General features: G+C 71.8%; 52 protein-coding genes, 1 tRNA gene and 1 riboswitch. Of the genes, 36 read left to right on the top strand and 17 right to left on the bottom strand.

What is annotated here, in order from left to right; genetic code table 11:
- Nucleotides 1-254 precede the first annotated feature (254 nt).
- The gene (locus ACYVOO_RS06650; protein WP_461014691.1) at nt 255-845 is read right to left on the bottom strand and encodes an isochorismatase family protein; all 591 of its coding nucleotides are present in this window, start codon (nt 843-845) and stop codon (nt 255-257) included.
- Nucleotides 846-1003: 158 nt separating this feature from the next.
- Nucleotides 1004-2332 carry a nicotinate phosphoribosyltransferase gene (locus ACYVOO_RS06645; protein WP_461014690.1) on the bottom strand — a complete coding sequence of 443 codons (1329 nt, stop codon included), beginning with the start codon at nt 2330-2332 and terminating at the stop codon, nt 1004-1006.
- A gap of 132 nt (nt 2333-2464) precedes the next feature.
- Between ACYVOO_RS06645 and clpS the strand changes: the two genes are divergently transcribed.
- From clpS to ACYVOO_RS06610, 7 genes are all read left to right on the top strand, one after another.
- Complete coding sequence (gene clpS, locus ACYVOO_RS06640; RefSeq protein ID WP_453348829.1) at nt 2465-2776, top strand: ATP-dependent Clp protease adapter ClpS; 312 nt, start codon at nt 2465-2467, stop codon at nt 2774-2776.
- Nucleotides 2776-3387 carry a DUF2017 domain-containing protein gene (locus tag ACYVOO_RS06635; protein ID WP_461014689.1) on the top strand — a complete coding sequence of 204 codons (612 nt, stop codon included), beginning with the start codon at nt 2776-2778 and terminating at the stop codon, nt 3385-3387. Before clpS ends, ACYVOO_RS06635 begins: the two co-directional genes overlap by 1 nt.
- A gap of 285 nt (nt 3388-3672) precedes the next feature.
- Nucleotides 3673-5178, top strand: coding sequence for an amino acid permease (locus ACYVOO_RS06630; protein WP_461014688.1), 1506 nt, complete (start codon nt 3673-3675; stop codon nt 5176-5178).
- Nucleotides 5179-5335: 157 nt separating this feature from the next.
- Nucleotides 5336-5761 (top strand): M67 family metallopeptidase, encoded by a 426-nt coding sequence (locus ACYVOO_RS06625; protein WP_461014687.1) that lies wholly within the window; start codon nt 5336-5338, stop codon nt 5759-5761.
- An 88-nt stretch (nt 5762-5849) separates the two neighbouring features.
- On the top strand, nt 5850-5975 hold the full coding sequence (locus tag ACYVOO_RS06620) for a putative leader peptide (RefSeq protein ID WP_453348825.1): 126 nt from the start codon (nt 5850-5852) through the stop codon (nt 5973-5975).
- A gap of 134 nt (nt 5976-6109) precedes the next feature.
- Nucleotides 6110-6388 (top strand): MoaD/ThiS family protein, encoded by a 279-nt coding sequence (locus ACYVOO_RS06615; protein WP_461014686.1) that lies wholly within the window; start codon nt 6110-6112, stop codon nt 6386-6388.
- The gene (locus ACYVOO_RS06610) at nt 6388-7338 is read left to right on the top strand and encodes a PLP-dependent cysteine synthase family protein (RefSeq protein WP_461014685.1); all 951 of its coding nucleotides are present in this window, start codon (nt 6388-6390) and stop codon (nt 7336-7338) included. Before ACYVOO_RS06615 ends, ACYVOO_RS06610 begins: the two co-directional genes overlap by 1 nt.
- 156 nt (nt 7339-7494) lie before the next feature.
- On the opposite strand, the gene ACYVOO_RS06605 is transcribed toward ACYVOO_RS06610, so the two are convergent.
- Nucleotides 7495-7983: a type II toxin-antitoxin system PemK/MazF family toxin gene (locus ACYVOO_RS06605; protein ID WP_461014684.1), complete on the bottom strand. Its 489-nt coding sequence runs from the start codon at nt 7981-7983 to the stop codon at nt 7495-7497.
- 260 nt (nt 7984-8243) lie between these two features.
- On the opposite strand from ACYVOO_RS06605, the gene ACYVOO_RS06600 reads away from it, so the two are divergent.
- Nucleotides 8244-9005 carry an MBL fold metallo-hydrolase gene (locus ACYVOO_RS06600; protein ID WP_461014683.1) on the top strand — a complete coding sequence of 254 codons (762 nt, stop codon included), beginning with the start codon at nt 8244-8246 and terminating at the stop codon, nt 9003-9005.
- A gap of 120 nt (nt 9006-9125) precedes the next feature.
- Here ACYVOO_RS06600 and ACYVOO_RS06595 read toward each other — a convergent pair whose 3' ends face one another.
- Nucleotides 9126-10385: a PTS transporter subunit EIIC gene (locus ACYVOO_RS06595; RefSeq protein ID WP_461014682.1), complete on the bottom strand. Its 1260-nt coding sequence runs from the start codon at nt 10383-10385 to the stop codon at nt 9126-9128.
- A gap of 436 nt (nt 10386-10821) precedes the next feature.
- Between ACYVOO_RS06595 and ACYVOO_RS06590 the strand changes: the two genes are divergently transcribed.
- The 4 genes from ACYVOO_RS06590 (at nt 10822) to rdgB (ending at nt 13183) form a co-directional block, all read left to right on the top strand.
- Nucleotides 10822-11055 carry a glucose PTS transporter subunit EIIB gene (locus ACYVOO_RS06590; RefSeq protein WP_461014681.1) on the top strand — a complete coding sequence of 78 codons (234 nt, stop codon included), beginning with the start codon at nt 10822-10824 and terminating at the stop codon, nt 11053-11055.
- Nucleotides 11056-11154: 99 nt separating this feature from the next.
- Entirely contained in the window at nt 11155-11880 is a 726-nt protein-coding gene (gene rph, locus ACYVOO_RS06585) for a ribonuclease PH (RefSeq protein ID WP_461014680.1), read from the top strand.
- Between the two features lie 173 nt (nt 11881-12053).
- Nucleotides 12054-12383, top strand: a complete 330-nt coding sequence (locus ACYVOO_RS06580; protein WP_453348869.1) for a hypothetical protein — start codon at nt 12054-12056, stop codon at nt 12381-12383.
- A gap of 161 nt (nt 12384-12544) precedes the next feature.
- A complete protein-coding gene (gene rdgB, locus ACYVOO_RS06575) occupies nt 12545-13183 on the top strand; it encodes an RdgB/HAM1 family non-canonical purine NTP pyrophosphatase (protein WP_461014679.1) in 639 nt (212 codons plus the stop codon).
- A 49-nt stretch (nt 13184-13232) separates the two neighbouring features.
- On the opposite strand, the gene ACYVOO_RS06570 is transcribed toward rdgB, so the two are convergent.
- The 5 genes from ACYVOO_RS06570 to bcp form a co-directional block, all read right to left on the bottom strand.
- Nucleotides 13233-13307 (bottom strand) — tRNA-Leu (locus ACYVOO_RS06570).
- A gap of 12 nt (nt 13308-13319) precedes the next feature.
- Nucleotides 13320-13979, bottom strand: a complete 660-nt coding sequence (locus ACYVOO_RS06565) for an HNH endonuclease signature motif containing protein (protein ID WP_461014678.1) — start codon at nt 13977-13979, stop codon at nt 13320-13322.
- Nucleotides 13976-14671: an HNH endonuclease signature motif containing protein gene (locus ACYVOO_RS06560; protein WP_461014677.1), complete on the bottom strand. Its 696-nt coding sequence runs from the start codon at nt 14669-14671 to the stop codon at nt 13976-13978. The genes ACYVOO_RS06565 and ACYVOO_RS06560 overlap by 4 nt, the downstream gene beginning before the upstream one ends.
- A gap of 148 nt (nt 14672-14819) precedes the next feature.
- On the bottom strand, nt 14820-16328 hold the full coding sequence (locus ACYVOO_RS06555) for an MFS transporter (RefSeq protein ID WP_461014676.1): 1509 nt from the start codon (nt 16326-16328) through the stop codon (nt 14820-14822).
- Between the two features lie 87 nt (nt 16329-16415).
- Entirely contained in the window at nt 16416-16889 is a 474-nt protein-coding gene (bcp, locus tag ACYVOO_RS06550) for a thioredoxin-dependent thiol peroxidase (RefSeq protein WP_453348813.1), read from the bottom strand.
- A gap of 150 nt (nt 16890-17039) precedes the next feature.
- Between bcp and ACYVOO_RS06545 the strand changes: the two genes are divergently transcribed.
- On the top strand, nt 17040-17363 hold the full coding sequence (locus ACYVOO_RS06545) for a DUF3618 domain-containing protein (RefSeq protein WP_453348868.1): 324 nt from the start codon (nt 17040-17042) through the stop codon (nt 17361-17363).
- Nucleotides 17364-17470: 107 nt separating this feature from the next.
- Nucleotides 17471-17773 (top strand): GroES family chaperonin, encoded by a 303-nt coding sequence (locus ACYVOO_RS06540; RefSeq protein WP_453348867.1) that lies wholly within the window; start codon nt 17471-17473, stop codon nt 17771-17773.
- Between the two features lie 167 nt (nt 17774-17940).
- Here ACYVOO_RS06540 and ACYVOO_RS06535 read toward each other — a convergent pair whose 3' ends face one another.
- A complete protein-coding gene (locus tag ACYVOO_RS06535) occupies nt 17941-20262 on the bottom strand; it encodes a transglycosylase domain-containing protein (protein WP_461014675.1) in 2322 nt (773 codons plus the stop codon).
- Nucleotides 20263-20513: 251 nt separating this feature from the next.
- Between ACYVOO_RS06535 and ACYVOO_RS06530 the strand changes: the two genes are divergently transcribed.
- From ACYVOO_RS06530 to ACYVOO_RS06520, 3 genes are all read left to right on the top strand, one after another.
- Nucleotides 20514-21323 (top strand): ABC transporter permease, encoded by an 810-nt coding sequence (locus tag ACYVOO_RS06530; RefSeq protein WP_461014674.1) that lies wholly within the window; start codon nt 20514-20516, stop codon nt 21321-21323.
- Nucleotides 21324-21342: 19 nt separating this feature from the next.
- Nucleotides 21343-22176 carry an ABC transporter permease gene (locus tag ACYVOO_RS06525; protein ID WP_461014769.1) on the top strand — a complete coding sequence of 278 codons (834 nt, stop codon included), beginning with the start codon at nt 21343-21345 and terminating at the stop codon, nt 22174-22176.
- 76 nt (nt 22177-22252) lie between these two features.
- Nucleotides 22253-23218 (top strand): ABC transporter ATP-binding protein, encoded by a 966-nt coding sequence (locus ACYVOO_RS06520; protein WP_461014673.1) that lies wholly within the window; start codon nt 22253-22255, stop codon nt 23216-23218.
- A 93-nt stretch (nt 23219-23311) separates the two neighbouring features.
- On the opposite strand, the gene ACYVOO_RS06515 is transcribed toward ACYVOO_RS06520, so the two are convergent.
- On the bottom strand, nt 23312-24622 hold the full coding sequence (locus ACYVOO_RS06515; protein WP_461014672.1) for an SGNH/GDSL hydrolase family protein: 1311 nt from the start codon (nt 24620-24622) through the stop codon (nt 23312-23314).
- A 220-nt stretch (nt 24623-24842) separates the two neighbouring features.
- On the opposite strand from ACYVOO_RS06515, the gene ACYVOO_RS06510 reads away from it, so the two are divergent.
- The 5 genes from ACYVOO_RS06510 (at nt 24843) to ACYVOO_RS06490 (ending at nt 29723) form a co-directional block, all read left to right on the top strand.
- The gene (locus tag ACYVOO_RS06510; protein WP_461014671.1) at nt 24843-26456 is read left to right on the top strand and encodes a DUF445 domain-containing protein; all 1614 of its coding nucleotides are present in this window, start codon (nt 24843-24845) and stop codon (nt 26454-26456) included.
- 75 nt (nt 26457-26531) lie between these two features.
- Nucleotides 26532-27344, top strand: coding sequence for a class E sortase (locus ACYVOO_RS06505; protein WP_461014670.1), 813 nt, complete (start codon nt 26532-26534; stop codon nt 27342-27344).
- Nucleotides 27345-27426: 82 nt separating this feature from the next.
- Nucleotides 27427-27738 (top strand): DUF6412 domain-containing protein, encoded by a 312-nt coding sequence (locus ACYVOO_RS06500; RefSeq protein ID WP_453348864.1) that lies wholly within the window; start codon nt 27427-27429, stop codon nt 27736-27738.
- Nucleotides 27739-27939: 201 nt separating this feature from the next.
- On the top strand, nt 27940-28770 hold the full coding sequence (locus ACYVOO_RS06495; protein ID WP_461014669.1) for a YidC/Oxa1 family membrane protein insertase: 831 nt from the start codon (nt 27940-27942) through the stop codon (nt 28768-28770).
- Between the two features lie 95 nt (nt 28771-28865).
- On the top strand, nt 28866-29723 hold the full coding sequence (locus tag ACYVOO_RS06490; RefSeq protein WP_461014768.1) for a fumarylacetoacetate hydrolase family protein: 858 nt from the start codon (nt 28866-28868) through the stop codon (nt 29721-29723).
- An 87-nt stretch (nt 29724-29810) separates the two neighbouring features.
- Here the strand turns inward: ACYVOO_RS06490 and ACYVOO_RS06485 are convergent, their stop codons facing one another.
- Nucleotides 29811-30884, bottom strand: coding sequence for a Gfo/Idh/MocA family oxidoreductase (locus ACYVOO_RS06485; RefSeq protein WP_461014668.1), 1074 nt, complete (start codon nt 30882-30884; stop codon nt 29811-29813).
- 237 nt (nt 30885-31121) lie between these two features.
- On the opposite strand from ACYVOO_RS06485, the gene ACYVOO_RS06480 reads away from it, so the two are divergent.
- Complete coding sequence (locus ACYVOO_RS06480) at nt 31122-32162, top strand: hypothetical protein (RefSeq protein ID WP_461014667.1); 1041 nt, start codon at nt 31122-31124, stop codon at nt 32160-32162.
- Between the two features lie 173 nt (nt 32163-32335).
- Here the strand turns inward: ACYVOO_RS06480 and ACYVOO_RS06475 are convergent, their stop codons facing one another.
- Nucleotides 32336-33028 (bottom strand): SDR family oxidoreductase, encoded by a 693-nt coding sequence (locus tag ACYVOO_RS06475; protein ID WP_461014666.1) that lies wholly within the window; start codon nt 33026-33028, stop codon nt 32336-32338.
- A gap of 200 nt (nt 33029-33228) precedes the next feature.
- On the opposite strand from ACYVOO_RS06475, the gene ACYVOO_RS06470 reads away from it, so the two are divergent.
- The 12 genes from ACYVOO_RS06470 (at nt 33229) to ACYVOO_RS06415 (ending at nt 44985) form a co-directional block, all read left to right on the top strand.
- Nucleotides 33229-34164, top strand: coding sequence for a helix-turn-helix transcriptional regulator (locus tag ACYVOO_RS06470; RefSeq protein ID WP_461014665.1), 936 nt, complete (start codon nt 33229-33231; stop codon nt 34162-34164).
- A gap of 70 nt (nt 34165-34234) precedes the next feature.
- Nucleotides 34235-34993: a GntR family transcriptional regulator gene (locus tag ACYVOO_RS06465; RefSeq protein WP_461014664.1), complete on the top strand. Its 759-nt coding sequence runs from the start codon at nt 34235-34237 to the stop codon at nt 34991-34993.
- A 190-nt stretch (nt 34994-35183) separates the two neighbouring features.
- The gene (locus tag ACYVOO_RS06460) at nt 35184-36320 is read left to right on the top strand and encodes a TIGR03364 family FAD-dependent oxidoreductase (protein WP_461014663.1); all 1137 of its coding nucleotides are present in this window, start codon (nt 35184-35186) and stop codon (nt 36318-36320) included.
- 71 nt (nt 36321-36391) lie between these two features.
- Nucleotides 36392-37060: a phosphonatase-like hydrolase gene (locus ACYVOO_RS06455; protein ID WP_461014767.1), complete on the top strand. Its 669-nt coding sequence runs from the start codon at nt 36392-36394 to the stop codon at nt 37058-37060.
- On the top strand, nt 37060-38394 hold the full coding sequence (locus tag ACYVOO_RS06450) for an ABC transporter ATP-binding protein (protein WP_461014662.1): 1335 nt from the start codon (nt 37060-37062) through the stop codon (nt 38392-38394). Before ACYVOO_RS06455 ends, ACYVOO_RS06450 begins: the two co-directional genes overlap by 1 nt.
- A complete protein-coding gene (locus tag ACYVOO_RS06445) occupies nt 38387-39415 on the top strand; it encodes a 2-aminoethylphosphonate ABC transporter permease subunit (RefSeq protein WP_461014661.1) in 1029 nt (342 codons plus the stop codon). The genes ACYVOO_RS06450 and ACYVOO_RS06445 overlap by 8 nt, the downstream gene beginning before the upstream one ends.
- Entirely contained in the window at nt 39396-40193 is a 798-nt protein-coding gene (locus ACYVOO_RS06440; protein WP_461014660.1) for an ABC transporter permease, read from the top strand. The genes ACYVOO_RS06445 and ACYVOO_RS06440 overlap by 20 nt, the downstream gene beginning before the upstream one ends.
- Before the next feature lie 60 nt (nt 40194-40253).
- Nucleotides 40254-41348 carry a 2-aminoethylphosphonate ABC transporter substrate-binding protein gene (locus ACYVOO_RS06435; RefSeq protein ID WP_461014659.1) on the top strand — a complete coding sequence of 365 codons (1095 nt, stop codon included), beginning with the start codon at nt 40254-40256 and terminating at the stop codon, nt 41346-41348.
- Between the two features lie 118 nt (nt 41349-41466).
- Nucleotides 41467-42246, top strand: coding sequence for an HAD-IIA family hydrolase (locus ACYVOO_RS06430; protein WP_453348798.1), 780 nt, complete (start codon nt 41467-41469; stop codon nt 42244-42246).
- A gap of 153 nt (nt 42247-42399) precedes the next feature.
- On the top strand, nt 42400-43176 hold the full coding sequence (locus ACYVOO_RS06425; protein WP_461014658.1) for a hypothetical protein: 777 nt from the start codon (nt 42400-42402) through the stop codon (nt 43174-43176).
- A complete protein-coding gene (locus ACYVOO_RS06420; protein ID WP_461014657.1) occupies nt 43173-43889 on the top strand; it encodes a class F sortase in 717 nt (238 codons plus the stop codon). The genes ACYVOO_RS06425 and ACYVOO_RS06420 overlap by 4 nt, the downstream gene beginning before the upstream one ends.
- Before the next feature lie 94 nt (nt 43890-43983).
- Nucleotides 43984-44985, top strand: coding sequence for an NAD-dependent epimerase/dehydratase family protein (locus ACYVOO_RS06415; RefSeq protein WP_461014656.1), 1002 nt, complete (start codon nt 43984-43986; stop codon nt 44983-44985).
- A gap of 107 nt (nt 44986-45092) precedes the next feature.
- On the opposite strand, the gene ACYVOO_RS06410 is transcribed toward ACYVOO_RS06415, so the two are convergent.
- Together ACYVOO_RS06410 and ACYVOO_RS06405 are read right to left on the bottom strand one after the other, a co-directional pair.
- Complete coding sequence (locus ACYVOO_RS06410) at nt 45093-46004, bottom strand: CbtA family protein (RefSeq protein ID WP_461014655.1); 912 nt, start codon at nt 46002-46004, stop codon at nt 45093-45095.
- 16 nt (nt 46005-46020) lie between these two features.
- The gene (locus ACYVOO_RS06405; protein ID WP_453345659.1) at nt 46021-46248 is read right to left on the bottom strand and encodes a CbtB domain-containing protein; all 228 of its coding nucleotides are present in this window, start codon (nt 46246-46248) and stop codon (nt 46021-46023) included.
- Between the two features lie 32 nt (nt 46249-46280).
- Nucleotides 46281-46421: riboswitch (cobalamin riboswitch) on the bottom strand.
- Nucleotides 46422-46850: 429 nt separating this feature from the next.
- Between ACYVOO_RS06405 and ACYVOO_RS06400 the strand changes: the two genes are divergently transcribed.
- The gene (locus ACYVOO_RS06400; protein WP_461014654.1) at nt 46851-47951 is read left to right on the top strand and encodes a glycoside hydrolase family 6 protein; all 1101 of its coding nucleotides are present in this window, start codon (nt 46851-46853) and stop codon (nt 47949-47951) included.
- A 355-nt stretch (nt 47952-48306) separates the two neighbouring features.
- Here ACYVOO_RS06400 and ACYVOO_RS06395 read toward each other — a convergent pair whose 3' ends face one another.
- Nucleotides 48307-48834 carry a flavoprotein gene (locus tag ACYVOO_RS06395; RefSeq protein WP_461014653.1) on the bottom strand — a complete coding sequence of 176 codons (528 nt, stop codon included), beginning with the start codon at nt 48832-48834 and terminating at the stop codon, nt 48307-48309.
- Nucleotides 48831-50045: a helix-turn-helix domain-containing protein gene (locus ACYVOO_RS06390; RefSeq protein ID WP_461014652.1), complete on the bottom strand. Its 1215-nt coding sequence runs from the start codon at nt 50043-50045 to the stop codon at nt 48831-48833. The genes ACYVOO_RS06395 and ACYVOO_RS06390 overlap by 4 nt, the downstream gene beginning before the upstream one ends.
- Nucleotides 50046-50333: the final 288 nt, after the last annotated feature.

Below are 50333 nucleotides of genomic sequence, written 5' to 3'. Positions count from 1 at the left end.
CCCACCGCGGCACCGACCCCCACCACACACCAACCCCACACGACCACCGGCACAAGCCAAGAACCACGCGGCGCCAGCCGCACCGCACCGCAACCACACGCCGCGCCGTAGCCACCCAGCCGCGCCCGGAAACGGCGCCCCGCCACCCCCCTGCGTGCAGCGGCACAAAAATCAGCGCGGGACCCTACAGTGCGCACCACACCGGCCAACCGTCCCGCGCAACACCCCCGTGAAGCGGCAACCCCGCGTTTCCTTCAAGCTACGCGCACCGGCTTGCCGGTGAGTTCCACGCCCGCCGTGCGGAGCTGGTCCAGCGCCTGCTGGGTGGTGGCTTCGGCGACGCCCGCCGTGAGGTCGAGCAGGACCTGGGTGCGGAACCCCTCCCGCACCGCGTCCAGCGCCGTGGCCCGCACGCAGTGGTCCGTGGCGATCCCGACCACGTCCACCTCCCGCACCTCGCGCGCCCGCAGCCAGTCGGCCAGCGACGTACCGTTCTCGTCCGCGCCCTCGAACCCGCTGTACGCGGCCGAGTAGGCGCCCTTGTCGAACACGGCGTCGATGGCCCCTGCCGCGACGACGGGGGCGAAGTTCGGGTGGAAGCCGATCCCCTCCGTGCCCGCCACGCAGTGCGGCGGCCACGAATGGGCGTAGTCCGGCTGGTCCGAGAAGTGGTCACCCGGCGAGATGTGGTGGTCACGGGTGGCCACCACGTGCCGGTAGCCCGCCGTGGCGGCGCCCACCAGCTCGGTGATGGCAGCGGCGACGTCGGCGCCTCCCGCGACCGCGAGGCTGCCGCCCTCGCAGAAGTCGTTCTGCACGTCGACGACGATCAGTGCCCGGTGCATGGAGCACACCTTTCGGCCGGGTTGCCGGCGGTTACGGGGCGGTCGGTCCTTGAAACCGAGACTAGAGACTCAACCGGGTTAAGGGGAGTGGGCACTTCGCGCTCGCTCCCCCCGGCCGCGCCTCCACGACCCCCGCGCAGCCCTCACCCGCGCAGCCCTCACACATGCTCCGTCGGCAGCACCGGCTCGCCCCGCGAGAGCTGGCGCGCCGACATGGGCAGCCGGGACAGCGCGGCGCGGTGCCGGTCGCGTGCCGCGTCCAGGGGCTCGCGGGCCACGACCTCCCCGCCCCGCACCAGCTCCGTCTGCAACAGCCGCCCGGACAGTCCGCCGGGCACGGGCCCGGTGCCCACGACCTCCGCCTCGGCCACACCGTCCGCGTCGACGGGCCGCGCGGCCCACTTCGCGCCGCCCACCGTGGACTTGCCGCCCATGGACTTCTTGGCGACGGGGTGCAGCGGCGCGCCGGGCTCGTCGGATCCGGCGCGCGCGACGAGCTTGTAGACCATCGAACAGGTGGGGTGGCCGCTGCCGGTGACGAGCTGGGTGCCCACCCCGTACGCGTCGACGGGCGCGGCGGCGAGGGAGGCGATGGCGTACTCGTCGAGGTCGCTGGTGACCACGATCTTCGTCTGCTTCGCGCCGAGTTCGTCGAGCTGCTGCCGCACCCGGTGGGCGATCAGCAGCAGGTCGCCCGAGTCGATGCGCACGGCACCCAGCTCCGTGCCCGCGACCTCGACGGCGCTGCGGACGGCCTCGGTCACGTCGTAGGTGTCCACGAGCAGTGTGGTGCCGCTGCCCAGCGAGTCGACCTGTGCGACGAACGCGTCGCGCTCGTGGTCGTGCAGCAGGGTGAAGGCGTGGGCGCTGGTGCCGACGGTCGGGATGCCGTAGCGGAAGCCCGCCGCCAGGTCGGAGGTGGTGGAGAAGCCGCCGACGTACGCGGCGCGCGAGGCGGCCACGGCGGCCAGTTCGTGGGTGCGCCGGGCGCCCATCTCCATCAGCGGCCGGTCCCCTGCGGCGACGGCCATGCGCGAGGCCGCGGCGGCGACGGCCGAGTCGTGGTTGAGGATCGAGAGGATCACCGTCTCCAGCAGCACGCACTCGGCGAAGCTGCCCTCGACGCGCATCACGGGGGAGCCGGGGAAGTAGACCTCGCCCTCGGGGTAGCCGCGGATGTCGCCACGGAAGCGGTAGTCGGCGAGCCATTCCAGGGTCGGCCCGTCGACGATGCTCCGCTCGCGCAGGAAGTCCAACTCCCGTTCCTCGAAGCGGAAGTTCTCGACCGCGTCCAGTACGCGTCCGGTGCCGCCGACCACGCCGTAGCGGCGGCCCTCGGGGAGTCTGCGGGTGAAGACCTCGAAGACCGAACGCCGCTCGGCGGTCCCCGACCGCAGCGCCGCCTGGAGCATCGTGAGCTCGTACTGGTCGGTGAAGAGCGCCGTCGAGGGCACGGTCACCGGCAGTCCGCTGTCCGCTGTGTTCATACGTGCGAGGGTACCCCGAATCTCGTCAACTTGACGATATGCGCCGCGCGGCGGCCCGCGCGCCCGGTGCCGTGCGCCGCGTACGCCCCTGTCCAGGAGCCGTTTGGGCCAATGGGCCCCGCGAGTGGCAGCATGGGACCTGTGAGTGTCGCCCCCACGGAGATCGAACGCCCCGAATCGGCCGAGGCCCCTCTGGAGGTCCCCGAGCCGGACGTCCCCTGGGCGACGGTCGTGCACAACGACCCGGTCAACCTCATGAGCTATGTGGCCTATGTGTTCCAGAGCTACTTCGGCTATCCCAAGGAGAAGGCCAAGAAGCTGATGATGGACGTCCACCACAAGGGCCGCGCGGTCGTCTCCACCGGCAGCCGCGAGGAGATGGAACGCGACGTGCAGGCGATGCACGGCTACGGCCTGTGGGCCACCCTCCAGCAGGACCGCTGATGGCGGGCACCTTCGAGCCGACCGGGGACGGCGGCGCCGCCATCGCACTGGACGAGGTCGAGATCTCGATCCTGCGCAGCCTCGTCGTCCAGCTCATGGAGCTGATCGGCCCCGGCGAGGGCCCCGCCGACGGCGGCGCCGAGGAGGACCCGCTCGCGGCCCTCTTCGTCGACGGCCCCTCCGAGCCGCCCTCGGACCCGGCGCTGGCCCGGCTCTTCCCCGACGCCTACGGCGCGGGCCCGGACGCCAAGCCCGACGAGGACGACGAGGAGGCCCGCAGTGCCTCGGCCGAGTTCCGGCGCTTCACGGAGAACGATCTGCGGGCCCGCAAGCGCGAGGACGGCCTCGCGGTCGTGCGCGCGCTGGACGCGGTCATGCCCGTGGGGGACGAGGGCGCCGTGCTGCGCCTCTCCGCCGCCGACTCGCGGCAGTGGCTCGGCGCCCTCAACGATCTGCGGCTGGCCATCGGCACGCGCCTGGAGGTCACCGACGAGGACGACGGGAGCGCGCTCTACACGCTGCCGGACTCGGACCCCCGCAAGCCGATGGTCATGGCGTATCTGTGGCTCGGCGGGCTTCAGGAGACACTTGTGGGGACGCTCCTGTCGTGACCGCACCGTCCGTTAAACGGATGGTAAAGCCCGACTAACGAACGCATCACGGGCCTTCGCGATACGCAGGGGATATCCTCCCGTGTCCCTTTTGCCTGTGATCCCGGCCACCTTCCCGCGTCTCACCTCGTGGTACACCTGCACGATCTGCCGCGTTCGACGCCACCCCTGTCGTGCGCGTCAGCGCTGTTCCGGCCGACCGTCGGCAAGCACGTACTCCATCCGGGGGGATCGGGACCCGATCCGGACGTTCCGGGTCGGTATGGAGAAAGGCGCAGGACAACAATGACCTCTGAGCGGGTCGCGGACAGCACGGGCGAAGCCGGCTCCGCAGCAGGCGGCGGGAGCGGCGGGGTCGCCGCGCCTTCCGATGAGGGCTACCAGCGAGGGCTGGGCAGCCGTCAGGTTCAGATGATCGCGATCGGCGGTGCGATCGGCGTCGGCCTCTTCATGGGCGCCGGAGCGAACATCGCCAAGGCCGGTCCCAGCATCATCCTGATGTACGCGCTCGCGGGCGTCGTCATCTTCTTCATCATGCGGGCTCTCGGCGAGCTTCTGATGTACCGGCCGGTCTCCGGCAGTTTCGCCGAGTACGCGCGCGAGTTCCTCGGGCCGTTCTTCGGCTTCGTGACGGGCTGGACGTACTGGCTCCTGTGGGTCGTGACCGGCATGGCCGAGCTGACAGCGGCGGCCATCTACATCCACTTCTGGTTCCCCGACATCCCCCAGTGGGTCAGCGCGCTGGTCTTCCTGGTGCTCCTCTTCGGGGTCAACCTGATCTCGGTGAAGGTGTTCGGCGAGGTCGAGTTCTGGTTCTCGATGATCAAGGTCACCGCGATCATCGGCATGATCGTCATCGGTCTCGGCGTGCTCACCCTCGGCTTCTCGCAGGCCGGTGACACCGCGGCCGTCAGCAACCTCTGGGCGCACGAGGGCTTCTTCCCGACCGGCATCGGCTCCAGCCTCATGACGCTCCAGGGCGTCATGTTCGCCTACATCGCCGTCGAGCTGGTCGGCATCACCGCGGGCGAGAGCGAGGACCCCGAGAAGACGCTGCCCAAGGCGATCAACACCCTGCCCTGGCGCATCATCATCTTCTACGTGGGCTCGCTGATCGTCATCCTGTCCGTGGTCAAGTGGACCGAGTTCTCCGACGGCGTCAGCCCCTTCGTGGCCGCCTTCGCCAAGATCGGCATCCCGCTCGGCGCGGGCATCGTCAACTTCGTCGTGCTCACCGCCGCGCTCTCGTCGTGCAACTCCGGCATGTACTCCACCGGGCGCATGCTGCGCGACCTCGCCGAGAACGCCGAGGCGCCGAAGGTCTTCTCCAAGCTGAACGTCCGCCAGAGCCCCGCCATGGGCATCACCGTCTCGGTGATCCTGATGGGCATCGGCGTGGTGCTCAACTACCTCGTCCCGGAGAAGGCGTTCGCCTACGTCACCTCCGTCGCCACCGCCTGCGGCATCTGGACCTGGATGATGATCCTCATCAGCCACCTCCGCTACCGCAGCGCCGTCGTCAAGGGCCGGCTGCCCAGCTCGTCCTTCCCGGCGCCCGGCGGCAGCGTCTTCAGCTGGGTCGCGCTGCTCTTCCTCACGATGGTCCTCGTGATCGTCGCGCTCGACCCGACCGCGCGGATCTCGCTGTACGTGGGCGCGGGCTGGGCCGTCGTGCTCGGCGCGGGCTGGTTCTTCTACGCCCGGCACACCGCCGCCGCGTACCGCGCCGCGAACGGCCACAAGGCGGAGGCGCCCAAGCGGCTCACGCCCGAGACGGCGAACGAGGGCTGACCGCCCTGCCGCCCGCCCGTCCGACCGCCTGAGAGCGGGAGGCCGACGGCCCCGACCGGGCCGCTCGGCCGCCGCGCCGCCAGGACCGTGAGGGCCGGACCGTACCGCTCGGGGGTACGGTCCGGCCCTCACGCACGTCACGCATATCCTGGCGACCATGCTGACCATCACCCAGGAGCTCCAGGACAAGATCGTCGCCCACGCCCGCGCCGACCACCCGGACGAGGCGTGCGGGGTCATCGCCGGGCCCGTCGGGGAGGGACGCGCCGAGCGCTTCATCCCGATGCTCAACGCGGCACGCTCGCCCACGTTCTACGAGTTCGACTCGGGCGACCTCCTCAAGCTCTACCGCGAGATGGACGACCGCGACGAGGAACCCGTCGTCATCTACCACTCGCACACCGCGACCGAGGCGTACCCCTCGCGCACGGACATCACCTACGCGAACGAGCCCGGCGCCCACTACGTCCTCGTCTCCACCGCCGAGTGCGGCAACGACGAGGGCCCCTTCTCCTTCCGCTCCTTCCGCATCGTGGACGGCGAGGTCACGGAGGAGGACGTCGAGGTCGTCGAGGCGTACTGAACCCGGTAAAGAGCCGATCTGAGACGGATCGGTCCGCATCATGAAACACACATCCGATTCCGGCTCCGGGAATCGTTACGATGAGCCCATGGTTGTCCACGACGTGAACGCTTCTCTCAAGACCCCGGGCATGCTGCTCGTGGGGCGTTTGCACGTCGATCTCTGCCGCCTCGCGAGCGCCATCTGTCGGCGCGCCGCCGCCGCGCCCCGCTGACCGCCGGGCCCCGCCCCGTCGGGCTCCCACCCGCCGGGCGCCGCCGTACGTACGCGCGCACCTGGGTACACGGGCCGTGCGCACGCAGGTAAGCAGGAACCACGCACCACTCCCACTCCCACAGGAGCACACCCATGGCCATCGAGGTCCGCATCCCGACCATCCTCCGCACCTACACCGACGGCGAGAAGACCGTCACCGGTGAGGGCACCACCATCGGTGAGCTGTTCCAGGACCTTGAGAGCCGGCACGCGGGCATCCAGGACCGCCTCGTCGACGGCGGCGAGCTGCGCCGCTTCGTGAACGTCTACCTCAACGACGAGGACGTCCGCTTCCTGGAGGGCATCTCCACCAAGCTCGGCGACGGCGACAGCGTCACCATCCTCCCGGCCGTCGCGGGCGGCGCGCGCTGATGCGCTACGACTCACCGCTGGCCGCCGTCGGCAACACCCCCCTGGTCAGGCTCCCCCGCCTGTCCCCCTCCGAGGACGTCCGCATCTGGGCGAAGCTGGAGGACCGCAACCCGACGGGCTCGGTCAAGGACCGCCCGGCCCTGCACATGATCGAGCAGGCCGAGAAGGACGGACGGCTCACCCCGGGCTGCACCATCCTGGAGCCCACCTCGGGGAACACCGGCATCTCGCTCGCCATGGCGGCCAAGCTCAAGGGCTACCGCATCGTGTGCGTCATGCCGGAGAACACCAGCGAGGAGCGGCGCCAGCTCCTCGCCATGTGGGGCGCCGAGATCATCTCCTCCCCGGCGGCGGGCGGCTCCAACACGGCCGTGCGCGTCGCCAAGGAGAAGGCGGCCGAGCACCCCGACTGGGTGATGCTCTACCAGTACGGCAACCCCGACAACGCCGGCGCCCACTACGCCACCACAGGCCCCGAGATCCTCGCGGACCTCCCCTCCGTCACCCACTTCGTGGCGGGCCTCGGCACCACGGGCACCCTCATGGGCGCGGGCCGCTATCTGCGCGAGCAGCGCCCCGGCATCCAGATCGTCGCCGCCGAACCGCGCTACGACGACCTCGTCTACGGGCTGCGCAACCTCGACGAGGGCTTCATCCCCGAGCTGTACGACGAGTCGGTGCTGACGACCCGCTTCTCGGTCGGCTCCGCCGACGCCGTCACCCGTACCCGCGAACTCCTCGCCCAGGAGGGCATCTTCGCCGGGGTCTCCACGGGCGCCGCGCTGCACGCGGCCATCGGCGTGGGGCGCAAGGCGCGGAAGGCGGGGGAGAGCGCGGACATCGTTTTCATCGTCGCGGACGGCGGCTGGAAGTACCTCTCGACGGGCATCTACACCGCCGAGTCCACCGAGGCAGCGGTCGAGGCGCTCCAGGGCCAGCTCTGGGCCTGAGCGGCTCCGAGGGGGCCTGAGCGCTCCCGAGGGGGCTGGGCCGGACGGGTGACGGGCCACGGGGTCACGGGTGAAGCAGCGCCCTGCCACGGGGTCCCGGGCGCGGGGCCGTGAGGTGACGCGGCCGGTCACCCTGGGCACTCCGGGCCACCCCGGTCACTCCGCGAGGTGCCGCACCCGGTCCCACAGCAGCGGATCCACCTCGCCCACCCGGCGCTGGAAGGCGCGCAGCGGAACCTCGCGCAGCGCGTCGGTGCGCAGATAGCTGGGCCTGCCCCGCGCGTCGCCCACGGAACCCGGCGGCAGGGGCAGCGCCCCCGGCAGGTCACCGTAGCGGCGGCGCGTCGTGATCCGCGCCACGCGGGCGCCCTCCGTCCGCACCGTCAGCACCAGGCACGGCCGGTCGCTCCCAGGGCCTTCGCCCCACGGCACCCGGGCCCGCCAGATCTCACCCGGACGCGGACCCTCGTCGGGCGCGAGCGGGCGCGGGCCCGCGCGGGAAGCGGGCGCCGCGCCGGGCCCCTCGCCACGAACGGCCGAACGCCGCGAACGCCGCGGGCCGAGCCTGCCCCGGCCGTCGACGAAGGCCGCTACCAGGGCGAGCGCCACCACGGCCCCCAGGGCGAGCCACCACGCGGTGTGCATGCCGTGCCTCCCTCGTCCCGCCGGACCGTACGTCCGCACGGCGTCGTACAGCCGTACGCGGCGGTCCCGTACGCCCGTTCGGCCCGGGCGCCGCGGCCAAGATCTACGGAGTGACGACGGTACCCCGCCCTGGTGATTCCGCCCACACCACAGCCCTCCGGAGGAGTCAGCGGCAGCCGAGCGGCTTACGCTCGGAAATCCCCCTCCCCTCGCCCTCGGCATGGGGACCCCCACCGGCCGCCAACGGAGGTTCCCGCTCCATGAAGCTCACCGTCGTCGGCTGCTCCGGGTCGTTCCCGTCCGCGGACTCGGCCTGTTCGAGCTACCTCGTCGAGGCCGACGGCTACCGGTTGCTGCTCGACATGGGCAACGGCGCCCTGGGCGAGCTGCAACGTCACTGCGGTCTCTACGACCTCGACGCCATCGCGCTCAGCCATCTCCACTCGGACCACTGCATCGACATGTGCGCGTACTTCGTCGCGCGCTACTACCGCCACGAGGGCGGCCGGTGCCCCGCGATACCGGTCTACGGCCCGAAGGGCACCGAGGAGCGGCTGACGACGGCCTACGGGGACACCCCCTCCGAGACGGCGATGAGCGAGGTCTTCGACTTCCGCACCCTGGGCTCCGGCATGAGCTTCGAACTCGGCCCCTTCTCGGTCCGCACGGAGAAGGTCGCCCACCCCGTGGAGGCGTACGCGTTCCGTCTCGAGCACAGGGAGAGCGGCAGAACGCTCGTCTACTCGGGCGACACGGGGCCGTGCGGGGTGCTGGGCGAAGTGGCGCGCGGCGCCGACCTGTTCCTGTGCGAGGCGTCCTTCACACAGGGCAAGGAGGACATCCCGGAGCTGCACCTCAACGGCTGGGAGGCGGGCGAGTGCGCGAAGGGCGCGGGCGCGGGCCGGCTGGTGCTCACCCACGTGCCGCCGTGGACGGACGCGCAGCTCAACCTGCGGGACGCGAAGGCGTCCTTCGACGGGCCCGTGGAGCTGGCGCGGCCCGGCGCGGTCTACACGGTGTAGCCGCCGCCGCGCTGGCCGCCTTCGGCCCTCCCCGTAGACGATGGAGCGCCCCGGACACCAGGTGTCCGGGGCGCTCCGTCATGCACAGGGGTCGGGGCACGCGCCCCGCCCTCCCAGGGGTCAGGACTTGAACTGCTCCTTCTCCTGGGTCTCGGCCTCCTCCTCGGACTCTCGGCCCGGGGTGGGGATGTTGAACTTGGTGATCGCGAAGCGGAAGACGAAGTAGTAGACCACCGCGAAGCACAGGCCCACCAGCACCAGCAGCCACGGCTTCGTCGCGATGCCCAGGTTCAGCACGAAGTCGATCGCGCCCGCCGAGAAGCCGAAGCCGTCCTTCATCCCCAGCGCCCAGGTCAGGGCCATGGAGACACCCGTCAGCACGGCGTGCACCGCGTACAGCGCCGGGGCCAGGAACATGAAGGTGAACTCGATCGGCTCGGTCACACCGGTGACGAACGCGGTGAGCGCGAGGGAGAGCATCATGCCGCCGACGACCTTGCGGCGCTCGGGGCGCGCGCAGTGGTAGATCGCGAGGCACGCGGCGGGCAGGGCGAACATCATGATCGGGAAGAAGCCCGTCATGAACTGGCCCGCCGTCGGGTCCCCGGCCAGGAAGCGCGCGATGTCGCCGTGCTTGCCGTCGTAGGAGCCCGCCTGGAACCAGGGGAAGGAGTTCAGCAGGTGGTGCATGCCGACGGGGATGAGCGCGCGGTTGGCGACACCGTAGATACCGGCCCCGACCGAACCGGAACCGACCAGCCACTCACCGAAGTTGTGCAGACCCGTGCCCAGGACGGGCCAGATGTAGCCGAAGACGACACCGATGATCAGGCCGGCGAAGGCGGAGAGGATCGGGACGAGACGGCGCCCGCCGAAGAAGCCGAGCCAGTCGGGCAGCTTCTTGCGGTGGTAGCGCTGGTAGAGCAGGGCCACCACGATGCCGATGACCACGCCGCCGAGTACGCCCGCGTCGACCGGGGGAGCGACCTGGACGATCTTCCCGTCCTGGACCTCCTCGATCTTGGGCATGCTGCCGTCGGTGAAGACCTCCAGCACGTTCTTGAAGACCAGGTAGCCGACGACGGCCGCCAGACCCGTCGAACCGTCCGACTTCTTCGCGAAGCCGACGGCGATACCGACGGCGAACAGCAGCGGCATGTTGTCGAGCAGCGCGCTGCCGCCCGCGGCCAGGAACTCGGCGATCCGGTTCAGGAACGCCGGGAAGTTCTCGCGGCCGAGCATGTCGTCCTGACCGAGCCGCACCATCAGCGCGGCGGCGGGCAGGGTGGCGATCGGGAGCATGAGGCTGCGGCCGATGCGCTGTGCGGTGGCCATCGCACCGGCGCCCCGGCGCTTCTCAGGCGCTGTAGCCGTGGACATCTACTTCCTCCATGGGGGGCGAGCACTCGCCGAAGACAGGGATCGCACGGTGCGCGCGGGTAACAACGGCAACGTCCCCGAATGGCCCGCGGGCCACGACACCGGTTCCCAGTGGTTTAGACCATTCTTAGCATGAGGTCGGGCCCTGAAGGAATCTTCTGTTCCACAAACCTCTCGCGTTCCTCACACGTTCTCCCGCGCCACGCCCGGCGAGGCGCGGAAAGCCCGCGCCCAGGGACCCCGAGTAGCCTGTCATACTGGTGTAGACCTCTAATTCCGCAGTTCGCACCAACGCAACACCGCCGACAGGCGGACGCCAGGCGGACCGCACCATGGTGCCGGTCGATGATCCGGCGCGTGACCACGAGTCGAACGGCCGACGCGCCGAGAGCGCCGGTCCACAGGTTCGACGTGGCCGAGACATCAGGAGAGAGACATGGCCAGCAAGGCTGAGAAGATCGTCGCCGGACTCGGCGGACTCGACAACATCGTGGAGATCGAGGGCTGCATCACCCGCCTGCGCACCGAGGTCGAGGACTCCGCCCTCGTCGACGAGGCGGCCCTCAAGGCCGCGGGCGCGCACGGCGTCGTCAAGATGGGCACCGCCATCCAGGTCGTCATCGGCACCGACGCCGACCCGATCGCGGGCGAGATCGAAGACATGCTGTGAGCACGTGAGGGCCGCGCCCTCACCCGGCGGCCGGGCCCACCCGGCGAAGGCCCGTTCCCCGGAACGGGCCTTACCGCTCTACGGGCTAGGCTCGCCCCCATGTCACGTATCGACGGCCGCACGGCCGACCAGTTGCGCCCCATCACCATCGAACGCGGCTGGAGCAAGCACGCCGAGGGCTCCGTCCTCGTCTCCTTCGGCGACACCCGGGTCCTGTGCAACGCCAGCGTCACCGAGGGCGTCCCGCGCTGGCGCAAGGGCACCGGCGAGGGCTGGGTCACCGGCGAGTACGCGATGCTGCCCCGCGCCACCAACACCCGAGGCGACCGCGAATCCGTCCGCGGCAAGATCGGCGGACGCACCCACGAGATCTCCCGCCTCATCGGCCGCTCCCTCCGCGCCGTCATCGACTTCAAGGCCCTCGGCGAGAACACCGTCGTCCTCGACTGCGACGTCCTCCAGGCCGACGGCGGCACCCGCACCGCCGCCATCACCGGCGCCTACGTCGCCCTCGCCGACGCCGTCTCCTGGGCCCAGGAGAAGAAGCTCATCAAGGCCAAGGCCCAGCCGCTGACCGGCACCGTCTCCGCCGTCAGCGTCGGCATCGTCGGCGGCGAACCGCTCCTCGACCTCTGCTACGAGGAGGACGTCCGCGCCGAGACCGACATGAACGTCGTCTGCACCGGTGACGGCCGCTTCGTCGAGGTCCAGGGCACCGCCGAGGGCCAGCCCTTCGACCGCGCCGAACTCGACGGCCTCCTCGACCTCGCGGTCAAGGGCTGCGCCCAGCTCGACGGCGCCCAGCGGCAGTCCCTCGCGAGCTGACCCGGAAGAAAGAGCCCGCGCCGGGAAACTTTGCCCGTGCTTTACGCGTCTCTACGGGTACGGGCCGTACGGGTCATGCCGTACGGTCCGTCCAACCACAGGGGAGAGGACCCGTAGTGCGCCGTCACCTCGCGCTCACCGCCACCGCCGTCAGCACCGCCGCCCTCGCCACCATGGCGCTGACGGGATGCGGGGCCGTGGAGAAGGCCCTGGACTGCGCCCAGACGGCCGCCACCGTCGCCGAGGCGGCCAACGACCTCCAGCAGGCCGTCTCGGACGCGGGAGAGAACCCGGAGCAGGCCCAGGAGTCCCTGGACCGCATAGACAAGAACCTCGACAAGATCGGTGACAGCACCGGGGACGCGGACGTCAACAAGGCCGTGGACGACCTCCAGACGGCCGTCAAGGACGCTGACAAGGCCGTCGACGAGGGCCGCACCCCGGACGTGAAGCCGGTCGGCGACGCGGCGGACGAACTGACCAAGGTCTGCACCTCGGGCTGACGGCCCCGAGCTGGAGGGCCGTCCGGGGCGACGGGCCCCGGGCTGACGGGCCCGCGGTGACGGCTCGGCGCCACCGGGCAGGGGCCGACGCGGCGGGGCGCGCCCCGCCGCGCCCTGGGAGGGGGCCCGGCCAGACCCGGGCTCCCTGGATAATCGGGTCCATGAGCAGCCCCACCCCCGCCCAGGCCACGACCCCCGAGCGCCGCCTCGTCCTCGCGACCCGCAACGCCCACAAGGTCACCGAACTCCAGGCGATCCTCACCGACGCGGGCCTCGCCCTCGAACTGGTCGGCGCCGACGCCTACCCCGAAGTCCCCGACGTCAAGGAAACCGGCGTCACCTTCGCCGAGAACGCCCTGCTGAAGGCCCACGCCCTCGCCCGCGCCACCGGCCTGCCCGCCGTCGCCGACGACTCGGGCCTCTGCGTCGACGTCCTGGGCGGCGCCCCCGGGATCTTCTCCGCGCGCTGGGCGGGCAGGCACGGCGACGACCAGGCCAACCTGGACCTGCTCCTCGCCCAGCTCTCCGACATCGACGCCGCCCACCGTGCAGCGCACTTCGCCTGCGCGGCGGCCCTCGCCCTCCCCGACGGCACCGAACGCGTCGTCGAAGGCCAGCTCCGCGGCACCCTCCGGCACGCCCCCGCGGGCGACGGCGGCTTCGGCTACGACCCGATCCTCCAGCCGGACGGCGAGACCCGCACCTGCTCCGAGATGACGGCGGCCGAGAAGAACGCGATCAGCCACCGCGGCAAGGCGTTCCGGGCGCTGGTGCCGCTGGTGCGGAGGCTTTTGGGGTGACCCATGTGGAAGGGCGCGGTACCTGATCAGGTACCGCGCCCTTCCACAGTAGGCCCGGTGGGACTCGAACCCACGACATACCGGACCTAAACCGGCACCCTCTTGCCAGCTGGGGTACGGGCCCACGGCGCATACCTTACTGGGTGCCTCCAGCACGGTTCGCGAAAGTCCCCGTCTGGCTGTGGCAGGACGGGCAGAGATACCGCAGGTTGCGGGCGCGGTTGTCGAGCCGGTCCCCGTTGACGTGGTCGATCTCCAGGACGAGGCGCCTGCCGTGCCATTCTTCGCCGGTGCCGCATTCTGCGCACACATAGGGGGCACCCGTTCCCTGGAGCGCCCTGTGCAACTGGGGCCGCCGGGTGCGAGGGGAGCCGGGCGGCAGGCGGCGCAGGATCCGTGCGGCCGGTACGCGGTTGGCGGCGGAGCGGCCATGGCGATGCCCTTGCCCGGTGAAGTGCGCCGTCGGAATGGCGTACCGCGTCAGGCCGAGTCCGATCCGGCGGCGCATGGCTCCCGAGTCGGGCAGGCCGAGCGCGCGAAGTACCCCCGCGACACTGACGGATTTCTCCACCGCCCTTCTCAACTCCGTCTCATCGATGTCCGGCCTCCGGGCGTGCGGGTCCCTGGCGAAGTGACTGGTGTCGATGCCATGGTGGATGAGCCGTCTGCGCAGATAGTCCCGCGCCCCGCTCCGAGGGGGCGTGCCGAGCCGTCGCAGCATGTCCGCCAGGCTCACGGACACCGCCGCGGTGGCGGCGAGGCGTTCGCGGGTGTAGCCGGGGCCCGGCGTACTCATCCGGCGGCCCTCCCCGCTCCGTGCCCCTCACGCGCGCCGCGCCCGTGAGCGTCGGTGCCGCCGGGGCCGCCCCGGCGCTTTCGGCCGCGGAAGGTGTCGGTCGCGGCATGGCAGTTGGGGCAGAGCAGGCGCAGGTTCCGCCGTCTGTTGTCCCACCAGTCGCCGTTGCGGTGATCGACCTCCAGCCGCAGCGGTCTGCCGTTCCACCGCGGGCCCGTGCCGCACAGTTCGCACACCTCGGCCACTCCCTCACGGAGCAGCGCCCGGCGCAGCCGCTCGCCGGAGACCCTCCCCGCCTGGGGCGTGCCCAGCGTAAGCCGCCCGCCCGGACCGCCCTCGCTCCTGCGGCGCCGTGGTGCGGTGGCCGTGAAGTGTGAGGTGTCCAGGCCCAGTGCGGCGATACGCCGTGCGATGTGGGCCTGGTTGCCGCCGACCGGGGCGATACCCAGCCGTCGTACGGTCTCCGCCACGCTCGACGAGGACCGGACGGCCTCGCGCAGCCGGGCCTCTGTGTGCCGGACGCCCGGGTGCTCGAAGTGCGAGGTGTCGATGCCCCAGTCGCTCAGCAGTCCGCGGACATAGCTGCGGCGTCCCGCCGTGGGTTCCACCCCCAGCCGCTCCAGCGCCTCCGTGAGCGTGCGGGACGCCGCGACCGCCTCGGCCAGCCGTTCCCGTGTGTACCTCGTGCCCATGCCTGCCCGCCCCCCCCGTCGACGCCACCGGCCCCGCCGGCGCCGTCGGCCCCGAATCGTGCGTACGTGCCTCTCTCGTACACGTAAACGAGCGCGCCCCTCCCGGGTTACGCCCGTCGGGGCCGCCGGGACCGACGGGGCCGCAGGGCTAGAAGCTGGGGGACTGGCCCTGGGCGCGGGCCATCGCCTCGGCCTCCTCCTTGGTGGAGACGGAGGGCGGCGAGCCCTCCAGGGGCTGGCGTGCGGTCTCCTTGAGGCAGGCCACCGTGATGATGCCGAGCAGCGCGGCGCCCGAGGCGTAGTAGGCGGGGGCGAGCGGGTCGCCGGTCTTGTTGACGAGGAACGTCATGACGCCGGGCGCCGTGCCGCCGAAGATGGAGGTGGCGATGTTGTAGCCGATGGAGAGGCCGCCGTAGCGCACGTCGGTGGGGAAGAGCGCGGGCAGGGTCGCGGACATGGTGCCGAGCAGGCAGACCAGGGGCGCGCCGAGCATCAGCAGGCCGATGAGCACGGCGACGAAGCTGCCCTGCTGGAAGAGCGCGAAGGCGGGGACGGTGAGGACGAGGAAGCCGACCATGCCCGTCATGAGGACGGGTTTGCGGCCGAAGCGGTCGTTGAGGTGGCCGACCCGCTGGATCACGAGCATCATCGCGACCATGGCGATGATGGCGGCGACCAGTTCCATCGAGTCCTTGTAGCCCAACTGGCTCGTCAGATAGGCGGGCATGTAGGAGAGCAGCATGTAGTCGGTGACGTTGTACGCCGCGACGAGTCCGATGCAGACGAGCAGGGTGCGCCACTGCTGCGCGAAGAGGGTTTTGAGTTCCTTTTGGGGGACGTTCTCCGAAAGTCGGGGTTCGGATTTCTCGTCGGCTGTGTCCGAAGTGCCGTGTGCGTGCTCGGCTGCCTTCTTCTGGAAGGCGGGGGTCTCGTCGAGTTTCATTCGGAGGTAGAGGCCGACGAGGCCGATGGGTCCGCCGACGAGGAAGGGAATGCGCCAGCCCCAGTCCTCCATGGTGCTGGTTCCCAGTGTGGTGTTGAGCAGGAGCACGAGTGCGGCGGCGCCTGTATATCCGGCGAGGGTGCCCAGTTCGAGGAAGCTGCCGAAGAAGCCGCGTTTCTTGTCGGGCGCGTACTCGGCGATGAAGGTGGCGGCGCCGCCGTATTCGCCGCCTGTGGAGAAGCCCTGTACGAGGCGGCACACGAGCAGCAGTACGGGCGAGGCGAGGCCGATGGCGGAGTAGGAGGGGATGAGGCCGATGCAGAAGGTGCCGGCCGCCATCAGCATCATGGTGAGGGCGAGGATCTTCTTGCGGCCGATGCGGTCGCCGAGCGGGCCGAAGAACATGCCGCCGAGTGGCCGTACCAGGAAGGACGCGGCGAAGGCGGTGAATGAGGCCAGGAGTTGTGTGCCGCCACCGCCGGGGAAGAAGACCTTGCCGATGGTGACGGCGAGATAGGAGTAGATTCCGAAATCGAACCACTCCATAGCGTTACCGAGGGCGGCCGCTTTGGTTGCCCGACGGACGGTGTGCTCGTCGGTGACGGTGATGTCGCTGCGGCGGATCTTCGGCTGCAAGCGGCGTTTCATTGCCCTGTAGAGGACGTGGTGCCGCTTTACGGCGGCCGGATCGGGTTCCGGGGCCTCGGTGTGCATGGACACATCTGTACCGCACACCGAGCCCTTTGACTCCGTGAATTACGCCTCGTGAGGTTTGAGCGCTGAAACGCCGGGAACTGGGTATCAGCCTTCGAGCTTAAGGTCTTTGATGAGTTTCGCGACGTGTCCGGTGGCCTTGACGTTGTAGAGGGCCCGCTCGACCTTTCCCTCCTCGTCGAGGATGACGGTGGAGCGGATGACGCCGGTAACGGTCTTGCCGTACAGCTTCTTCTCGCCGAAGGCGCCGTACGCCTCCATCGTCTCCTTGGAGGGGTCGCCGACCAGCGTTACCTTGAGGTCTTCCTTCTCGCGGAACTTGGCGAGCTTCTCGGGCTTGTCGGGGGAGACGCCGATGACGTCGTAGCCCGCGCCGGCGAGCAGCTGGAGGTTGTCGGTGAAGTCGCACGCCTGCTTGGTGCAGCCGGGGGTGAGGGCGGCCGGGTAGAAGTAGACGATGACCTTGCGGCCCCTGTGGTCGGCGAGGGAGACCTGTTTGCCGTCGGCGTCGGGCAGGGAGAAGTCGGGGGCGGTGTCGCCGGGCTGAAGTCGCTCGCTCATGTGCGCTCCTCGGGGGTCGGTGTTCAGGTCCCGAGGGTAGCCGGGGGCCGCCGATTGGGGGTGCCGTGGGGCGCGGGCCCGTGCGAGCTGACAGACTGTCCGGTAACCAGTGTGATTCGACGTACGAGCGACAGCGACGGAGGCAGCGCGGTGCCGGAAGCCAGGACCCCCGCGGACATCGAGGCGGACATTGTCCGCAGGCGGCAGGACCTCGCTGCCGCGCTGGACGAGATCGCCGTGCGCGTGCACCCGAAGACGATCGTCGGGGACGCCAAGGCGAAGGCCGCGGCGGCGCTGGACCGCTCCGCGGGCCGTGCCTATGTGGTGGCGAACCGTGCCGTCTCGGATGTGCGGGCGCAGTTCGTCGGTGAGGACGGGGCGCCGCGTCTGGAGCGTGTGGTGCCCGTGGCGCTGGTGACGGTCGCCGTGGTCGGCGGCTTGTTCGCGCTCTCGTCGAGGCGCCGCCGGGGCTGAGATACGGTCTAGCCGTGAGTTCCGATACGTCATCCAGGTCGTCCGCCCGGTCAGCGCGCTCAGGTGCGAGTGCCGCTCCGGAGCACCACGACAAGCTGCCGATCCGCATGCTGCACGACCGCGTGCTCGTGCGTACGGACATCGAGGAGGGCGAGCGCCGCTCGTCGGGCGGCATCGTCATTCCCGCGACGGCCGCTGTGGGCCGCCGTCTGGCGTGGGCCGAGGTGGTCGCTGTGGGGCAGAACGTGCGGACGGTGGAGCCCGGTGACCGGGTGCTCTACGACCCGGAGGACCGGGCCGAGGTCGAGGTGCGGGGTGTGGCGTACGTGCTGATGCGCGAGCGTGATCTGCACGCTGTGGCGGCCGAACGGCTCCAGGGTTCGGAGGACTCGACGGGGCTGTACCTGTAGCCGTCCGTAGCCGTCCGCGGCTTTCTGCGGCTTTTCGCAGCCGTCGTATGTGACGGCGGTGCACGTGTACGGGTGTGGCGGGGGGCCGAGGTCCCCTGTCACACCCGTACTGCGTCAGTGCCGGTCAGCCCGGCCGGCGTCCCCGCGTGCCCGGCCCGTCAGCGCGGTCACCACTCGTTGCGGTGGTAGGCGGCGCCGTAGGGTCCGCCCTCGGCCGCGCCGCCGTCCCAGCCGCCGCCCGGGGTGCCGGTGCCTCCGGACTCGCTTCCTCCGTTGACGTTGCCCTGCGTGTTGCCGCCCTCCATGCCGCCCGTCGGGGGGATGCCCGGACTGGTGGGGATGTCGGTCGGCGGGTCGGGCGTCTCCGGGGTGGACGGCGGGTCCTCGGGCTCCTCGCTGGTGGGCGGCGGCTGGGTGGTGGGCGTGTTGCTCGGCGGGGCCTGGGTGGTGGGCGGGTTCGTGGTGGGCCGCTGGGTGGAGGGGAGGTCGCCTCCGCCGTTCGTCTTCAGGTCGAAGTTCTTGACGGGCTTACCCTTCAGTGCCGCCTTGGTGTAGGAGCCCCAGATCTCCGCGGGGAAGCCGCCGCCGTTGACACGGTCGAGCCCTGCGGCCCCGTACAGCGGCTTCTGCACGCCGCTCTCGGAGTCCTGGCCCATCACGCTGATGACGGTGGCCAGTTCGGGGGTGTAGCCCGCGAACCAGGCGGCCTTGTCCTCCTCGGCCGTGCCCGTCTTGCCCGCTGCGGGGCGTCCGGCGGACTGCGCCGCCATGCCCGTGCCGCCCTTGACGACGCTCTGGAGCACCGAGGTGGTGGAGTCGGCCGCGGCGCGCGTCACCTTCTGCTTCGGGTCGTGGTCGGGCAGCTTGATGACCTCGCCGCCTCGGGTGGCTTTCTGGACGAGCGTGTAGTGCCCGTGCTTGCCGTGGTTGGCCAGGGACGCGTACGCCTCGGCCATGTCGAGGGTGGAGGCGGTGGCCACGCCGAGGGCGATGGAGCCGTCCTCTGGCATGTTCGGGGTCGCCTCGGGGAGGCCGAGGTCGATGGCGGTGTCCTTGACCTTCTTGGGGCCGACGTCGACGCCCATCTGCGCGAAGACCGCGTTCACCGACTTGTCCATGGCCTCGGAGACGGGGACCTGTCCGTAGGACTTGTGGTCCTCGTTCTCGGGCGCGTAGCCGGTGCCGTTGCCGTCGCTGACGACCTCGCGCTTGTTGGTGCCGTCGTACGTGGTGGCGGCGGTGATGCGGCGGCCGTCCTGGGTGGTGGACTTGTTCTGGATGGCCGAGGTGAACAGGAAGGGCTTGAAGGTGGAGCCGACCTGGTAGTCGCGGCGGGTGGCGTTGTTGACGTACTGCTTCGTGTAGTCGATGCCGCCGTACATGGCCACGACCTTGCCGGTCTTCGGGTCGACGGAGGCTCCGCCCGCGCGGACGTACTTGTCCACCCTGCGGTCCTTCTTGTCGAGCTTCTCCATCAGCCGCTTCTTGACGGCGGACGTCATCGCCTTCTGCTTCTTGGGCTCCAGCGTCGTGGTGATGCGGAAGCCGCCCCTGGCGAGGCGCTGCTCGTCGACGATGTCGTTGTCGATCAGGTAGTTCTTGACGGCCTCGACGAGATAGCCGCGCTGGCCGGAGAGGCCGACGGCGGGCTTGGCGCGGTCGGGCTCGGGGAACTTCATCTTGTCGCGCTTGGCCTTGCTCAGCCACCCTTCCTTGACCATGCCGTCCAGCACGTAGTGCCAGCGGGCCACGGCGCGGTCGCGGTTCTCGGGGTGTGCCTGGGTGTCGTACGCGTTGGGCGAGTTGACCAGGGCCGCGAGGTAGGCGCCCTCGGCGGTGGTGAGGTCGACGGCCTGCTTGCCGTAGTACGCCTCGGCGGCTGCCTGGATGCCGTAGGCGTTGCGGCCGAAGTAGCTGGTGTTGAGATAGCCGCGCAGGACCTCGTCCTTGCTGACCTCGCGGTCCAGCTTCAGTGCGATGAAGAACTCTTTGGCCTTGCGGGTGACCGTCTGTTCCTGGTCGAGGTAGTAGTTCTTCACGTACTGCTGGGTGATGGTGGACCCTGACTGCCTGGAGCCTCCGGTGAGCATGTTCCAGCCCGCGCGGAGCATGGCCTTGGGGTCGACGGCCGACTCGTGGTAGAAGTCGCGGTCCTCGGCCGCCAGGACGGCGTGCTGCGCGGGCTTGGGGATCTGGGAGAGGTTGACGTTCTCCCTGTTGACCTCGCCCTGGCGGGCCAGCGTGGAGCCGTCCGCGTAGAGGAAGACGTTGGCCTGGGTGGCCGCCGCCGAGTTGGGTGCCGGGATGCTCACGAGCAGGTAGCCCGCGACGAGTCCGCCGGAGATGACGAGAACGATCAGCAGCAGCCCGCCCAGCACCATGCGCCAGGTGGGGATCAGACGCCGCAGTCCCGTTCTCCGCTTGTCACCCTCGTCGGCGAGGGGCTTCGGTTCCCAGCCCTCGGCCCCGTTCTTCGGCTCGTCACTCATCTCTACAGGGACTCCTCGTCCAATATCGGGCGATTCCCGTCGTACGCCCCATAGAACACTGTCGCACCATCCGTGCCGGTCACCGGGGGCGAGCCACACCAGGGACGGCACGGCGCCGGGGTCGACCGGCCATCCGCCGTCACCCCATCCGGTGAATAATCCTTGGGTGCCCACTCGAACAGTGGGCTAGGCTCCCTCGCTCGGTCTCGTACGGAAGTGCTACTTGAAAGACGGGGGAGGGGCTCAAAAGGATGCGCCTGTTCCGTCTCTATTTCGCTGTGGCGGCGGGTGGTTTCCGGCGTTACGCCACATACCGGGTGGCGACGGCGGCAGGCGTCTTCACCAACACCGTCTTCGGCCTCATCCTCGCCTACACGTTCATCGCCCTGTGGACCGAGCGCCCCCATCTGGGCGGCTACGACCAGGCACAGGCCCTCACCTTCGTCTGGACGGGGCAGGCGCTGCTCGCCGCCGTGGCCCTCCTCGGAGGCGGATTCCAGGAGGAGCTGCAAGAGCGTATCCGAACGGGTGACGTGGCCGTCGACCTCTACCGACCCGTCGACCTCCAGCTCTGGTGGCTCGCCGCGGATCTGGGGCGGGCTGCCTTCCACCTGGTGGGGCGGGGCGTGCTGCCCATGGTGGCCGGGGCGCTGCTCTTCGAACTGGCCCTGCCCACGTCGCCCTTGACCTGGCTGCTGTTCCTGCTCTCGACCGGGCTCGGCTTCCTCACGGGCTTCGCGATCCGCTACCTCTTCGCGCTCGCCTCCTTCTGGCTGCTGGACGGCGCGGGCGTGAACATCCTGAGCATGCTGCTCAGCGCGTTCTTCTCCGGGATGGTGCTGCCGCTGACGGTCTTCCCCGGCGCCTTCGGCGAGGTGGCCCGCTGGCTGCCCTGGGCGGCGACGCTCCAGGTGCCCGCCGATGTGCTGCTGGAGGAGCACCGGGGCACCGGGGCGCTGGGCGCGCTGGCCTTCCAGGCCGGGTGGGCGGTCGTACTGCTGGCGGCCGGGCGGCTGACGCAGTCCCTCGCCACACGGAAGGTGGTGGTCCAGGGTGGCTGAGCCCGCACCGACGGCCCCCATGGGCGCGCGGGAGGGGATGCTCGCGCGGACGTGGTACGGGCTGCGCGCGTACGCCTTCATCGTCGCGATGTGGGTGCGCTCGACCATGGCCTACCGGACGTCCTTCGTGATGATGGCGGCGGGAAACTTCGTACTCACGGCGCTCGACTTCCTCGCCATCATGATCATGTTCTCCCATGTGGACGCCCTCGGCGGCTTCTCGCTGCCCGAGGTCGCCTTCCTCTACGGCACATCCAGTACGGCCTTCGGCCTCGCCGACCTGCTGCTCGGCTCCTTCGACCGGGTCGGCGGCAGGGTACGGGACGGCACCCTGGACACGATGCTGGTGCGCCCCGTGCCGGTGCTGGCGCAGGTCGCCGCCGACCGCTTCGCACTGCGACGGCTGGGCCGCGTCACCCAGGGCGCACTGGTGCTGGGGTGGTCGCTGACACAGGCCGACATCGAATGGACGCTCGTCTCGGTGCTGCTGGTTCCCGTGATGCTGCTGAGCGGCGCTGCCCTGTTCGGGGCGCTGTTCGTGCTGGGCGGCGCGTTCCAGTTCTGGGCGCAGGACGCGGCCGAGGTGCAGAACTCCTTCACGTACGGCGGCACCACGCTGCTCCAGTACCCGCCCAGCGTCTTCGCCAAGGACCTGGTGCGCGGGGTGACGTTCGTGGTGCCGCTCGCCTTCGTGAACTGGCTGCCCGCACTGCGCGTGCTGGGCCGCGACGACCCCCTCGGCCTCCCCGGCTGGGTGGACTTCGCCTCGCCCCTGGTGGCGGCGCTGTGCTGCGCGCTGGCCGGGCTGGCGTGGCGGGGCGGGCTGCGCGCGTACCGCAGTACGGGCAGCTAGGGCGGGTGCCCCGGGGCGGGGCGACGGGGTGGGGCGACGGGGCGCCGTGAGACGTACAGGCGAGAGAGAGGCGGACATGGGCGGGCGTGAGGACATCATCGTGCTGGAGGGTCTTGAGAAGGTCTTCCAGGTCCGGCGCGGGGGCGTGTTCGGGCGGCGTACCCGCAAGGAGGTACGGGCCGTCGACGGCATCTCCTTCACCGTCGCGCGCGGGGAGATGGTCGGCTACATCGGCCCCAACGGCGCCGGGAAGTCGACCACCATCAAGATGCTCACCGGCATCCTCACGCCGAGCGGCGGACGCCTGCGCGTCGCCGGAATCGACCCTTCGAGGGAGCGGACCCGGCTGGCCCGGCGCATCGGGGTGGTCTTCGGGCAGCGCACGACGCTGTGGTGGGACCTGCCGCTGCGCGACTCCTACGGGCTGGTGCGGCGCATGTACCGCATCCCCGAGGCGCGGTACCGGGCCAACCTCGAACGGTGCGTCGAGCTGCTGGACCTCGGCGACCTCCTGGAGGTGCCGGTGCGGCAGCTCTCGCTCGGGCAGCGGATGCGCGGCGACATCACGGCGGCGCTGCTGCACGACCCCGAGGTGCTCTACCTCGACGAGCCGACGATCGGCCTCGACGTCGTCAGCAAGGCGACCGTGCGCGGCTTCCTGCGCGACCTGAACGCCGAGCGCGCCACGACGGTCCTGCTGACGACGCACGACCTCAGCGACATCGAGCAGCTCTGCCGCCGGGTGATGGTCATCGACCACGGGCGGCTGATGTACGACGGGGCGCTGAACGGGCTGCACGAGGTGGGGGAGAGCGAGCGGACGCTGGTGGTGGACCTGGCGCGAGAACTGCCCCCGATCGAGGGAATCGAGGGCGCGCGGACCGTACGGACGGAGGGGCCGCGCCAGTGGCTCGCCTTCCCGGCGGCGGCGAGCGCGGCGCCGATCGTCTCGCGGCTCGCCGCCGACTATCCCCTGGTGGACCTGTCGGTGCGCGAGCCGGACATCGAGGACGTCATCGCCCGGATGTACTCGGGGCGGTGAACCGCGCGGGGTCGGTCGCGTCGCGGGCCCCGGCGGCGCCTTCGGTCCCGGCGGCCTCGACGGCTCCGGCGGCGCCTTCGGCGTCTTCGGGCGTCAGAGCTTCGCGGGCGTCGAGCCCTTGAGCTGCTTGAGGTCGAGGGCCTCGGCCATCGCGCGGTAGCCGTTGTCGCTCGGGTGCAGGTGGTCGCCGGAGTCGTAGGCCGGGCGGAGCCGCTCGGGGTGTGCGGGGTCGCGCAGCGCGGCGTCGAAGTCGACGACCGCGTCGAAGACGTCGCCGGCGCGGATCCGCTCGTTGACCTGCTGCCGTACGGCGTCCAGGTGCGGGCGGTAGCCGCGGTGGCCGCCGAAGGGCGTCAAGGTGCCGCCGACGACCCGCAGCCCCCGGTCGTGCGCCTGCGCGACGAGCTGCTTCAGCCCGTCCACGATCTTCTCGGGGTCGCGCTGGCGCGGGGGCTTGAGGATGTCGTTGAGGCCCATCTCTATGACGACGGCCTTCACGCCCGTGTGGGAGAGGACGTCGCGCTCCATGCGGGTGAGTCCGCTGGGGCCGTTGTTGGGCGAGTAGCGGCTGCCGTCGACGAGGACGCGGTTGCCGCTGATGCCGCCGTTCAGCACGCTGTAGTCCGGCGCGCCACGCTCGGTACGCAGGCGCTCGGCCAGGAAGTCGGTCCAGCGCCGGTTGGCGCCGGGGCTGGAGGTGATGCCGTCGGTGATGGAGTCGCCCAGCACGGCGACCGCGCCGCGCGTCTCGGCCGTCCACACGTCCACGCCGGTCAGATAGCGCCAGTAGGGGCTCTGCTGGGTGAAGGCGGTGCCCGCGGTCTCGTCGGCCTGGTCACCGTTGGCGACGTAGCTGGTCTGCCGTGCGTACGGGTGGTACGTCACAGGGCCCGAGGCGTCCGGTGAGTACGTGGTGACCAGCAGGTCGGCCGCGTGCGGCACGTTCAGCCTGACCGAGTCGCTCGTCGCCGTGCCGCCCGCGGGGATGGTCACCGAGGCGTTGTTGCCGAAGGTGAGGCTGCGCATGGTGCCCGTCGCCGCCGTCGGGTTGCTGGGCGCGGCGGCCAGGGCGAGCGTGGCGTGCGAGATGGTCAGCGGGCGGGTGCCGTAGAGGTTGGAGAGCTTGATGCGCGCGCCGGTGCCGCCGACGGACGTGTGGACCACGTTCCGTATCGACATGTCCGCGTAGCCGTCCTTCGTGTGGGGCTCGGCGGCCACGGCCGCCGCGGCCCAGGTGCCGACCCAGGAGCCCGCCGAGGCGGGAGCCGCGGAGTTGCGCGCATGCGGGGATGAGTCGTCCAGGCCGTTGTCGTCGCTCCCGACGCCGATGAAGATGGCGGTCGAGACGAGGACAACGATCGCCGCGAGTCCGGCGAGCAGGGCATAACCCATGTTCCTGGTCATGCGCGGTGTGTCTCCTCGGGCAGGCGGAGCCCGAGGCTCCGAGTTGTCGGCGGTGTCATGATCCCACGATCGCCGAAAGGGCCCCCGGGGCCGGCCGGGCTCGTGGGTCAGGGGGACAGCGACGTCACCCGGACTGACAGACGCCAGGAATCCGTCCTTCGTTCCCTCCATCGGGCAGCTTGGGACACTGTAGGGGGGACAGGGCGAACGATGGAGCGGGATGGAACGGACAAATCAGGGCGATCACGCCGCTCGGAATGATGCCCACGTGAGGGCAATCACAAGCGGCGCCGTCGAGCGCGGAGGGGGCGACGAGGGGGAGCGCGGGGAGCGCGGGGGTGTGCCGGAACCCGTCGACCAGGAGCGGGTCGCCGGAGCCGCCTCCGGCCGTACGGCTGAACGCGCGGACACGGGCGTGTCCGGTGCGGGAGCCGCAGCGGGGGCGGGTGCGGATGCCGGTTCCGGCGCCGGTGCCGGTGCCGGTACCGGTGCTGTGGACGGGCAGGGGCCGTCGGGTGGCCGCAACGGCGGGCGGCAGCGGCAGCGGCGGCGCACGGGCTCGCCCGGCGCGATGGGCGTGTTCACCGCGGCGGACGAGGAGCGGCAGCGCGGCGTACGCCGCATGAAGACCATCGCGACGGGCGCCCTCGCCCTCATGGCGACCGTCTTCGTCCTGGCCAAGTGGGCGCAGAGCGCGGGCGCGGGAAGCTGGACCGGCTACGTCGCGGCGGCGGCCGAGGCCGGGATGGTGGGCGCGCTCGCCGACTGGTTCGCGGTGACAGCGCTGTTCCGGCATCCCATGGGCCTGCCGATCCCGCACACCGCGATCATCCCGACGAAGAAGGACCAGCTCGGCCGGAGCCTGGGCGACTTCGTCGGCGAGAACTTCCTGTCCGGCGAGGTCGTGCGCTCACGGCTGAGCGCCGTCGGCATCGGCAGCAGGCTGGGCGCCTGGCTCGCCGAGCCCGACCACGCAGAGCGCGTGACGGCGGAGCTGGCCACGGCGCTGCGCGGGGCGCTGGCCGTGCTGCGGGACTCCGACGTCCAGGCCGTCGTGGGAGAGGCCATCACGCGCAGGGCCGACGCGCAGGAGATCGCGCCCGGACTCGGCACGATGCTGGAGAAGGTGGTGGCCGACGGCGGGCACCGCCGGATCGTGGACCTGGTGTGCGTACGCGCCGCCGAGTGGCTGGAGGTGCACAGCGACTCGGTCATGGACGCGGTGACGGGCGGCGCCCCCGGCTGGACGCCGCGCTTCGTGGACCGGAAGGTGGGCGAGCGCGTCTACCGCGAGCTGCTGCGCTTCGTCACCGAGATGCGGGACATGCCCGACCACCCGGCGCGCGGCGCGGTGGACCGCTTCCTCTCCGACTTCGCGCACGACCTCCAGACCGGCCAGGAGACCCGCGAGCGCGTCGAACGGCTCAAGCGGGAGGTGCTGGGGCGCGGCGAGGTGCAGGACCTGATCGCCTCGGCCTGGAACGCGGTGCGCACGATGATCGTCGCCGCGGCCGAGGACGAGCGCAGCGAGCTGCGGGTGCGGGCGCGCGCGGCGCTGCTGTCGCTCGGCGCGCGGATGGCGGCCGACGGGCGGCTCCAGGGGAAGGTCGACGGCTGGGTCGAGGGCGCCGCGGTGTACGTCGTCACCACGTACCGGGACGAGATCACCTCCCTCATCACCGAGACCGTCGCGGGCTGGGACGCGGAGCACACGTCGAAGAAGATCGAGGCCCACATCGGCAGGGACCTCCAGTTCATCCGCATCAACGGCACGGTCGTCGGCTCCCTGGCCGGACTCGCGATCTACACGGTGGCGCGGTTCTTCGGGGTGTAGGCGCGAGGGGTGCGGGTTCGCTGGAAGGGGGGCGGGGCCTGGTAAGTGCGCGGCGCAGGGCTTATCGTGCGCGCGATGCGAGCGCGGGTGGTGACGCAGGGGCGCGGACACCGCGGCGGCCGGGGCGAGTGGGCCGCGCGGGCGCTGTGGGGTGCGGCCGAGGCGGCCGTGACCTTCGGGCTGGTGGTCCTGCTGCTGGTGGCGCACCAGTTGTGGTGGACGAACCGGCAGGCACGGGCCGACGCGCGAAGCCAGGTGGAGTCCCTGGAACGGCAGTGGGACCGGCCCGGAACCGAGGACTACGGGGACGCTGATGACGGCGCGGGGTCCAGCGACGGGGACGGTGCGGGCGACGCGGACGGTGCCGGAGAAGGCGGCTCCGGTTCCGCGGGGGCGGGGCAGGCCGGGGGCGGCGGACGCGCGGAGCGGCCCCGCTGGGACCAGGCGTACGCCGTGCTGCGGATCCCGGAGATCGGGGTCACCGCGCCCGTGGCCGAGGGCATCAGCAAGGCGGGCGTGCTCAACAAGGGCTACGTCGGCCACTATCCGCACACCGACGACCCCGGCGAAGCGGGCAACTTCGCGCTGGCCGGGCACCGCAACACGCACGGCGAGCCGTTCCGCTACATCAACCGGCTGCGGGCCGGGGACACGGTCGAGATCGAGACGTCGAAGGCCCGCTACGTGTACGCGGTGGAGCGCACGGTCCCGCGTACGACGCCCGGCGACGGGACGGTGCTCAGGCCCGTCCCCTACAGCAGCGTCCACAAGCAACAGCGGATGGACGGCCCCGGCTACTACCTCACGCTGACCACCTGCACCCCCGAGTACACCTCCACCTACCGGCTCGTGGTGTGGGGGCGGCTGAAGAGCGTGGAGCCGCGGTAGGGAACCGGTTGTCGGTGGCGAACGTTAGTCTGATGAACGCGGAGTTGAGAACGAGTGGGACGAGTGGAAGGGGGACGGCGTGATCTATCGGACCGCGCAAGCGTGGCGCCTGTCTCTCGTCGCGCTGCTCCTCGCCGTCACCGGCCTCTTCCTCACCGAGAGCGGCCTGGCCACCGCGCTGACGGGCGCGGCAGCGGCGGCGGCCGTGCTGCTGCTGTGCCACACCGTGCTGCTGGCGGTGGCCGCCGCGGCGCCGCCCGTCCCGCCGGGGCGAATACGCACGGCGATACGCGACCGCGAGCGCCGCACGGCCTTCCTGCCGCAGCGTGATCCGGACGCCTCGGGGCGTCCGCGTCCCCGAGCGCCGGGCCGTCGCGCAGCGACGGCCGCGTAGGCGCCCGGCTCCCTTCACCGCAGAACCGTCGGCTCACTGGCTCATCGGGCCACTGGCCCCTGACCGCTGACCCCTGCCCTTGATCACCGCGGTGGTCTCCGGTCCGGTCACGGGCGACGGTTCCACCGGGTGGGCCCGCGCGGCTCGTCGCACCGAATCCTGACCGGTCCGGTTCGACGAGACCCCGTGGAGGGCTCAGCCATGTCCGTCTTCGCATTCCTTGTCGCCTCGCTGTCCGAGGCGCTCGACCCGCTCTTCGGCGCCGCTGCCACGGCCGCCGCGATCGTCGCGTTCACGCTGTGCGTGCGGCTCGCCCTGCATCCGCTGGCGCGTGCCGCGGTGCGGGGCGAGCGCGTACGGGCCAGGCTGGCGCCCCGCATGGCCGAGGTGCAGCGCAAGCACGGCAAGGACCCGGAGCGGCTGCGGCGCGAGATGTCGCGGATGTACGCGGAGGAGGGCGCTTCCCCGGTCGCCGGGTGCCTGCCGATGGTGCTCCAGTTGCCGTTCTTCTTCGTGATGTACCACCTGTTCACCACCGACGAGGCGCTGCTCTCCCACACTCTGCTCGGCGCCCCGCTCGGTGGCCGGTGGACCGACGCGCTCGGTGAGGGAGGGGTGTTCGGGCAGCAGGGGCTGGTGTATCTGGGCCTGTTCGCGCTGATCGCGGCCGTGGCGACGTGGACGTATCTGCGCACGCGCCGCCTCACGAAGGCGACGGCCGACGCGAACGCGGCGAGCGGTGCGGGCGCGGGCACGGGTGCGGGCGCGGCGGCGCCGGGCGTTCCCGGTGGTGCGGCCATGGCCAGGGTGCTGCCGCTGCTGGCCTTCGGCACCTTGGTCACGGCGGCGGTCGTTCCGCTCGCGGCCGGGCTCTATGTGGCCACCACCACGGCCTGGACGGCGGTCGAGCGCGCCGCGCTCGGGGCGGGGAAGCCGCCGCAGCCCGCAACGGTGGCGGACGGGTCGCGGGAGAGGGAGAAGGGGAGGGAGCGGTCGAAGGTGAAGGAGGGACGGGCCCGGTCCAATACGTGAACGGGGTCTTGTGGTTCTGAACCCCCTCTTGGAGGATCGAACATTCCATCTCGATGGCCGTCCCCATCGGTGTCCTCGACCTCGGGAGTGTGACCTTGAAGCTGCTGCGTGTCGGAACGGTGGGGGCGGAGCGCCCGGCGCTGCTCGACGAGAGCGGTGCACTGCGGGATCTGAGCGGCCTGGTGCCGGACGTCGACGGTGCGCTGCTGGCCGACGACGCCGCGCTCGCGCGCGTACGGGAGGCGGCCTCGGCGGGCACCTTGCCGGTGCTGGAGGCGTCGGGGCTGCGTACGGGCGCGCCGGTGGCCCGTATCGGCAAGGTCGTGTGCATCGGGCTGAACTATCACGACCACGCGCGGGAGACCGGGGCCCCCGTCCCGGAGGAGCCGATCATCTTCATGAAGGCCCCGGACACCGTCGTCGGCCCCGACGACACGGTGCTGGTGCCGCGCGGCAGCCGGAAGACGGACTGGGAGGTCGAGCTGGCCGTCGTCATCGGCCGTACGGCGCGCTATCTGGAGACGGACGAGGAGGCGCTGGCCTCGGTCGCCGGGTACGCGGTGGCGCACGACGTCTCGGAGCGGGAGTTCCAGATCGAGCGCGGCGGCCAGTGGGACAAGGGCAAGAACTGCGAGACGTTCAATCCGCTCGGCCCCTGGCTCGTCACCGCCGACGAGATACCGGACCCGCAGGCGCTGACCCTGCGGCTGTGGGTCAACGGGGAACCGAAGCAGGACGGCACCACGGCCGAGCAGATCTTCCCGGTGGCGGAAGTGGTGCGCTACGTCAGCCAGTTCATGACCCTCTATCCGGGCGACGTCATCAACACCGGCACACCGGCGGGCGTCGCCATGGGGCAGCCCGAGCCCAAGCCGTATCTGCGGCCCGGCGACGTGGTGGAGCTGGAGATCGAGGGGCTGGGGCGGCAGCGCCAGGAGCTGAAGCAGGGCTGACGCTGACGGCGCGACGGGTCCCGGGGCGACGGGCCCCGGGGCCCGGGGCGTGAACCCCGGGCCCCGGGCCCCTGGGACCTGTGGCCGCTATGCCAGGGAGACCGTCCTGCCCTCGCGCGCCGACGTACGGGCCGCCTCCAGGACGCGCAGCGCCTCGGCGGCCTCGGCCGCCGTCACCGGGGGAGCGGTGCCCTCGCGCAGGGCGGTGGCGACGGCGGCGTAGTAGGCCGGGTAGTCGCCGGGCAGGGTCGGCACGGCGCGTGCCTCGTCCAGCGCGCCGAGCGTGCCCCGCGCCGACTCGGGCTCCACGCCCCACGGCCCGTCCCCACCAGGGCGTTCGCCCTCGCGCAGGGCGGCCTCCTGGGGGTCGAGCCCGTACTTGACGTACGCGGCCTCGCTGCCCAGCACCCGGAAGCGGGGCCCGAGCTGCGCTGCGGTGGCGCTCATCCACAGGTGGGAGCGGACGCCGTTCGCGTGGGTGAGGGCGATGAACGTGTCGTCGTCGGCCTCCGCGCCCGCGCGGCGTACGACGGACTCCGCGTAGACCGAGCCGACGGGCCCGAAGAGGGTGAGGGCCTGGTCCACGAGGTGGCTGCCCAGGTCGTAGAGGAGGCCGCCCACGTCGGCCGGGTCGCCCGACTCGCGCCAGCCGCCCTTGGGCTTGGGCCGCCAGCGCTCGAAGCGGGACTCGAAGCGCCAGACCGTGTCGCCGAGCGCGCCCTCGTCGAGGAGCGCGCTGAGGGTGAGGAAGTCGTTGTCCCAGCGCCGGTTCTGGAAGGCGGACAGCAGCAGCCCGCGCTCCTCGGCCAGCGCCGCCAGCTCCTCGGCCTCGGCGGCCGTCGGCGCGAGCGGCTTGTCCACGACGACGGGCAGGCCCGCTTCGAGGGCGCGCCGGGCGAGATCCACGTGGGTGCGGTTCGGGGAGGCGATCACGACGAGGTCGAGCGCGTCGGCGCGGGCGAGGAGTTCGCCCGCCGAGGCGACGGTACGGACGCCGTCGCCGTGCTCGTCCCTGACCTGCGCCTGGCGCGCGGGGTCCGAGGTGACGACCGTGTCCAGGGCCAGCCCTTCGGTGGCGGCGATGAGCGGCGCGTGGAAGACGGAACCGGCCAGGCCGTAGCCGATGAGGCCGACGCGGAGGGGAGGGGTGACAGCGTCCATGGCCCCACTTTCGCACGGTCGTCCGTACGGGTGCCGACGTGTCCACGCGCCGGTCCGCGCGTGCGGCGCGGACTTGACGGGCGTTGCTCCGAATGGGCGGCATTCGCCGGGTGAAAGCGGCGGAGAATGCCGACTTCCTCCGGCGGGCACGTCGCGCGTGGCATGTTCCTGGACACCGGCCCGCCTCGGCGCCGGTGCCCGAGCGGTCAGCCCAGCAAAGGTCCGTCCCATATGCGCGTGCGCACAGCTCTCGTCCTCGGCAGCGTCGGTCTCTCCCTCGCCACGACGGCCACAGCGGCCACGGCGGCTCCGGCCGCGACGGCCGCTCCAGCCGCGACGAGAGGGCCCGTCGCCGCCGCCACGGTCCCCGGCCCCTCTGATCCCGCCGACCTCACAGGTCTCGCGGTTCCCGCGCCGCGCACACCGGAGTGCGGGGAGCGGGAGCGGCAGCGGGACGGCCGCTCCCCGCAGGGCGGCGCCGAGCCCGCGTCCCCGCGTGCGCTCACGGCGCGGCTCCACGGCCTCACCCGCACATACGAGGCCGGTGGCGGCTGGCGCGAGCTGCGGTTCACCTTCCGCAACGCCACGGGCGGCCCGTGCCGGGTGAGCGACCCGGCCGTCGTGCTCCGCGACGAGGAGCAGACACTGCGCGCCGACCAGATCCACATGCGGTTCCGCGACCGCGCCGAGCACGTCGACGGTGCACCGAAGAGGGCGGCGGGCGCCTGGAAGCCGGTGCGCTTCCGGCACACCGCGCACGGGGAGAACACCGGAACGCTGGAGGGGCGCGGCTTCGCCGGGTACGTGGTTCCGGCGCGCGGCGAGGTGACCGTGCGGGCGCTGCTGCGGTTCAGCGGGGAGACGGCCGACAACCTCGTACGGGCGAGCGCGGGCACGGCCCTGCGCCCCCGCTCCGGCTCCGGTGCGTCCGGGGTCGCCGTGACGGGCGCGTCCCGTCCCGTCCTCTTCGCGATCAAGGGCGCCCCCGACCGCCCCGCCCGGCGCACCCACTCCGCCGACCCCGCCGACCCCGCCGACCCCGCCGACCCCGCCGACCCCGGCGACCCCGCGCCCCGCGACCACTCCGCCGACCCCGGACCCCGCACCGGCACGGAACCCCGCACCGGGCCCGAGCCCGAGCCCTCGGACCGGCCGGGCGGTACGCGGCTGAACCCGGCGCTGCGGCCCGTACGCCTGCCCGCGCCCGAGGCGTCCGCGGCGCCCGTGCCGGACGGCCCGTGGGAGCAGGGCCGCCCCGCCGTCGGCCCCTGGCGCTGACCTCGCCCGCATCGCCTCCCGTATCGCCCTGGGCCGAGCCCCAGTGCTCCGGCGAACTCTGAACGCTTCCCACGGCTGCACGGCGTCCTGGCAGGCAAGGAGCAGCAGCCGCCTGCCCGGCAACCGCCGTCAGGCGCTCCCCGCCGATGCCCAGGCACCGCGATCGAGCGCGGTCAGACGGGCTGGCCCATGGGCCGGATGGTCAGGGTGTTGAGGTCGACGCCCGTCGGCTGGTCGAGGGCGAAGCGGATGGCCTCGGCGACGGGCTGGGGAGGCAGGGCGAAGGAGGGAACGCCGGCGCCTTGCCAGAAGGCGGTGTCGATCATGCCGGGGTTGACGAGAGTGACGCCGATGCCGCGGGTCGTGGCGTGCAGGCGCAGGTTCTCGGCGAGTCCGGTGGTAGCCCACTTGGTGGCCGAGTAGAGGTTGGCGGGAGAGTTCTTCAGCCCGGCGACGCTGCCGATGAGCACCAGCTGTCCGCCAGTGAGCTCAAGGTGGGGCAGGGCGGCATGGGCCAGCAGGGCGGGGCCGAGGACGTTGGTGAGGACCATGGGCGACCACAGCGCCGGGTCACCGGCCCCGATGGAGTCACCGGACATGAATCCGGCGTTGGCCACCGCCGCGTCAAGGGCGCCGAAACGCTCCACGGTGCGGGTCACGGCCGACTCGGTGGCCTGCCAGTCCGCCGCGTCCGCGACCATGCCCAGCAGCCGGTCTGGGTGGCCGGTCTCGTCGAGGAACGTCTTCAGTCTGCTCTCGTCGCGGCCGGTGACGGCCACGCGGTGGCCGCGGTCGAGGAGCAGCCGTGCGGTGTGGGCGCCGATACCGCTGGTCGCGCCGGTGATCAGTACGGTCTTGCTGGTCATGGTCGTGCTCCTGAAGCGTGGATGGGGATGGGGATGGAGATGGGGACGGGGGACGGCGTACGGCGGTCCGCGATGAAGGAGTGCCGTTCAAGTCCGCCGACCCCACGAAACCGGCGCCGTCAGGGGCGGACAAGGTCGCGTCTATGGGGGGTATAAACACAACCTCTCTCCGTCGGCCGGACCATGGGTACCGTGGGCGAATGGAACCCCCGTCCGGAAACCACGCCGGGAGCCACCCGGACAACCGCTCGGACATCCGCGACTTCCTCATCAGCCGACGCGCCAAGCTCACCCCGGAGCGGGTCGGGCTGCCCACCAGCCGACGGCGCCGGGTTCCGGGACTACGGCGCGAGGAGGTCGCGGCCCTCGCCGGTGTGAGCACCGAGTGGTACACGCGGCTGGAGAAGGGCCACATCGGCGGCGTCTCCGAGGACGTGCTGGAAGCGGTCGCGCGGGCATTGCTCCTCAGTGAGGACGAGCGCACCTACCTGCTCGATCTGGCCAGAGCGGCTCGCCCCGCCCGCCGCGGGTCGCCCCGCCGCAAGGACGTCACGATCCCGTCCCCCGTCCAGTGGATGGTGGATTCCATGACGATGGCCCCCGCCTTCGTACGCACCGGCCGTTTGGACATCGTCGCGAGCAATGCGCTGTGCAGGGCCCTGTACTCGCCGATGTTCGACAGCGACACCACCGGCGACCGGGGCTGCGCCAACTTCCCCCGCTACTTCTTCCTCGACCCCGGCTCCCCCGGCTTCTTCGTCGACTGGGAGGAGGGCGCGAGGGCCACGGTCGCGGTGCTCCGCGCTGAAGCCGGACGCGAACCTCACGACCGGGCCCTGCGTGAGCTGGTGGGTGAACTGTCCACGCTCAGCGCCGACTTCCGCACCATGTGGGCCAGCCACGACGTCCGCATCCATCACGAAGGCGTCAAGCGGCTGAACCATCCCGAAGTCGGCCGCCTGGAGCTGACCTTCCGCTCCCTGGACCTCCCGCTGCCTCAACGGGCCGTCCACGACCTGATCATCTACACGGCCGAGCCCGGCACCGCCTCGGAGGACCGCCTCAAAGTCCTCGCCAGTTGGACAGCGCCGCAGACCTCACCCGCGGACGCGGAACCGGTCAGCCCGCCCCGCTGACCTCACGCTTCACCGCGCGGGTGGCGCGGCGCCCGCGTCCGCGCATGCCGTGGCCTGAAAAGATGCCGCTGTGGATATTCCGTACGACAGCAGCGCTCCCGTCCGCGCCGGTATACCCGAGCACGGGCGGGTCCCGAAGTACTACGCGGTGAAGGCGAAGATCGTCCCGCTCCTCGACGAGCTGGGCGAGGGCGGCACCCTGCCGACCGAGCGCGATCTCGCCGTGCGCTTCGAGGTCTCCCGCGAGACGGTGCGGCAGGCGCTCCGCGAACTGGTGCTGGAGGGGCGGCTGCGCCGTGCGGGGCGCGGGACGGTCGTCGCCGGGCCGAAGCTGGCGCAGCCGCTGTCGCTGGCCAGCTACACGGAGGGCGTACGGAAGCAGGGCCGCGTCCCGGGCCGTCACCTCATCGGCCTGGAGCGGCACCCGTGCCCCGAGCGGCTGGCGGGGGAACTGGCCGTCGAACGCGGCACTCCGGTCTGGCACATGGAGCGGGTGCTGCTCGCGGACGACGAGCGGGTGGGCATCGAGAGCACGTACATCGCGGTGGAGCGCGTGCCGGACCTGGAGCGGGACTTCGACCCCGACTCCTCCTTCTACGGGTACCTCAGCGAGCGGGTCGGCATCCGCTTCGGCGACGCGGACGAGCGGCTGGAGACGGTGCTCGCGACGCCGCGCGAGGCGCTGCTCGTCGGCACCTCGCCAGCGCTGCCGATGCTGCTGATCCACCGGCTCTCGCGGGACACCGAGGGCCGTCCACTGGAGCGGGTGCGCAGCCTCTACCGAGGCGACCGGTTCAGTTTCACCACACACCTGGGCGACGGGAACTGACAGGAACTGAGCGCTCCGCCCGGCCCTCCGCCCCGCTTTTCCGGCTGACGAGCCGCTGACCAGCCCGAACGCAGCCACCCGACGCAGGTAACGAGGATATAACGGGTCTGGGCCAAGATTGACGATCAGTTAACCGTCGCGTTGCCGGGAGGTCCTGAGCGGTACACGCGCCGCCGGGAGCGTTCCTGTCATGCGAGTCATAGTCGTCGGAGCGGGCGTGCTGGGCACCATGCACGCCTGGCAGGCAGTAGAACGCGGCCACGAGGTCGTCCACATCGAGCGCGAGGAGCAGGCGCGCGGCGCCTCCGTGCGCAACTTCGGGCTCGTCTGGGTCGGCGGTCGCGCCGAAGGGCCCGAGCTGGAGACCGCGCTGCGGGCCCGCACCCTGTGGGAGGAGATCGGCGGACGCGTCCCTGGCCTGGGCTTCCGCCCCAACGGATCGCTCACCGTCGTCACGAACGAGGCCGAACTGGCCGTCGCCGAGGCGGCGGCGTCGCGTACGGACGCGGCCGAGCGCGGCTACAAGCTGCTGACGGCCGAGGAGACCCGAGCCCTCAACCCGGCGCTGCGCGGCCGGTCGGTGCTGGGAGCCCTGTGGTGCGAACGGGACGCCGCCGTCGAGCCGCGCACCGCGCAGCGCGCGCTCCAGGACGCGCTGCGTGCCTCGGGCCGCTACACCTTCCTCGGCGGACGCGAGGTGCGCGGCGTGGTCCCCGAGCGGCTCGCGGCCGTCCGCGACGACCGCGGCGAGGTGCACGAGGGCGACGCGGTCGTCCTGTGCACCGGTGCCTGGCTGGGCGGGATGGTGCGCGAACTGGCGGGCGAGGTGCCCGTGCGCCGCGTGCGCCTCCAGATGATGCAGACCGAGCCGCTGGACGAGGAGCTGACCACCTCCGTCGCCGACGCGGACAGCTTCCGCTACTACCCGGCCTACGGCGGCGCCGCGCTCGACGCGCTCGCCGCCGCCCAGCCGCAGCGGCCCGTCGCCGCCGCGCACAAGATGCAACTGCTGATGGTCCAGCGCCGCGACGGCTCGCTGACCATCGGCGACACCCACGAGTACGAGACGCCCTTCGCCTTCGACGTCGACGAGGAGCCCTACGGGCATCTGAAGCGGGTGGTCGAGGACCTGCTCGGGCGCGAACTGCCCCCCGTGCGGCGGCGCTGGGCGGGCGTGTACGCGCAGTGCACGGACCGCGAGCGCGTCGTGCACCGGCAGCGGCTGCGCGAGGGCACCGAATCATGGCTGGTCACCGGGCCCGGCGGGCGCGGCATGACCTGCTCCCCGGCGATAGCCGAGGACACCGCGAACGCACTGGGATGGTGAGGAAGTTGACCGAGAGCGGCAGCAGCGGCAGCGGCGGCGGCAGCGACAAGGACGGCACCGGGCGCGTCAAGCTGGTCGTGCTGGACATGGCGGGCACCACCGTCGCCGACGGCGGGCTCGTGGAGCGCGCCTTCGGGGAGGCGGCCCAGCGTCTGGGCGTCGAGCCCGGCACCCCGGACCACGAGGAGAAGCTCGCCTATGTGCGGGCGACGATGGGCGAGTCCAAGATCTCCGTCTTCCGGCACCTCTTCGGCGAGGAGGAGAAGGCACGACGGGCCAACGCCGAGTTCGAGCGCGCCTACGGAGAGCTGGTCGACGCCGGGCACTGCGCCCCGCTGCCAGGCGCCAGGGAGGCGATCGAGCGGCTGCGCGACGCGGGGCTGACCGTCGTGCTGACGACGGGCTTCGCCCGTACGACGCAGGACGCGATCCTCGCCGCGCTCGGCTGGCGCGACCTGGTTGCGCTGACCTTGTGCCCCGCCGACGCGGGCGGGCGCGGCCGTCCGTACCCCGACATGGTGCTCGCGGCGCTGCTGCGCACGGGCGCAGCGGACGACGTGCGCGAGGTCGCCGTCGCCGGGGACACCGCGTACGACATGCTCTCCGGGCGCCGCGCGGGCGCGAGCGTCGTCGCGGGCGTCCTGACCGGCGCCCACGACAAGGGGCAGCTCAGCGAGGCCGGAGCCACGCATGTGCTCGGCTCCGTCGCGGAGCTGCCGGAGCTGTGCGGGGTGCGGTGATGAGGCGGGCCACGGACACGGGCGCCGACGCGGGCACGGGCGCCGACGCGGGCACGGGCGCCGACGTGGGCAAGGGCGCCGTTACGGGCACGGGCACGGGCGCTGACGTGGGCAAGGGCGCCGTTACGGGCACGGGCACGGGCGCTGACGCGGACACGGCGACCGGCACGGCTCGGGCGACCGCCCGGACAACCGCAGCCGCAACCGCCACTGCCACCGACACCGCCACGCCCCCGGCCGTCACCTCCAGGAGCGCGGGCGCCCGCGCGGGCATCCGGTTCGACGAGGTCACCGTCGCCTACGGCGGCACCGTCGTCCTCGACACCTTCGACCTCACCGTCGAGCCCGGCGAGGTCATGGCGCTGCTCGGCCCCTCGGGCTCGGGCAAGACGACCGCGCTGCGCGCCGTCGCGGGCTTCGTGCGGCCCGCGTCGGGGCGGGTGTGGCTCGGCGACCGCGACGTCACGGACCTGCCGCCGCACCGGCGCGGCGTCGGCATGGTCGTGCAGCAGTATGCGCTCTTCCCGCACATGCGCGTCGCCGACAACGTCGCGTTCGGCCTCAAGGCCCAGAAGGTGCCGCGCGGCGAGATCGCGGGCCGGGTCGCCGAAGCGCTGGAGATGACGGGCATGAGCGCGTACGCACAGCGCTACCCGCGCGCGCTCTCGGGCGGGCAGCAGCAGCGCGTCGCCATCGCGCGGGCGCTGGCCATCCGCCCCGACGTGCTGCTCCTCGACGAGCCGCTGTCCGCGCTCGACGCGCAACTGCGCTCGGGAATGCTGGCCGAACTCGCGCGGCTGCACCGCGAACTGCCCGACGTCTCGATCCTCTACGTCACCCACGACCAGGTCGAGGCGCTGACCCTCGCCGACCGCATCGCCGTCATGGACAGGGCGCGGCTCCAGGACGTCGGCACGCCGCAGCGGCTGTACCGGGAGCCGCGCTGCGCGTTCACGGCGTCCTTCGTCGGCAGCGCGAACCTGCTGCCGGTCACCGGCGGCCCCGGGAGCACGGTGCTGTTCGGCGACGTGCCCCTGGAGATCGCCGGGGGCGCCCAGGCAGCCGGGCCCGGCCTCTCCGACGGGCATACCGCCACCCTGTGCGTGCGCCCCCACCTCGTCTCGCTGGACGGCCCCGGAGCGCCGCAGGGGCCCAACACGCTGCGCGGCACCGTGACCGGGCTCCAGTGGCGCGGTGCCACGCACCGGGTCACCGCGGACGTGGGAGGCCACGAGGTGACCGCCGAGGTGCGGGAACTGCGGACACCGCCCGCGCTCGGCGACGAGGTCACCCTCTCCTTCGCGGCCGAGGACGGGGTGCTGATCCATGGCTGAGCCGACCGCGACAGCGACCGCATCGGCGACCGCGACCGCGCTCGCCGAGCGGTCCCCCGACGCGCCCGACCGGGCCGACGGCCAACGCGCCGCCCCCGCCGCGCGGCGCGGCGCACCCACCGTTCCGTCCGTTCCGGCCGCGCTGTGGGCCCTGCCGCCCGTCGCCGTCCTCGTGGTCGTCTTCCTCTATCCGCTCGTCCTCGTCGTCGTGCAGTCCGTCTCGCCCGACGGCGGCGGCACCTCCCTCGCCCCGTACGGGGAGGTGTTCTCCTCCGCGGCCTTCAGGGAGGCCCTGGTCACCACCGTGTGGATCGCGGCGGGGGCCACCGTCGGCTGCCTCGTGCTGGGCTTCGTCCTCGCGCTCGTGGTCGCCTTCGTGCCGTTCCCAGGGAGCAGGGCGGTCGCGAAGTTCATCGACGTCTTCCTGTCCTTCCCCTCCTTCCTCATCACGCTCGCGCTGCTGTTCATCTACGGCTCCGTCGGCATGGCCAACGGCCTCTGGACCGGCGCCACGGGGGCGAGCGAGGGACCGTTCCACTTCCTGACGACGCCCTGGGGCGTGCTGCTGGCCGAGGTCACCTACTTCACGCCCTTCGTGATGCGTCCGCTTCTCGCCGCGTTCTCGCAGCTCGAAACGGCGCAGTTGGAGGTCGCCTCCTCGCTGGGCGCGCGCCCGCTGCGGATCGTGCGGACCGTGATCCTGCCCGAGGCGTACCCCGCGCTGATGGCGGGCGGCAGCCTGGTCCTGGTCCTGTGCCTGAACGAGTTCGCGATCGTGCTGTTCACCGGCGCCAAGGACGTCGTCACGCTGCCGATGCTCGTCTACAGCAAGGCGATCCTCGAATCCGACTACGTCGCCGCCTGCGTGGTCGCCACCGTCAACGTCGCCATCTCGGTGGGGCTCTACGCCCTCTACCGCGCCGTCGCGGCGCGCGCCGCAGCGGGATCCGGAACCGGAACCGGAACCGGAACCGGAGCCGGGGCAGAAGGGAGCGGACGCCGTGCTCGTCCACAGCCGTAAGGGACGCTGGGCCGCCTGGGCGCTGTTCGCGGTGCTGTTCGTGCCGCTGTTCGCGACGCCCCTGCTGGTGATCGCCGTCGCGTCCTTCTCCACCAACTGGAGCGGAGCCTTCCCCTCGGGGGCCACCCTCGCCCACTACGAGGCGGCCACCCGCGGCGAGTCCCTCGCCGCGCTCGGCGTCAGCCTCCAGACCGCCGTCGGCGCCAGCCTCGTCGCGCTCGTCGTCGGCACCTGGGCCGCGCTGGCAGCGGCGTCGATGGGCAGGCGGCTGCGACGGGTGCTGGACGCGCTGTTCATGCTGCCGGTCGCGGTGCCCTCGGTGGTCGTCGGGCTGGCCGTGCTCGTCGCCTACAGCAAGCCGCCGGTGACCCTCAACGGCACCCGCTGGATCGTGATCCTCGCGCACACGGTGCTCGTGACCGCGTTCGCGTTCCAGTCCGTCTCCGCCGCCGTCAGCCGCCTCGACCCCGCCTACGAGCAGGCCGCAGCCTCCCTCGGCGCGCGCCCGACGTACGTCCTGTGGCGGGTGAAGCTCCCACTGCTGCTGCCGTCCCTCAACGCGGCGGCCGGGCTCTGCTTCGCGCTGTCCATGGGCGAGCTGAGCGCCACGATGATGCTCTACCCGCCCGACTGGATGCCCCTGCCCGTCCAGATCTTCGCCGCCACCGACCGTGGCTCCCTCTTCACCGGCTCGGCGGTAGCGGTCGTCCTGATGGCGACGACGCTGCTGGTGCTGCTGGCAGTGTCCCGCGTCCGTACGAAGGCGTCGTACCGCTGAGGCGCTGCCGCCCCGCGTTCTTCCCTCCCTCCCTCCCTCCCTCCTAAGGAGCCCTTTGCCATGCCCCGCCACACCACGCGCACGTCCACATCCACGCTCACCGCCGCGGCGGTCGGCGCGCTCGCCCTCACCGTCACGCTCACCGGATGCGGAGGCACAGGCTCCGCCGCCTCCGACGGCAGGACCGTCACCGTCTACAGCGCCGACGGCCTCAAGGGGGACAAGGGCGACGGCTGGTACGACAAGCAGTTCAAGGAGTTCGAGAAGGAGACCGGCATCAAGGTCGAGTACGTCGAGGGCGGCTCCGGCGAGATGGTGCAGCGCGCCGTCCGCGAGAAGAGCAACACCCAGGCCGACGTCATGGTGACCCTGCCGCCCTTCATCCAGCAGGCCGACAGCCAGGGCCTGCTGGAGAAGTACACGCCCAAGGGCGCCGAGAACGTCGCCGAGGGCGACAAGGCCGCCGACGGCACCTGGACCAGCGTCGTCAAGAACTACTTCGGCTTCATCCACAACACCAAGGAGCTGCCGGAGGGGAAAGCGGAGGCGCCGAAGACCTGGGACGACCTGCTGGACGCCAAGTACAAGGACAAGCTCCAGTACTCCACCCCCGGCGTCGCGGGCGACGGCACCGCGCTCCTGGTCAAGGCGATGCACGACATGGGCGGCGAGAAGCCCGCCATGGAGTACCTCGGCAAGCTCCAGAAGAACAACGTCGGCCCCTCGTCCTCCACCAGCAAGCTGGCCCCCAAGCTGGACAAGGGCGAACTGCTCGTCGCCAACGGCGATGTGCAGATGAACTACGCCCAGGCCAAGTCCATGCCGAACCTCGGCATCTGGTTCCCCGCCAAGGACGAGAACGCGAAGCCCACCACCTTCGCGCTCCCCTACGCGGCCGGCCTCGTCAAGGGTGCTCCGAACTCGGCCAACGGCAAGAAGCTGCTCGACTTCCTGCTGAGCGAGCAGGCACAGCGCGACGTCTCCTCGGTGGGCGGCGGCTTCTCCGCGCGTACGGATGTGAAGGCCACCGACGAGAACGCCACCGAGCTGGCCTCCCTCATGAAGGGCGTGGAGATCTTCCGGCCCGACTGGGAGGACGTCGAGAAGAACCTCGACGCGTACATCGACGCCTGGAAGTCCGCCACGGGCTCCTGACGCGCCCCGGGCGCACGGGACCGGCGTCCCCGGCGCACGGGTCCGGCCGTGGCGGTTAGGCTGATCGCGCGGCCGGACCCACCGGCAGGCCCCGACGAGACCTGGCAGGAGCCGTCACGTGGCAGAGCGCAAGCCGATCGAGTCATGGCTCACCGACATGGACGGTGTGCTGATGCACGAGGGCGTTCCGGTTCCCGGAGCGGACGCCTTCCTCAAGCGGCTGAAGGAGTCCGGCAGGCCGTTCCTCGTGCTGACGAACAACTCGATCTACACGCCCCGCGACCTCCACGCCCGCCTCGGCCGCATCGGCCTGGACGTGCCCGTCGCCAACATCTGGACCTCGGCGCTGGCCACGGCCCAGTTCCTGGACGACCAGCGCCCCGGCGGCACCGCGTATGTCATCGGCGAGGCCGGGCTGACCACCGCGCTGCACGACATCGGGTACGTGCTGTCCGACACCGAGCCGGACTACGTCGTCCTGGGCGAGACCCGCACCTACAGCTTCGAGGCGCTGACCAAGGCCATCCGCCTCATCAACGCGGGCGCCCGCTTCATCGCCACCAACCCGGACGAGACCGGCCCCTCCGCCGAGGGCGCGCTGCCCGCCACCGGGTCCGTCGCCGCGCTGATCACCAAGGCCACGGGACGGCACCCGTACTTCGTCGGCAAGCCCAACCCGCTGATGATGCGCGCCGGGCTGAACGCCATCGGGGCGCACTCCGAGACCTCCGCCATGATCGGCGACCGCATGGACACCGACGTACGGGCCGGGATGGAGGCGGGCCTGGAGACCTTCCTCGTGCTGACAGGGCTCACGGCACCCGACGAGGTGGACACCTTCCCGTACCGCCCGACGACCGTCGTCGACTCGATCGCCGACCTGGTGGACCGCGTCTGAGCGGACGCGGGGCGGCAGGTGCCGGACGGTGGACGGCGCGGGCCGCGTGAGGGCGTGAGCGGACGTCACCGTACGGAGTAGTAAGCGGCCTCTCCGGATGCGGAGGGGCGCGGGCGCGGGGACCGTCGGGAGTGACCGACCCGGAGGTTCACCATGCGGAGCGACCTCACGTCCACCCCCGCCGCCGACGGCACCCCGCGCACGCGCACGCTCACCGCGGCCCAACACCCCCTCGCCCTCGCGCTCCTGGCCACGGCGGCGCTGGGCACGTCGCTCGGCCTCGCGCAGGGCACCGCGTTCGCGGACGGCGAGGGCGCCCCGCATGCTCCGAGCGCCCCGCACGCCTCGCGCCCGGGTCCGGCGCTGGTCAACCCGCCCTCGGCACGTCCCGGCGGCGAGGTCGATGTCCACGTCGACGGCTGCGGGGACGACACGGGCCTCGCCCGTTCCCCCGCCTTCGCCGACGACGCGCCCCTGCGGCTCGCCGCCGACGGCGGACTCACCGCGCGTGCCACGCTCAGCGCCTCGGCGGAACAGGGCGCACACGGCGTCACGGTCTCCTGCGACGGGGGCCGGGTGGCCAGGGGCTCCGTCACCGTCGACGATGCCGCGCCCGCGCCGGGCCCGCCCCCCTCGCCCTCCGCACCCGTACGGGCAGGCGGCGGCGCCATGGCGGACGAGGGCACGCGCCCCGGACCGCTCACCCAGGCGGCCTGGCCGGTGTTCGCGGCCGGGGCCGCGCTGATGGTGGCGGGCGCCGCGCTCGCGCTCCGACGACGGCGTGCCGAGTACCGGAACACCACGCCCACGCCCGCACCGGATGCGCATCCTGCGACGGGGCCCGCGACGAGCCCCCTCCCGCCCGACACGGGCACCGACACAAGCAACGCACGCGGCGCGGCCGACCGAGCGGCCGAAGCGGACTCGTGAGCCCGGCGTCCGAGCTGCCCCCGGACACCCCGGACGGCGAGCCCAGGACGTCGGCCCGGAGCAGGCTCACCACGGGCGTGGCCTGGGCCGTGCTGCTGCTCGGGCTGTGGCTGTGGGGGCGCGAGCTGACCGAAGGCGGGCGGAGCGGCGCCGTGTTCGGCGACGACTCCCGCACCCGTGGCGCCGCCGCCGGAACCCAGCGCCTGCCCGCGGCCCACGATCCGCTCCCTGGCACACCACGCCCTGTGAAGCTGCGCATCGGCGCCCTCGGTGTCCGCGCCCCCGTGATCGCGCGCGGCGTCGAAGGGCACGGCGGCATAGCGGCACCCCCGTACAGCAGGCCGGGGCTCGCGGGCTGGTACGGCGCCGGACCCGTACCGGGCGCCCGGGGCGCCTCGCTGATCGTCGGGCATGTGGACACCGAGCGGCACAAGGCCGTCTTCTACGGGCTCAGCAGCGCCGACCGGGGCACGAGGATCGAGGTCACCAGGTCGGACGGCACCGTCGCCGAGTTCACCGTCGAGCGGACGAAGGTCGTGCGCCACGAGGACTTCGACGCGCGCGAGGTCTACGGGCCCGCCGTGCGCGGCCGGTCCGAACTCCGCCTGCTCACCTGCGGCGGCGCCTTCGACCACGAACGGCGGGCCTACACCTCCAACGTCGTCGTCTCCGCCTACCTCACCGGTTCGCGCGGCACCCCCGCCGGCTCCTGAACCCCGACTCCCTGACCTCGGCCCTCCGCTTCCCCGATTGCGCTGTGAGCGTGCGGCGGTTCCGCGAGGGGACGCGGGAGGGGAAAGTCGGTGCATGAGACTTCTGTTATTGGGCGGTACGGAGTTCGTGGGGCGCGCTGTCGCCGAGGAGGCGCTGTCACGGGGCTGGGAGGTGACCGTCTTCCACCGGGGACGCCACACGCCCCCGCCCGGCGTCACGGCCCTGCGCGGGGACCGGCACGGCACGGAGGACGGCCTGACGACCCTGGCCGAGGGGGAGTGGGACGCCGTCGTCGACACCTGGTCGTGGGCCCCGTCGGCGGTACGGGACGCGGCGCGGCTGCTCGCGGACCGCGTGGACCGGTACGTGTACGTCTCCAGCCGCTCGGTCTACGCGCCACCGGTCGCGCTGGGACTGGACGAGGACGGACCCGTGCTGGATGCCTCGCCGGACGACGGCGACGACGGCGCTGACGTGCCCTACGCGCGGGCCAAGCGCGGCGGGGAACTGGCCGCGCTGGACGCCTTCGGCGACCGGGCGCTGCTGGTGCGCGCGGGGCTCGTCCTCGGCCCGTACGAGAACCTCGGGCGGCTGCCCTGGTGGCTGGCGCGGATCGCGCGCGGCGGGCCGGTACTGGCTCCGGGACCGCGGGATCTGGGCCTCCAGTACATCGACGCGCGCGACCTCGCCCGCTGGACGGCCGACGCGGTGGAGCGGCGGCTGAGCGGTCCTTACAACCTGGTGAGCCCGCCGGGCCACGCCACCATGGGCGAGCTGCTGGAGGAGTGCGTACGCGTCACGGGGTCCGGCGCCGAACTGTGCTGGACCGCTCCGGAGACCATCCTCGCGGCGGGCGTCGAGCCGTGGACCGAGCTGCCCGTCTGGGCCCCGCCGGGGGAGCAGTGGGACGCGCTGTTCGGGGGCGATGTGTCCAGGGCGCTGGCCGCAGGGCTGCGCTGCCGTCCCGTCGCGGACACCGTGGCGGCGACGTGGGAGTGGCTGCGGGGCCTGGACGGGCCGCCGCCCGTGCGGGACGGCTGGCGGGCCGGGCTGGATCCGGACCGGGAGGCGCGCGTCCTGGCCGCCCGCACCTGACGGGCCGCGTCCGACGGGCCGGGCCCGACGACGGGCGGGCCGGGGCAGGGCGGTGAGCGGGCCACGTACCCCGCTCACCGCCCCACGGCACCGCGTGCGACGTGCCGTTACGCGTCCCCGGACGCCCCGGCGGGCTCCGCCGTGGTCCGCGAGGTCCGCGCACCCTGTCCCTGTCCGGCACGTGCCGCGCGCAGCCCCAGCGCGCCGAAGGTGACGCCGAGCGCCGCCCACAGCAGCACGTGCGAGGCCAGCGAGAGCACCCGGAAGTCCCACAGCAGCGGCGCGGGCACCGGCACGGGGTCGGGGTTGCCAGGGAGCAGGAAGAGCACCGCGAGCGTGCCGGCCGCGGCGGCAGCCGCGGCGAGCTGGCGCACCGGAGCGCCGTGCCCCGCGCGGCCGAGCCGTACGTGCAGTTGCCAGGCCAGCAGCATGCCGAGCACGCCGATGGCGAGCGCGGCGACCCACAGCGCCTGCCGTTCGGAGACGGTGCCGCTGTCGCCGACGCCGGGCGGATTGGCGGGATAGCGCAGCGCGGGCAGCAGCGACAGGGCGAGGAACCCGGCGCCCGCGAGGGTCAGCGCCCGCTCCCAGGGGCGGTCGTGGAGCGTGCGGGTGCGGTGGACGAGCACATACGCCAGGGCGAAGAAGACGCCGATGGCGAGCCCGACGACCACGGCGGTGACCACCAGGCCGAAGTGCTGGGTGCCACGGGAGAACAGTTCCTCGGCCTCCGCCGCGTGCGAGTGCGCCTGCCCGCCGCCCCCGTGCGCGTGGGCGTGCTCGGCAGCCGCGCGCTTCTCCTCCAGCCCGATCGCCCTGTCCATCAGGGGCTCGGCGAGGAGCAGCGAGAAGAGCCCCGAGAGCAGCCCGGCCACGCCACCGGCCGCGAGCCCTCTGCGCAGCAGGGGCAGCAGCGGATACGGGGCCGACGCCGACGAGACGGGAGAAGGGTGAGAAGACGTAGAAGGGGAGGAAACGGGCGGTGAAGGGGAAGCCGGTGATGAGGATGCGGGTGTCATGTGCGCAGGCGTCCCGTCAGTGGCAGGGGGCGCCGAAGAGGTGCCTGCCGTCGTGCGAGAACTCGTGCAGATAGCTGCCGGTGGCCGAGATGATGTTGCCGTTGTCGACGAAGACGGCGTAGAGCGCGATCAGCGCGACGATGGCCGCCGCGGCGGCGATGAGCCAATCGCGCGAGCGGATCGTGACATCGGCCTCGGGAAGGGCCGCACCGGTCGCGGTCGGTTGAGCGGTGTGCAGGGACATCCGCGTGCCTCCTCCTGGGGTTTCCACGCCCCGTTGGCGGAGAAGCGACAGGTCAGTTCCTGACTCCCGTGCGGCCCCGGGCGGCGTGCGCGCGCCCCGGCCTCACGGACACAGTGGCGGGACCGTCCCGGAATCGCACCGGGTTCCTGCGCACCGTCGCCTCAGTATGAATATGTACCGCTCGGAGAGTCCCAGCCTGGCATGTCCACTGTCAATACGGCCTGTGCGGGGTGCCCGGCGGGGATCCACTCCCCCCTCAGGAGGACTCCGGCCGGGCACCCTTGTCCCTGTCTCCGGGCCTGCGAGAGGAAGGGGCCCGGAGAAGGGGAGCGTGCGAGGCCGGGGTCCAGGGCCTCGGGGTCACCGTAGAACGTCCCGCGTGACCCGTCACGCAACGATCCGGCCTACACCCCTGGTTTCAGGCCGAGTTGACGGGCGGGTAAGGCCGTGGTCCGGGGCACGGGAGGCCCGCGGCGGCCACCCGTAACAGCTGCACGACAGTTTCGCGGCCAGCGCGTGGCCCTGTGACACGATGGCCAGGTCCGGTGTGTTCCAGGGGGCCGGGGGAGTGTCTCCCGGTCAGTGCGGCCGAGGGGGAGTGGATGTACGGCAACTACGCCGGCGGGAGGAGCGGGAGTGCCCATCCGGGTACGGGCGCCCGTACTCGTGCGCGTACCCGTACGCGTACGAGGTGCGTCGCGGGCGGCGCGGCCGTGGGGGCTGTGCTGCTGCTGGCCGGGTGCTTCTCGTCGTCGGACGGTGGTTCCGGCGGGGGTGGCGAGAAGTCGGGCGAGGCCGGGCAGCGGCCCAGGTCCGTCGCCCCGTACTGGGTCAACCCGCAGGGCAACGCCGCGCGTCAGGCCGCCGAGTACCGCGGCGCGGACAAGGCCGACGAGGCGGCGCTGATCGACAAGATCGCGAAGCAGCCCGTGGCCGAGTGGGTCGGCACCGAAGACCCCCAGGGCCAGACGGAGAAGCTGACCAGCGCCGCGGCCAAGGCCGACCGCGAAGCGCTGCTCGTGCTCTACAACCTCCCGCACCGCGACTGCGGCCAGTACTCGAAGGGCGGCGCGGCGGACGCGGGCGCCTACCGCGACTGGCTCGACAAGGTCGTCAAGGGCATCGGGGACCGCGCGGCCACGGTGATCGTCGAACCGGACGCGATCCCGCACCTGCTGGCCGAGGGCTGCACGCCCCAGGAGTTCCACGACGAGCGGTACGCGCTGCTGAACGAGGCCGTGACCAAGCTCAAGGGCCTGTCGAAGACCAAGGTGTACCTGGACGCGGGCAACCCCGACTGGGTGCGCGATCCGGGCGGTCTCGTGGAGCCGCTGCGGCGCGCGGGCATCGACAAGGCGGACGGCTTCGCGCTGAACGTCTCCAACTACCAGACCACCGCCTCGAACGTGGCGTACGGCAAGAAGGTCTCCCCGATGATCGGCAACAAGCCGTTCGTCGTGGACACCAGCCGCAACGGCAACGGCCCCGTCGAGAACGCGGCGGCCGACGAGGAGGCGTGGTGCAACCCCGAGGGCCGAGCCCTCGGCAAGGCGCCCACCACGAAGACGGGCGAGCCGCTGGTCGACGCCTATCTGTGGATCAAGCGCCCCGGCGAGTCCGACGGGGAGTGCAAGGGCGGCCCGAAGGCGGGCGAGTGGTGGCCCGAGTACGCGCTGGACCTGGCCCGCAACACGAAGGGCTGACGTTTCCGGCGGTCGTCAGCAGATCACTCGGTGATGCGGCGGGACCACCCCCGCGCGTGCGGGGAGCACCGGTTGAGGTAGCGCTCGGCGAGCCGGTCGGGGGGACCACCCCCGCGCGTGCGGGGAGCACCCCTGCGACGGCGGGGGAAACACCGAGCCCGGGGGACCACCCCCGCGTGTGCGGGGAGCACCCTTCGTGACCTGGGATGCTAGTCGCTGAATGCGTCATTCTGCGTCACTTCGCCCTGCGGGTTCTCGATGAGGGGGGCGTGCTGCTCGGGATCGATGATGTCGGTTGTACCGCGAGGCTACTGTCGTGGCCAGCTTTTGCCCTGCGCACAGCGTTACGCGGCGGTCACCCGACTGCCTTGCGTACCGCGTCCAGGGCCAGCCGCCACGGGAATCCGCGCGAGTCGCCGTGCTTCGGTGGATGTGGCTCGCCCGGCCCGAACACCACCCGCACGCCCTGCTCCCTCAGTGTCTCGACGGCCCGGTCCACCGCTGGTTGCGCGCCGAGAGCCGTGCTCCAGAATGGGGCCGCGACGACCGGTACTCCCAGGTGCACGCCCTCGGCCGGGAGCCCCAGGGCCACCGTGTCGGTAATCCCTGCCGCCCACTTGCAGGCGCTTGTCGTCGTCATCGGCGCCACCAGCATCGCGTCGGCGGGTGGCAGCGCGTCTTTTTCCCAGGGGAGCTTGTACTGCGACCGCACCGTGCGCCCGGTCAGTTCCTCCAGTTCGTGCAGCCGCTCCCCGTGCCAGCGGGCGGCCGAGGGCGTGAGGATCAGGCACACGTCCCAGCCGTCCTGCTGCGCGAGGCGTACCGCCTCATCGACGTACCGAGTGGGCCCAGCCGCGCATGAGATCAGATACAGAATCGTCATGCGGGGAGTCCACATTGACGGCCCAGCTCGCGCAACTTCTCGCTCGGCATGGGAACTGCCCGTAACACGTCTTTCACCAGTTCCATCGTGGTCTGTCGCCCGATTACCTCTTCGGGAGCGATTCGAGCCGCCTCAAGAAGAGACTCGACGGCAGCATTCTTGCGCCGTGTCAAGAGGCTGGCGCGTGCCATCGTGATGAGGTGTTGCGCTTTGCGCTCCCGAGCCATCCCGTCGAACGCGACGGCGTCAATCTCGTCCGCTGCCTCCAGCGCTGACCACCCGTCCTCGAAGCGCGCAGCCACGTCCACCCGGTGCAGAAGCACGTTGGTGGGACCGAACATCGTCCAGTCGGCGTTGAGATCAACACCCTGCTGGTCTGCCGCTTCCGCCGCCTGCGCGATGTACCCGCTCGCCCGCTCCACCACGTTCAACGACCGCTGCGCGGTGGATGTGGCAGTGGCCGCGACGAGGTAGAGCATCCCGAGCGTGGAGAGACCTTCCGGGCCGCCAGATGTCAGGTCGGGACCGAGACTGCGGGCGGCATCCACGGCGAACGCCGCTGCTGCTGCTGGTTGCTGCTGGTGAGCCAGGCTCCGTGCTACCTGGCGGGAGGCCGCTCCGATGGCGACCGGAGAGCCAGCCGCCTTCGCGGCAGCCAGTGCCCGATCTGCAACGATGCCTGCGGTGATCGCCGTACTGGCACCGTACTTGTGCAGCAGTGACGCGGTGAGCTGCAGGACCCGAGAATGCAGCGCGTGTGCCTCCATGGCTTCCGGTCCCGCCAGGTCCACGGCGCGCTGCGCCTGCTTGATCAGCGTTGGGAGGTCACGGCCAAGAGCGGTGAAGTGGCACGCCTGGTACGCCGCACAGCAATACACCAGGCGGTTTCTCATCTGCTCCATTGTCGGAAGTGGCGCGCTTTCCGGCAGCCTCTGATAGATGGAGTCGATGACTCCGACTATCTCAACTGGAGGCGTAGTCGCAGGTGGCGGATCAGGAGGGCCGTCTATCAACAGTTGCTCCAGGGGGACGCGGAGGATCTCGGAGGCGCGAATCAGGACAGAGAGCCGCGGGTCCCCTTGACGGCGCCCGCCCTCTAGTTCCTGCACCCAACGCTTCGTCTGACCCATGTAGCGTCCGAAGTCGGCCTGGGTGAAGCCACGACGCTCACGCCAGTAGGCGATACGGCGGCCGATGCGCCCAGCTTCCATGGTGACCCCCTGAGCAAGGCACACACTTTGTGTGCCCATCTCCGTTGTACCTCGCTCTACGTTGCACGTACATACGGAACGTAGCGAAGGGGTAGCCGTGAGATCCACTTTTACGTCAACGGAGGCACCCCCTTCTGATGCCTGGTCCCCGCCCGTCGGGGTCGCCGCCGTACTGGAGCCCGCCGGGGTTCACTGGGACGCGGTATTCGTGCGCCGTGAGGCGCTGATTTTCCGAGTGGAGGTGAGAGACCTTCGCCGCTGTGCTGTCGCAGCAGTGCGGTGAAGCTG

It is taken from the genome of Streptomyces daliensis, from assembly GCF_054782395.1.
Note: the sequence above shows the minus strand (reverse complement) of the source record. Positions and strands in the feature narration are given on the sequence as shown.

Excerpts from the sequence above, each read along its gene's own strand:
- ACYVOO_RS06445 (WP_461014661.1), top strand. The coding sequence starts at position 38,387 with ATGGCTGAGCCGACCGCGACAGCGACCGCATCGGCGACCGCGACCGCG.
- ACYVOO_RS06605 (WP_461014684.1), bottom strand. The coding sequence starts at position 7,983 with ATGCACACCGCGTGGTGGCTCGCCCTGGGGGCCGTGGTGGCGCTCGCC.
- ACYVOO_RS06560 (WP_461014677.1), bottom strand. The coding sequence starts at position 14,671 with ATGGGCACGAGGTACACACGGGAACGGCTGGCCGAGGCGGTCGCGGCG.
- ACYVOO_RS06540 (WP_453348867.1), top strand. The coding sequence starts at position 17,471 with ATGCTGCACGACCGCGTGCTCGTGCGTACGGACATCGAGGAGGGCGAG.
- ACYVOO_RS06600 (WP_461014683.1), top strand. The coding sequence starts at position 8,244 with ATGAAGCTCACCGTCGTCGGCTGCTCCGGGTCGTTCCCGTCCGCGGAC.
- ACYVOO_RS06405 (WP_453345659.1), bottom strand. The coding sequence starts at position 46,248 with ATGTCCCTGCACACCGCTCAACCGACCGCGACCGGTGCGGCCCTTCCC.
- ACYVOO_RS06460 (WP_461014663.1), top strand. The coding sequence starts at position 35,184 with ATGCGAGTCATAGTCGTCGGAGCGGGCGTGCTGGGCACCATGCACGCC.
- ACYVOO_RS06565 (WP_461014678.1), bottom strand. The coding sequence starts at position 13,979 with ATGAGTACGCCGGGCCCCGGCTACACCCGCGAACGCCTCGCCGCCACC.
- ACYVOO_RS06620 (WP_453348825.1), top strand. The coding sequence starts at position 5,850 with ATGGTTGTCCACGACGTGAACGCTTCTCTCAAGACCCCGGGCATGCTG.
- ACYVOO_RS06630 (WP_461014688.1), top strand. The coding sequence starts at position 3,673 with ATGACCTCTGAGCGGGTCGCGGACAGCACGGGCGAAGCCGGCTCCGCA.
- rdgB (WP_461014679.1), top strand. The coding sequence starts at position 12,545 with ATGAGCAGCCCCACCCCCGCCCAGGCCACGACCCCCGAGCGCCGCCTC.
- ACYVOO_RS06510 (WP_461014671.1), top strand. The coding sequence starts at position 24,843 with ATGGAACGGACAAATCAGGGCGATCACGCCGCTCGGAATGATGCCCAC.
- ACYVOO_RS06650 (WP_461014691.1), bottom strand. The coding sequence starts at position 845 with ATGCACCGGGCACTGATCGTCGTCGACGTGCAGAACGACTTCTGCGAG.
- ACYVOO_RS06505 (WP_461014670.1), top strand. The coding sequence starts at position 26,532 with ATGCGAGCGCGGGTGGTGACGCAGGGGCGCGGACACCGCGGCGGCCGG.
- ACYVOO_RS06475 (WP_461014666.1), bottom strand. The coding sequence starts at position 33,028 with ATGACCAGCAAGACCGTACTGATCACCGGCGCGACCAGCGGTATCGGC.
- ACYVOO_RS06645 (WP_461014690.1), bottom strand. The coding sequence starts at position 2,332 with ATGAACACAGCGGACAGCGGACTGCCGGTGACCGTGCCCTCGACGGCG.
- ACYVOO_RS06495 (WP_461014669.1), top strand. The coding sequence starts at position 27,940 with ATGTCCGTCTTCGCATTCCTTGTCGCCTCGCTGTCCGAGGCGCTCGAC.
- ACYVOO_RS06390 (WP_461014652.1), bottom strand. The coding sequence starts at position 50,045 with ATGGAAGCTGGGCGCATCGGCCGCCGTATCGCCTACTGGCGTGAGCGT.
- ACYVOO_RS06410 (WP_461014655.1), bottom strand. The coding sequence starts at position 46,004 with ATGACACCCGCATCCTCATCACCGGCTTCCCCTTCACCGCCCGTTTCC.
- ACYVOO_RS06520 (WP_461014673.1), top strand. The coding sequence starts at position 22,253 with ATGGGCGGGCGTGAGGACATCATCGTGCTGGAGGGTCTTGAGAAGGTC.
- ACYVOO_RS06615 (WP_461014686.1), top strand. The coding sequence starts at position 6,110 with ATGGCCATCGAGGTCCGCATCCCGACCATCCTCCGCACCTACACCGAC.
- ACYVOO_RS06530 (WP_461014674.1), top strand. The coding sequence starts at position 20,514 with ATGCGCCTGTTCCGTCTCTATTTCGCTGTGGCGGCGGGTGGTTTCCGG.
- ACYVOO_RS06635 (WP_461014689.1), top strand. The coding sequence starts at position 2,776 with ATGGCGGGCACCTTCGAGCCGACCGGGGACGGCGGCGCCGCCATCGCA.
- ACYVOO_RS06595 (WP_461014682.1), bottom strand. The coding sequence starts at position 10,385 with ATGTCCACGGCTACAGCGCCTGAGAAGCGCCGGGGCGCCGGTGCGATG.
- ACYVOO_RS06525 (WP_461014769.1), top strand. The coding sequence starts at position 21,343 with ATGGGCGCGCGGGAGGGGATGCTCGCGCGGACGTGGTACGGGCTGCGC.
- ACYVOO_RS06515 (WP_461014672.1), bottom strand. The coding sequence starts at position 24,622 with ATGACCAGGAACATGGGTTATGCCCTGCTCGCCGGACTCGCGGCGATC.
- ACYVOO_RS06580 (WP_453348869.1), top strand. The coding sequence starts at position 12,054 with ATGGCGCTGACGGGATGCGGGGCCGTGGAGAAGGCCCTGGACTGCGCC.
- ACYVOO_RS06450 (WP_461014662.1), top strand. The coding sequence starts at position 37,060 with ATGAGGCGGGCCACGGACACGGGCGCCGACGCGGGCACGGGCGCCGAC.
- ACYVOO_RS06555 (WP_461014676.1), bottom strand. The coding sequence starts at position 16,328 with ATGCACACCGAGGCCCCGGAACCCGATCCGGCCGCCGTAAAGCGGCAC.
- ACYVOO_RS06395 (WP_461014653.1), bottom strand. The coding sequence starts at position 48,834 with ATGACGATTCTGTATCTGATCTCATGCGCGGCTGGGCCCACTCGGTAC.
- ACYVOO_RS06435 (WP_461014659.1), top strand. The coding sequence starts at position 40,254 with ATGCCCCGCCACACCACGCGCACGTCCACATCCACGCTCACCGCCGCG.
- ACYVOO_RS06415 (WP_461014656.1), top strand. The coding sequence starts at position 43,984 with ATGAGACTTCTGTTATTGGGCGGTACGGAGTTCGTGGGGCGCGCTGTC.
- ACYVOO_RS06400 (WP_461014654.1), top strand. The coding sequence starts at position 46,851 with ATGTACGGCAACTACGCCGGCGGGAGGAGCGGGAGTGCCCATCCGGGT.
- ACYVOO_RS06470 (WP_461014665.1), top strand. The coding sequence starts at position 33,229 with ATGGAACCCCCGTCCGGAAACCACGCCGGGAGCCACCCGGACAACCGC.
- ACYVOO_RS06485 (WP_461014668.1), bottom strand. The coding sequence starts at position 30,884 with ATGGACGCTGTCACCCCTCCCCTCCGCGTCGGCCTCATCGGCTACGGC.
- ACYVOO_RS06535 (WP_461014675.1), bottom strand. The coding sequence starts at position 20,262 with ATGAGTGACGAGCCGAAGAACGGGGCCGAGGGCTGGGAACCGAAGCCC.
- ACYVOO_RS06625 (WP_461014687.1), top strand. The coding sequence starts at position 5,336 with ATGCTGACCATCACCCAGGAGCTCCAGGACAAGATCGTCGCCCACGCC.
- clpS (WP_453348829.1), top strand. The coding sequence starts at position 2,465 with ATGGGACCTGTGAGTGTCGCCCCCACGGAGATCGAACGCCCCGAATCG.
- bcp (WP_453348813.1), bottom strand. The coding sequence starts at position 16,889 with ATGAGCGAGCGACTTCAGCCCGGCGACACCGCCCCCGACTTCTCCCTG.
- ACYVOO_RS06610 (WP_461014685.1), top strand. The coding sequence starts at position 6,388 with ATGCGCTACGACTCACCGCTGGCCGCCGTCGGCAACACCCCCCTGGTC.
- ACYVOO_RS06425 (WP_461014658.1), top strand. The coding sequence starts at position 42,400 with ATGCGGAGCGACCTCACGTCCACCCCCGCCGCCGACGGCACCCCGCGC.
- ACYVOO_RS06590 (WP_461014681.1), top strand. The coding sequence starts at position 10,822 with ATGGCCAGCAAGGCTGAGAAGATCGTCGCCGGACTCGGCGGACTCGAC.
- rph (WP_461014680.1), top strand. The coding sequence starts at position 11,155 with ATGTCACGTATCGACGGCCGCACGGCCGACCAGTTGCGCCCCATCACC.